This window comes from Pedobacter frigidisoli, assembly GCF_004331675.1.
Taxonomy (GTDB): Bacteria; Bacteroidota; Bacteroidia; order Sphingobacteriales; family Sphingobacteriaceae; genus Pedobacter; species Pedobacter frigidisoli.
On record NZ_SJSN01000002.1, the window covers coordinates 115,344 to 173,014 of the forward strand.

At 39.7% G+C, this 57,671-nt stretch carries 31 protein-coding genes and 3 tRNA genes (1 of these 34 only partly in view); 22 read left to right on the plus strand and 12 right to left on the minus strand.

Annotated features, from left to right (window positions below; all coding sequences use genetic code 11):
• The 7 genes from EZ449_RS03365 to EZ449_RS03395 all read left to right on the plus strand — a co-directional run.
• Positions 1 to 25,883, plus strand: the 3' portion of a protein-coding gene (locus EZ449_RS03365; RefSeq protein ID WP_131556556.1) for a tandem-95 repeat protein. Its footprint begins 11,092 nt before the window's first position; only the last 25,883 of its 36,975 coding nucleotides appear in the window; its start codon lies off the left edge, out of view; its stop codon occupies positions 25,881 to 25,883.
• A 54-nt stretch (positions 25,884 to 25,937) separates the two neighbouring features.
• Positions 25,938 to 26,915 carry a PorP/SprF family type IX secretion system membrane protein gene (locus EZ449_RS03370; protein ID WP_225872215.1) on the plus strand — a complete coding sequence of 326 codons (978 nt, stop codon included), beginning with the start codon at positions 25,938 to 25,940 and terminating at the stop codon, positions 26,913 to 26,915.
• 43 nt (positions 26,916 to 26,958) lie between these two features.
• Positions 26,959 to 28,920, plus strand: coding sequence for an OmpA family protein (locus EZ449_RS03375; protein WP_131556557.1), 1,962 nt, complete (start codon positions 26,959 to 26,961; stop codon positions 28,918 to 28,920).
• A gap of 464 nt (positions 28,921 to 29,384) precedes the next feature.
• Entirely contained in the window at positions 29,385 to 30,701 is a 1,317-nt protein-coding gene (dinB, locus tag EZ449_RS03380) for a DNA polymerase IV (protein WP_317130422.1), read from the plus strand.
• Between the two features lie 392 nt (positions 30,702 to 31,093).
• Entirely contained in the window at positions 31,094 to 34,111 is a 3,018-nt protein-coding gene (gene dnaE, locus EZ449_RS03385; RefSeq protein ID WP_131556558.1) for a DNA polymerase III subunit alpha, read from the plus strand.
• A gap of 76 nt (positions 34,112 to 34,187) precedes the next feature.
• Positions 34,188 to 35,294, plus strand: coding sequence for a Fic family protein (locus EZ449_RS03390; RefSeq protein ID WP_165499684.1), 1,107 nt, complete (start codon positions 34,188 to 34,190; stop codon positions 35,292 to 35,294).
• Positions 35,291 to 35,803 (plus strand): YdeI/OmpD-associated family protein, encoded by a 513-nt coding sequence (locus tag EZ449_RS03395; RefSeq protein ID WP_131556560.1) that lies wholly within the window; start codon positions 35,291 to 35,293, stop codon positions 35,801 to 35,803. The genes EZ449_RS03390 and EZ449_RS03395 overlap by 4 nt, the downstream gene beginning before the upstream one ends.
• Before the next feature lie 91 nt (positions 35,804 to 35,894).
• On the opposite strand, the gene EZ449_RS03400 is transcribed toward EZ449_RS03395, so the two are convergent.
• From EZ449_RS03400 to EZ449_RS03420, 5 genes are all read right to left on the minus strand, one after another.
• The gene (locus tag EZ449_RS03400; protein ID WP_131556561.1) at positions 35,895 to 36,629 is read right to left on the minus strand and encodes a polyprenol monophosphomannose synthase; all 735 of its coding nucleotides are present in this window, start codon (positions 36,627 to 36,629) and stop codon (positions 35,895 to 35,897) included.
• A gap of 136 nt (positions 36,630 to 36,765) precedes the next feature.
• Positions 36,766 to 38,247, minus strand: a complete 1,482-nt coding sequence (locus tag EZ449_RS03405; protein ID WP_131556562.1) for a peptide MFS transporter — start codon at positions 38,245 to 38,247, stop codon at positions 36,766 to 36,768.
• 62 nt (positions 38,248 to 38,309) lie between these two features.
• Complete coding sequence (locus tag EZ449_RS03410) at positions 38,310 to 39,896, minus strand: peptide MFS transporter (protein WP_131556563.1); 1,587 nt, start codon at positions 39,894 to 39,896, stop codon at positions 38,310 to 38,312.
• 144 nt (positions 39,897 to 40,040) lie between these two features.
• Complete coding sequence (locus EZ449_RS03415; protein ID WP_131556564.1) at positions 40,041 to 40,937, minus strand: hypothetical protein; 897 nt, start codon at positions 40,935 to 40,937, stop codon at positions 40,041 to 40,043.
• A 38-nt stretch (positions 40,938 to 40,975) separates the two neighbouring features.
• Positions 40,976 to 42,151 (minus strand): acetyl-CoA C-acyltransferase, encoded by a 1,176-nt coding sequence (locus EZ449_RS03420; RefSeq protein ID WP_131556565.1) that lies wholly within the window; start codon positions 42,149 to 42,151, stop codon positions 40,976 to 40,978.
• A 140-nt stretch (positions 42,152 to 42,291) separates the two neighbouring features.
• Between EZ449_RS03420 and EZ449_RS22565 the strand changes: the two genes are divergently transcribed.
• Positions 42,292 to 42,441, plus strand: a complete 150-nt coding sequence (locus tag EZ449_RS22565; protein WP_165499685.1) for a hypothetical protein — start codon at positions 42,292 to 42,294, stop codon at positions 42,439 to 42,441.
• A gap of 189 nt (positions 42,442 to 42,630) precedes the next feature.
• Here the strand turns inward: EZ449_RS22565 and EZ449_RS03425 are convergent, their stop codons facing one another.
• From EZ449_RS03425 to EZ449_RS03435, 3 genes are read right to left on the minus strand one after another with little or no spacing between them, the layout of a single operon-like run.
• Positions 42,631 to 42,798 carry a ribbon-helix-helix domain-containing protein gene (locus EZ449_RS03425; protein WP_131556566.1) on the minus strand — a complete coding sequence of 56 codons (168 nt, stop codon included), beginning with the start codon at positions 42,796 to 42,798 and terminating at the stop codon, positions 42,631 to 42,633.
• 2 nt (positions 42,799 to 42,800) lie between these two features.
• On the minus strand, positions 42,801 to 43,322 hold the full coding sequence (locus EZ449_RS03430) for a hypothetical protein (protein WP_131556567.1): 522 nt from the start codon (positions 43,320 to 43,322) through the stop codon (positions 42,801 to 42,803).
• Between the two features lie 5 nt (positions 43,323 to 43,327).
• Positions 43,328 to 44,185 (minus strand): SPFH domain-containing protein, encoded by an 858-nt coding sequence (locus tag EZ449_RS03435; RefSeq protein ID WP_131556568.1) that lies wholly within the window; start codon positions 44,183 to 44,185, stop codon positions 43,328 to 43,330.
• Positions 44,186 to 44,303: 118 nt separating this feature from the next.
• Here EZ449_RS03435 and EZ449_RS03440 point away from each other — a divergent pair, with 118 nt between their 5' ends.
• The 11 genes from EZ449_RS03440 (at position 44,304) to EZ449_RS03490 (ending at position 52,025) form a co-directional block, all read left to right on the plus strand.
• The gene (locus tag EZ449_RS03440; RefSeq protein ID WP_394347117.1) at positions 44,304 to 46,382 is read left to right on the plus strand and encodes an HD family phosphohydrolase; all 2,079 of its coding nucleotides are present in this window, start codon (positions 44,304 to 44,306) and stop codon (positions 46,380 to 46,382) included.
• Positions 46,383 to 46,462: 80 nt separating this feature from the next.
• Positions 46,463 to 46,549, plus strand: a tRNA-Ser gene (locus tag EZ449_RS03445).
• 93 nt (positions 46,550 to 46,642) lie between these two features.
• Positions 46,643 to 46,716: transfer RNA gene (locus tag EZ449_RS03450), tRNA-Pro, on the plus strand.
• A 57-nt stretch (positions 46,717 to 46,773) separates the two neighbouring features.
• Positions 46,774 to 46,847, plus strand: a tRNA-Pro gene (locus EZ449_RS03455).
• A gap of 335 nt (positions 46,848 to 47,182) precedes the next feature.
• On the plus strand, positions 47,183 to 47,854 hold the full coding sequence (locus tag EZ449_RS03460) for a hypothetical protein (protein WP_131556569.1): 672 nt from the start codon (positions 47,183 to 47,185) through the stop codon (positions 47,852 to 47,854).
• A gap of 76 nt (positions 47,855 to 47,930) precedes the next feature.
• On the plus strand, positions 47,931 to 48,347 hold the full coding sequence (locus EZ449_RS22785) for a hypothetical protein (RefSeq protein WP_205942934.1): 417 nt from the start codon (positions 47,931 to 47,933) through the stop codon (positions 48,345 to 48,347).
• A 355-nt stretch (positions 48,348 to 48,702) separates the two neighbouring features.
• The gene (locus EZ449_RS03470) at positions 48,703 to 49,299 is read left to right on the plus strand and encodes a hypothetical protein (protein ID WP_131556570.1); all 597 of its coding nucleotides are present in this window, start codon (positions 48,703 to 48,705) and stop codon (positions 49,297 to 49,299) included.
• A 331-nt stretch (positions 49,300 to 49,630) separates the two neighbouring features.
• A complete protein-coding gene (locus tag EZ449_RS03475; protein WP_205942935.1) occupies positions 49,631 to 50,371 on the plus strand; it encodes a PA3715 family protein in 741 nt (246 codons plus the stop codon).
• A gap of 298 nt (positions 50,372 to 50,669) precedes the next feature.
• On the plus strand, positions 50,670 to 50,891 hold the full coding sequence (locus EZ449_RS03480; RefSeq protein WP_131556571.1) for a hypothetical protein: 222 nt from the start codon (positions 50,670 to 50,672) through the stop codon (positions 50,889 to 50,891).
• Positions 50,892 to 50,975: 84 nt separating this feature from the next.
• Positions 50,976 to 51,182, plus strand: a complete 207-nt coding sequence (locus EZ449_RS03485) for a hypothetical protein (protein WP_131556572.1) — start codon at positions 50,976 to 50,978, stop codon at positions 51,180 to 51,182.
• 3 nt (positions 51,183 to 51,185) lie between these two features.
• Entirely contained in the window at positions 51,186 to 52,025 is an 840-nt protein-coding gene (locus tag EZ449_RS03490) for a hypothetical protein (RefSeq protein WP_131556573.1), read from the plus strand.
• Positions 52,026 to 52,087: 62 nt separating this feature from the next.
• Here the strand turns inward: EZ449_RS03490 and mnmE are convergent, their stop codons facing one another.
• Positions 52,088 to 53,446 (minus strand): tRNA uridine-5-carboxymethylaminomethyl(34) synthesis GTPase MnmE, encoded by a 1,359-nt coding sequence (gene mnmE / locus EZ449_RS03495; RefSeq protein WP_131556574.1) that lies wholly within the window; start codon positions 53,444 to 53,446, stop codon positions 52,088 to 52,090.
• Between the two features lie 108 nt (positions 53,447 to 53,554).
• Entirely contained in the window at positions 53,555 to 54,136 is a 582-nt protein-coding gene (locus EZ449_RS03500; protein ID WP_131556575.1) for a DUF4142 domain-containing protein, read from the minus strand.
• 117 nt (positions 54,137 to 54,253) lie between these two features.
• Between EZ449_RS03500 and EZ449_RS03505 the strand changes: the two genes are divergently transcribed.
• Entirely contained in the window at positions 54,254 to 54,532 is a 279-nt protein-coding gene (locus EZ449_RS03505; RefSeq protein ID WP_131556576.1) for a SelT/SelW/SelH family protein, read from the plus strand.
• 8 nt (positions 54,533 to 54,540) lie between these two features.
• Here the strand turns inward: EZ449_RS03505 and EZ449_RS03510 are convergent, their stop codons facing one another.
• Positions 54,541 to 54,759 (minus strand): DUF6965 family protein, encoded by a 219-nt coding sequence (locus EZ449_RS03510; protein ID WP_131556577.1) that lies wholly within the window; start codon positions 54,757 to 54,759, stop codon positions 54,541 to 54,543.
• Between the two features lie 127 nt (positions 54,760 to 54,886).
• On the opposite strand from EZ449_RS03510, the gene EZ449_RS03515 reads away from it, so the two are divergent.
• The gene (locus EZ449_RS03515) at positions 54,887 to 55,279 is read left to right on the plus strand and encodes a DoxX family protein (protein WP_131556578.1); all 393 of its coding nucleotides are present in this window, start codon (positions 54,887 to 54,889) and stop codon (positions 55,277 to 55,279) included.
• Positions 55,280 to 55,359: 80 nt separating this feature from the next.
• Here EZ449_RS03515 and EZ449_RS03520 read toward each other — a convergent pair whose 3' ends face one another.
• Positions 55,360 to 56,442: an NAD(P)-dependent alcohol dehydrogenase gene (locus EZ449_RS03520; RefSeq protein WP_131556579.1), complete on the minus strand. Its 1,083-nt coding sequence runs from the start codon at positions 56,440 to 56,442 to the stop codon at positions 55,360 to 55,362.
• Between the two features lie 212 nt (positions 56,443 to 56,654).
• Between EZ449_RS03520 and EZ449_RS03525 the strand changes: the two genes are divergently transcribed.
• Positions 56,655 to 56,837 (plus strand): hypothetical protein, encoded by a 183-nt coding sequence (locus EZ449_RS03525; RefSeq protein WP_131556580.1) that lies wholly within the window; start codon positions 56,655 to 56,657, stop codon positions 56,835 to 56,837.
• The last annotated feature ends 834 nt before the right edge of the window (positions 56,838 to 57,671 follow it).

Genomic DNA, 57,671 nt, shown 5'->3' on the forward strand with positions numbered 1-57,671 from the left:
TAATTGTTTACACTTTAAGTGATGGCACATTATCGGCTACTGCCACACTTACTTTAAGTATAAATGCAATTAATGATGCACCAGTTGCCACGAATGATGCAGCAACTGTATTGGAAGACGGCACAGTAACTAGAACTGCAACTAATGGTTTATTATCAAATGATACTGATGCAGAAGGTCAAACCTTAACGGTTACTGGTTACATGGTAGCTGGTTTTGTTGGAACACAGCCAGTAGGTACAGCGTTCGAAATTACAAACGTAGGTATCATCAACATTAGTGCAGATGGTAGTTACAATTTTACGCCTGCTCAAAATTACAACGGAACAACACCAACAATCACTTACAACATTAGCGATGGAAATGGGGGTGTGGCTTCGGCAACATTGATATTTACAGTTACGCCAGTCAATGATGCACCAACAGCAACTAATGATGCAGCCAACGTAAACGAAGATGAAACTTTAACAAGAAATGCGGCTAATGGATTGTTGGCAAATGATTTAGATATTGATGGAGACGCGATAAATGTAACTAGCTTTACCATTGCAGGTATGGCTGGCGTTCAAGCTGTTGGCGCAAGCCCTATTACAATTACAGGTCAAGGTGGCGTAACCGTTGGAACAATTAGCATTTTGACAAATGGAAGTTTCACCTTTATACCAGCGGCCAATTACAATGGCAACGTACCATTAATTGCTTATACTGTTAGCGATTCAAATAGTACTACAGCAACCGCAACCTTATCCATCACAATAGTTTCTGTAAATGATGCACCAACGGCATCGGCCATACCTTTATCAATCACAACACCAGAAGATACCCCTCAAAATGGGTTGATTAATGCCAGTGATGCAGATGGTGATCCTTTAACTTTTACGTTATCTACACCTCCAGCGCATGGCACGGTAATCGTTAATTCAAATGGAACATATACTTATGTGCCTGCACCAAATTATAACGGATCGGATGTCTTTACTGTAACCGTAAGTGATGGAAATGGTGGGACAGCTGTTATTACAGTTCCGGTAATAGTTACTCCAGTTAATGATGCGCCTGTTGCAAGTGCTCCCCCCATTACAACTGCAGAAGATACCCCTAAAACAGGTACGGTAACGGCAAGTGATGCAGATGCTGATCCATTAACTTTTAACGTATCAACACTTCCAGCAAATGGGATAGTTGTTATCGATGCAAATGGGAACTACACTTATACTCCAAATGCAAATTACGATGGGTCTGATAGTTTTACAATTACGGTAAGCGATGGCAAAGGTGGTAACACATTGGTAAACATTCCCGTTACAGTTACACCTGTTAATGATATTCCGGTAGCAACATCACCAGCGGTAACCACAACTGAGGATAATCTGGTAAACGGAAAGATTACGGCAACAGATGCTGATGGCGATCCGTTAACTTACACCACTATAACACCTCCCTTAAAAGGAGCAGTTGTTATAAATGCAGATGGAACTTATACCTATACACCAAACTTAAACTATAATGGTACTGATAGTTTTACGGTAACAGTAAGCGACGGGAAAGGTGGAACAACCACAATAACAACCGTAGTTACCATAACTGCTGTAAACGATGTGCCAACGGCAACTTCTCCAGCAATTTCAACGACGGAAGATACTCCTAAAACTGGTTTAATTACCCTTGGCGATGCGGATGGAGATGCATTGACCGTTTCTGTTACTACGCTACCAACTCATGGTACGGTTGTAGTGAATCAGGATGGTACCTATATTTATACACCAGCATTAAATTACAATGGTGCCGATAGTTTTACCGTTACGGTAAGCGATGGCAATGGTGGAACTAAAACATTAACCATTCCAATTACGGTAACGCCAGTAAATGATCCGCCAGTTGCAGCTCCTTTAGCAATTACAACAACAGAAGATTCGCCAAAAGCGGGTGCCATAACCGCAACAGATATCGATGGCGATGTACTGGCATACGTTGTTAGCACAGCTCCAGTACATGGAACGGTTATCATAAACGCAAGCGGAGCCTTTACTTACACACCGACATTAAATTACAACGGAACCGATACGTTTTCGGTTACGGTGAGCGATGGCAACGGCGGAACCACAACGGTTACCATTCCTGTTACGGTAACTCCAGTCAATGATATTCCATCGTTTACGAAAGGAGCCGATCAAATTGTAAATGCAAGCGTTGGCGCTCAAACTTCAACTGGATGGGCAACTGCTATCAGTGCTGGTCCGGCAGATGAGGTGGCTAGCCAAACGCTTACTTTTATTGTAAGTAATAACAATAACACATTATTTACTGTTCAGCCATCAATTGATGCTAACGGTAATTTAACTTATACTCCATCAGGAAACTTCGCAGGTAAGGCTACGGTTACAGTCGCTATCCAAGATAATGGAGGTGTATTAAACAATGGAGCTGATCTAAGTGCAAATCAATTTTTCATAATCTCTATTAAGCCAATTGGAACACCAGACAACATCAATACATTAGTTGGCATTCCAGTAACAACAGATGTTAAAGCCAATGACGGTGCAACTGCCACTACTGCAACCGTAATAGCTAGTAATGGTGCTCATGGAACAACAAGTGTAGATGGAACTGGAAAAGTTACTTACACACCTGCTGCAGGTTATACCGGATCAGATAGTTATACTTATACCCTTACTACAACTGATGGCGTAGTAAGTGATCCAATCACGGTTACGATCAATGTATATCCAACGGTAGTTTTATCAGGCCCTGTAACGGTTAATGAAAATGCTGGTGATGTACTTTATACCGTAACCTTGACAGGAACTCCAGGTACTACATTAGCATCGCCGGTTACCTTTGTAACAGGAATTGCCAATACTGGCACAACTGCTGGCGATTATACATTTAGTTCAACTACGTTTACTTTCCCAGCGGGAGCAGTAGTTGGTCAACCCAGTGGAACAATTACTTTCCCAGTAAAAATTACGGATGATAACATTGATGAAAGTGATGAAAACTATACCGTTAGCATTGGAACGATTAATGGTCCTGCATCTTTAGGGAATTCAGCTATTACTACCACAATTGTTGATAATGATAATTCGAATATTGCCATCGGCGATGTTACCGTTAACGAGTCTGCAGGTACTGCAACATTCGTGGTAACCTTAACAGGAAATGTTCAAAATAGCTTTACGGCTAACTATACAACTTCAGATGGAACTGCTGTACAACCAGGAGACTATACTGCTAAAACCGGTACAGTTACTTTCCCTGCAAATTCAGTTACTGGCGATACTCAAAATATAACCATATCGATTATTGATGATTTGGTTGCTGAAACAAGCGAAGATTTCTCGGTTACCTTGAGCGGAATTACTGGTCCAACTACAATTTCAAAAGCGATAGGCACAGGAACAATTACCGATAACGACCAAGTAACATTAGTGTTGAGCGGTCCGACTTCGATTGTAGAATCTGGAGGTACGGCAACTTATACCGTAATACTAACCGGAGCTGCAGGAACTATTTTAGCAGCACCAGTAACGGTAGCAACTAATGTTACCTCATTATCAGCATCATCGACTACGGATTATACCTTTACATCAGTAACCTTAACATTCCCAATTGGATCGGTAGTAGGAGATAAGCAGACTTTCCAATTAGCAATCATTAACGATGATATTGCTGAGGGAACAGAATCATATACGGCATCAATTAGCAACCCAACTGGCGTAGCAACATTAGGTGCACCATCAGCTTTAAATACCTTAATAACAGACAACGATAACGCTAGCGTTTCGATTGATAATGTTACCGTTAATGAAAATGCTGGAACGGCAACTTTCACGGTAACCTTAACTGGAAAGGCACAAGATGGCTTCTCTGTAAATTATACTACGATTGATGGAACAGCGGTAAGCATAACTAATCCAGATTTTACAGCGAGCACAGGAACAATTACTTTCCCTGCAAATTCGGTGACAGGCGCTAGGCAAACCATCACTATTCCAATCAATGATGATACCATTAATGAAATCACGGAGACATTCCAAGTAAGATTAATTAATAGCGGAGCTACACCAGTAACTATTGGTAACGAGTTTGGAACTGGAACTATCCTTGATAATGATGTAGTAACCGTAGTATTAAGCGGGCTAGCGACTGTAGCTGAAGGAACTGCACAAGCTGCTTACAAAGTAACTTTGGTAAGTACAGGCGTTACTGCTTTAGGTTATCCTATTTCAGTAAATACGTCGGTAATTCCAGGAACGGCAATCTCTGCAGATTATACATTTACACCAGGGACCGTAACTTTTGGGGCAGGTACATTGATTCAAACTTCGCAGGAGGTTGGTGTAGGTATTGTTAATGATCTATTGGTAGAGCCAACTGAAATCTATACCTTAAATATCAGTGGATTAACTGGTCCGGCGGTATTGGGCAATGCAAATGTTGCAACCGACATCACTGATATTACCGACAAGTTAAATTATGTATTAAGTGGTCCGACAACGGTTAACGAAGCTGATGGAACCATAACCTACAGAGTTACCTTAACAAGCGTTCAAAATGCAATCCTTCAGGATGCATCTACAATTGATGTAAGCGTAACTCCGGGTACGGCAAGTTTAACATCAGATTATACAGCATTACCAGCAACCTTAACTTTCCCAGCTGGTGCCAAAAAAGGCGATTACCAAGAGTTTACAGTTAATATTGTTAACGATTTAATTGCTGAACCATCAGAAAATTATACGGTTTCAATCAGTAGTCCTACTGGATTAGTAACTATTGGATCAACTTCATCGGTTACGACAAACATTGTTGATAATGACAATGCACTAGTAAGCATTACGGCGACGCCAACGAGTTACAATGAAAGTGCGGGTACGGCTACATTCACCATTATGTTGAATACTGCTGTCCAAGATCCTTTTACCGTAACTTATACTACTGTTGATGGAACTGCAAAAGCAGGTGTTGATTACACCACAACGGCATCGACCTATACATTCCCTTCAGGATCATTAGCAGGTGCACTTTATACCTTTACGGTTCCAATTCTTAACGATAATGTTGTTGAGCAAACTGAAGCATTTACAGCATCAATAACCAATGTAAGTGGTGGATTAGTAACTGTTGGAACTGGAACAGCAACTGCTACAATTACCGATACCGATGCGGCAACAGTTAAAATAACAGCTGGAACAACCGGCGATGAAAACGGACCAATTAATGGAACATTTACAGTTACGTTAAGTAATCTATCATCAACGCCGACTGTAGTTACCTACTCATTAGCAGGTACTGCAACAGAAAGCGATGATTTTACATCGATTACTACGAAAACAGTAACCATCCCTGCGGGAGAACTTACCGCAACCATTATTATTCCAGTAAAAACTGATCTATTGGTTGAGGGAACTGAAACAGTTATTGCCACATTGGTATCGACAGATAATCCTTTGATCGATGTTACTTCGGTTGTAGCTGATAAATCTGCAACCATCAACATTCTTGATAACAATACGGCAACAGTTAGTATTTCTACCACTCCGGTAATAAATGAAAACGCTGGAACGGCAACTTTCACTGTGACGTTGAATACGGCGGTTCAAAGTTTATTCACTGTTAATTATGCTACAGCAGATGGTACAGCAAATGCAGGATCATTATTGGATTACACTGCAACATCTGGAACATTTACATTTGCTGCTGGATCACCAGCTGGAACAACAAAAACTTTCACTGTGCCTATTAATGATGACAACACGGTTGAAAACGCTGAAAATTTCAGCGCTACATTAAGTGGGGTAACGGGTGGTTTAGTAACTATTGGAACAGGAACTGCAACAGTAAGCATTACGGATAACGACACATCTATCGCAAGCATTAAAGCTGGATTAAACGGTGATGAAACTGGTCCGCAAAACGGAACATTTATCGTAACCTTAAGTAATCCATCATCAACAGATACACAAATTACGTATACAGTTAGTGGAACAGCAACAGAGGGTGATGATTACACCACAATTCCACGAACCATTACAATTTTAGCTGGTGCAACCACAGGAACAATAACAATTCCTGTAAAAACAGATTTGGTTACAGAAAGTAATGAAACTGTTGTAGTAGATCTGATTTCTACCACAAGCACGCTGGTTTCGATTACACCAACTGCTGCTGATAAAACAGCGACGATTAACATCATCGATGAAAACACTTCGAGTGTAAGTATTTCGACAGCACCTACCATAAATGAGACAGATGGAACGGCAACCTTTAGTGTTACGCTAAATAATGCGGCGCAAAATGCATTTAGTGTAAATTATACAACAGCAAATGGAACTGCAATTGCAGGAGCAGATTATACTGCTACTAGCGGAACATTAAACTTCCCTTTAAATTCTCCGGCAGGAACAACCAGAACCTTTACTGTTCCAATTGCCAATGATAACCTTGCCGAGATTTCTGAAACTTTCAGCGCAACGTTAAGTGGCATCACAGGTAATATTGTAACCATCAATAATGCAACTGCAACTACTTCGATTGTAGATAACGATGCTGCAACTGTTAAAATTACAGCAGTAGCTTCTGGAAATGAAAATGGTTCAATACCAGGAACATTTACGGTAACGTTGAGTAATCCATCAGCTACAGATACACAAATTACCTATAGCTTAGGTGGAACTGCAGATGAGGGCGATGATTATAATACCATTACGCCTAAAACAATAACAATACCAGCGGGATCAACTACTGGTACAATTACAATTCCGGTAAAACCTGATGCAATTGTTGAGGGAACCGAAACGGTTATCGCAACGCTACTTTCTACAAATAGTACCTTGGTAACTGTAACACCTGTTAATGCCGATCAAACTGCAAGTATTAATATTTTAGATAATACAACGGCAACGGTTAGTATTTCTGCTGCCACAACTGGTGCAGAACCAACAACACCAGGCTCGTTCACATTTACCTTGAGTAATGTATCTAAAACGGATACACAAATTACTTATTCAGTTGGTGGAACGGCAACCAGCGGATCGGATTACACTTCGATTGGTACCACAGTTACTATACCTGCAGGATCATTAACAAAAACTGTTCAGGTAGCAGTAACAGATGATACTTTTGCCGAGGCAACGGAAACAGTTGTTTTAACTATGGTTGCTACAACCAATAATCCATCGATTACGGCAAGTACGACACCATCTACAATAAATATTACAGATAATGATGCTGCAACAGTAGCCATCAACAATATCTTTGTAGTGGAAAGTGTGGGTAATGCAACTTTCACCGTAACCTTAACTGGAAATGTTCAAGATGCATTTACTGTAAATTATTCTACAGCAAACGGAACAGCATTAGCAGGAACTGATTACACAGCAACAACAGGCTCGGTAACTTTCCCTGCAAATTCGATCAGTGGTGCAACGCAAACCTTCACTGTTCCAATTATTGATGACAACTTAACTGAACTTGCTGAAACCTTTACGGCAACGTTAAATAGTGTTAGCGCAGGTTCGGTAGTTACTATTCCGGCAATTGGCGCAACAGGTACAGCAACCATTACTGATAACGATGCTGCAAGCGTGGCCATTAACAGTGTTTCTGCTTTAGAAAGTGATGGAAATATGGTGTTCACTGTAACCTTAACGGGCAACGTTCAAAATGCGGTTTCTATCAATTATACCACTTCAGATAATACTGCAACAGCAGGAACGGATTACACTGCGAAAACTGGTGTAGTTACTTTCCCTGCGGGATCATTATCTGGAGCAACACAAACGATTACTATTCCAATCACCAATGATAACATTACTGAAAATGCTGAAAGCTTTAAGGTAACCTTAAGTGGTGCAACTTCGCCTGTAACCATTACACAAGCTGAGGGTATTGGAACAATTAACGATAACGACCCTGCAACAGTAAGTATCTCAGCAACACCAACAAGTGTTAATGAGGCTGTTGGAAATGCAACTTTCACGGTAACGTTAAGCAATGCGGTACAAAGCGAATTCAAGGTAGATTACTCAACCTCGAATGGAACTGCAACAGCAGGATCTGATTACACCACCAAGCTCGGTACCTTAACATTCCCAGCAGGATCTATTGCAGGAGCAACCTTAACATTCACTGTTCCAATTACGGATGATAACCTAATTGAGCCAAGCGAAACCTTGCTTGGAATTATTAGTAACGTTACCGGTAATTTGGTAACCATAGCAAATAATACAGCTACGCTATCTGTTACTGATAATGATACTTCAATTGCTACTATTGCACCATCAATTCAAGGAAGTGAAAACGGCCCGATTGCAGGAGCTTACACGGTAACCTTAAGTAATCCATCATCAACTGATACAGAGATTACTTATACTTTAGCTGGAACATCAACTGAGGGAAGTGATTACAGTCCGATTGTAACCAAAACAATTATTATCCCAGCGGGTGATGTGACTGGAACAATTACAATCCCGGTATTAACTGATGCAATTGTTGAGGGAACAGAAACGGTAATTGCAACGTTAACAACAACAAATAATCCAGCAGTAACCGTAAGTAATACACCAGCAAGCATTAATATTGCCGATAATACCACAGCAACAATAACTGTAGCGGCAACTAAGGATGGCGCTGAACCTGCGGTAGCTGGCGAATTCACCTTTACCCTAAGTAATGTATCTACAACTGATACACAAATTACCTATGCAGTAACTGGAACGGCTACAAGCGGAACAGATTACACCTCAATAGGCACAACGGTAACTATACCAGCAGGACAAACAACTGTTAAAGTTGCTGTGCCTGTAAAAGAAGATAGTATTGCAGAAGGAACTGAAACAGCAACCTTAACAATGGTTGCTGTAACAAATAATACTGCCATTACTGCAAGTAAAACCCCTGCAACGGTTAACATCACCGATAATGATACATCGATTGCAACAATTACTGCTGGAACTTCGGGTAATGAAAATGGCCCGATTGATGGAACATTTACGGTAACGTTAAGTAATCCATCATCGCAACCAACAATTATTACTTATACAGTTGGTGGAACGGCAACAGAGGGCGATGACTATGCGGCAATAACTAGAACAATTACCATCCCAGCGAACGCAACTACCGGAACGATTACCATTCCAGTAAAAACTGATGCTATAGTAGAGGGTACTGAAAACGTTATTGTAACCTTGGCTTCATCAAATAATCCTTTGGTAACCATAACAACAACCGCTGCTGATAAAACTGCAACCATCAACATTCTTGATAATAATGCGGCAACAGTTAGTATTGCTGCAACGCCAATAAGCATCAATGAATCGGCAGGTAAAGCAACTTTCACCGTTACTTTAAGCGCAGCAGTTCAAAACGCATTTACGGTTGATTATGCAACAACTAATGGAACCGCTTTAAGTGGATTTGATTATACGGCAACAAACGGAACCTTAACATTCCCTGCCGGATCTGCAGCTGGAACAACCTTAACTTTCGATGTTCCTGTAACGGATGATAATTTGGTTGAACCAAATGAAGCATTTAATGGAACAATTAGTAATGTAACGGGTGGTTTAGTTACCATCGCTACAAATACTGCGGCTGCTACTATTACCGATAACGATACCTCAATTGCAACAATAATTGCTGGCGTTAACGGTAATGAAACTGGTCCGATAAGTGGAACATTCACGGTGACCTTAAGTAATCCATCATCTACAGATACAGAATTTACCTATACTTTAGGTGGAACTGCAACAGAGGGAGGTGATTATACGGCAATTACTACGAAAACGGTTACTGTTCTCGCGGGTCAAACAACGGCAGTAATTACCATTCCAGTTATTGCTGATGCGATTACGGAGAGCATAGAAACGGTGATTGCGACTTTAACAACCACAAATAATCCGAAGGTAACAGTAGGCGCAACACCTGCAAGCATTAACATCCTTGATGCCAATACAGCGAGCGTTAGCATTTCTACAACACCAACAGTTAACGAGGCAGCTGGAGCCGCAACATTTACTGTAACCTTAAATAATGCTGTTCAAAATGCATTCAGTGTAGATTATACATCATCTGACGGAACAGCATTGGCGGGGTTAGATTATACTGCTAAAACAGGCAAGTTAGACTTCCCGGCAAATTCACCTGCTGGAACTCAATTAACTTTCACTGTTGCAATTAATAATGATAATATCGCTGAGGCAGACGAAACTTTCGCTGCAACACTAAGCAATATTACAGGTGGCGTTGTAATCATCAGCAATGCTACGGCAACTGCAACAATTGTTGATAACGATGCGGCGATTGCTACCATTATAATGGGAACTCCAGGTAATGAAAATGGTCCGATTGATGGAACTTTTACCGTTACTTTGAGCAATCCATCATCAACGCCAACAGTTATTACTTACACTTTAGCTGGAACCGCAACAGAGGGCAATGATTATGCAACCATTCCAACACAAACCATCACTATCCCTGCTGGATCATTAACAGGAACGATTACAATTCCTGTACAAACCGATGCAATTGTAGAGGGTAGTGAAACAGTTATTGCAACCTTGGTTTCTGCTAGCGGAACACTGGTAACGATTACGCCATCTGCTGCTGATAAAACAGCAACTATCAATATCCTTGATAATACGCCAGCTACAGTAACAGTTGCTGCAACAACAAACGGAGCTGAACCAACTACACCAGGATTGTTTACTTTCACTTTAAGTAATGTATCAACAACTGATACACAAATTACTTATTCGGTGGGTGGAACAGCAGCTAGTGGATTTGATTATACTTCAATTGGTACAACGGTAACCATCCCGGCAGGATCAACAACTGCAACTGTACAAGTTCCTGTGTTGGAAGATAATATTGCAGAGGGAACGGAAACGGTTATCTTAACTATGTTAGCTGCAACAAATAATACTGCCATTACAGCTAGTACAACTCCAGCCACAGTTAATATTACTGATAACGATACATCATTAGCAACAATTATTGCTGGAACACCGGGTAATGAGAACGGACCAATTAGCGGAACATTTACGGTAACGTTGAGCAATCCATCATCTCAACCAACAGTTATTACTTATACTTTAACTGGTACCGCTACAGAGGGAACCGATTACACTACAATCGTAACCAAAACAATTACTATTCCAGCTGGTCAAACGATTGGTACAATTACAATTCCAGTTCAGTCAGATGCGATTGTAGAGGGAATTGAAACCGTTATTGCTACATTAAATACTTCTGGAAATCCATTGGTAACGATAAGCAATACGCCAGCAACAATTAACATTACGGATAATACAACGGCAACAGTAATGGTAACTGCAACTACAAATGGAGCAGAGCCAACAGTGCCTGGACTGTTTACTTTTACTTTAAGTAATGTATCTACAGCTGATACTCAAATTACTTATACGGTAAATGGAACAGCAACTAGCGGAGCTGATTATACTTCAATTGGATCTACGGTAACTATTCTTGCAGGGCAAACAACCGCAACGGTAACTGTTCCAGTATTGGATGATAACTTAGTTGAAAGTGCTGAAACTGTGGTGTTAACCATGACCGCTGCAACAAGCAACACTGCAATTACTGCTATTACAACACCAGCAACGGTTACGATTACAGATAATGATACAGCGATTGCCACCATTACACCAGTAGTAGCGGGTAATGAAAATGGACCAATTAATGGAACGTTCATAGTTACGCTAAGTAATCCATCAGCTACGCCAACAGTTATTACCTACACTGTTGCTGGAACTGCAACAGAGGGCAGTGATTACACTACGATTGTAAGAACAATCACTATCCCTGCAGGTCAAACCACTGGAACCATAACGATTCCAGTATTAACTGATGCAATTGTTGAAGGAAACGAAGCGGTTGTTGTTACATTAAGCAATACCAATAACCCATTGGTAACAGTGAACACTGCACCTGCAACAATTAATATTGTAGATAATACAGCGGCAACAGTAACGGTATCGGCAACTGCAAATGGCGCTGAACCAGCAACTGCTGGTCAATTTACATTTACGTTAAGTAATGTATCTACTACCAATACCCAAATTACTTATTCAGTAGGTGGAACTGCAATCAGTGGAGCTGATTACACGGCAATTGGTACAACGGTTACCATCCCGGCAGGACAAACAACCGCTACAGTAGCAGTACCTGTGTTAAATGATAATATTGTTGAGCAAACTGAAACTGTTGTTTTAACAATGGCAGCTTCAACCAGCAATGCTTCAATTACTGCCAGTACAACTCCAGAAACTGTAAACATTACCGATAACGATTCTGCAGTTGCAACCATAACACCTGGAATAAATGGTAACGAAAACGGTCCGATAAAAGGAACTTTCACGGTAACGTTGAATAATCCATCATCAACCGATACACAGATTACCTATGCCATTGCTGGAACAGCCTCAGAAGGAACAGATTATAGCCCAATTACTAAGTCTATTATCATCCCAGCCGGACAAACAACTGGAACAATTACAATTCCTGTTTTACAGGATGTAGTGGTTGAGGGAACTGAGACCGTTGTTGTTACCTTAGTTTCATCTAGTAACACGGCGATTATGCCAAGTAGCACTCCTGCATCTATCAATATTTTAGATAACAGTACGGCATCGGTAAGTATTTCGGCTACGCCTACCATTAATGAAAATGCAGGAATGGCAACATTTACCGTAACATTAAATGCTGCTGTGCAAAATCCATTTTCGGTAGATTATGCCACTTCGAATGGAACGGCAACGGATGGTTTAGATTACACGGCAACTACTGGAACGTTGGTATTCCCAGCAAATTCAGCAGCAGGTGCAACCTTAACTTTTACCGTTCCTGTAACCAATGATAACATTGTAGAGGCGGCTGAAACTTTCAATGCAACCTTGAGCAATGTAATTGGTGGATTGGTAACCATTGGAACGCCTACAGCAACAATATCCATTACAGATAATGATACAGCTACAGCGACAATTGCTCCAGGAACAAACGGTAACGAAAGTGGACCTGTTAGTGGCACATTCATTGTAACGTTAAGTAATCCATCATCAACTGATACGCAGATTACTTATACATTAGCAGGAACAGCCGCAGAGGGAAGTGATTATCCAACAATCACCACCAAAACAATAACAATTCCAGCGGGCGAAACCAAAGGAACAATCACAATTCCTGTAATTGTTGATGCTGTTGCAGAAAGTATCGAAACGGTTGTTGCTACTTTGGGTACTTCAAACAATCCGGCAATTACGGCTACAAATACACCTGCGAGTATTAATATTCTTGATGCAAATACCGCTAATGTTAGCATTGCGATTAATGCGGCAAGTGTAAACGAGGCGGTTGGTACGGTTACACTCTCAGTAACCTTAAACATTGCTGTTCAAAATAGCTTCACAGTTGATTATACAACCGCGAATGGAACGGCATTGGCTGGCTTAGATTATACAGCAACCAGCGGAACGTTAACATTCCCTGCAAATTCACCTGCGGGAACTGTATTAAATGTTGTTATCCCAATTATAGATGATAACCTGATTGAAAATTCAGAAGCATTTACAGTTGGATTGAGTAACGTAGTTGGTGCAGATGTTGCAATAGGCGTAAGTCCGGCAACGGTAACCATTGCAGATAATGATACTGCAATAGCAACAATTACAGCAGGTACAAATGGTAACGAAAATGGTTTAGTAAGCGGAGTGTTTAACATCGCTTTAACAAAACCATCAGCAACACCAACAACCTTAACATTTACTTTAGGCGGAATAGCTACTGAAAGTGCTGATTACAGTGCCGTGACTAAAACCATCATCATTCCTGCTGGTCAAACTACTGGAACAATAACAATTCCAGTATTGGAAGATCAATTGGCTGAAGGTATTGAAACGGTGATTGCTACTTTAACGAATTCTAGCAATGCAGCTATTTCGGTAAGCAGTACACCAGCATCAATTAATATTATTGATGAAGATGCTGCGACAGTAAGCATTTCTACTACTCCAGTAATTAATGAAAATGCTGGAAATGCAACCTTTACAGTAACATTAAGTAAGGCGGTACAAAATGCATTTACTGTAGATTATGCAACCGCAGATGGAACAGCAACATCAGGTACTGATTACACTGCAACAACCGGAACACTAACATTCCCTGCCAATTCTCCAGCAGGTACAACGTTAACTTTCACCGTTCCAGTAAATGATGATAACATAGTTGAGCCATCAGAAACATTTAGTGCGGTACTTAACAATGTAACTGGTGGAATTGTAACCACAGGAACAACATCAGTTGGAACATCTATTACTGATAATGATGCATCAGTTGCTACAATTACTGCTGGAACAAATGGTAATGAAAGTGGTCCAGCGAATGGAACTTATACAGTTAGTTTAAGTAATCCATCCTCAACAGATACACAAATTACGTTCACTGTTGGTGGTACGGCAACAGAGGGAAGTGACTATACGGCAATTACGAAAACCATCACTATTCCTGCGGGACAAACCACAAGAACAATTACTATACCAGTAGTTGCCGATGGAATCGTAGAGGGAACTGAAACGGTAATCATAACCTTAACAGGTACCGATAATCCAAAAGTAACGGTAAACAGTACGCCATTAAGCATTAATATTCTTGATAATAACGCTGTAACGGCGAGTGTTTCTGTTATTCAAACCAATGTTGATGAAGCTTCGGGTACTGCAACCTTTACGGTAACGCTAAGTGGTGCAGTTCAAGATGCATTTAGTGTAGATTATAAAACAGCAGATGGAACAGCAACAGCAGGTTTAGATTACACAGCAACTAGCGGAACATTAACTTTCCCTGCTGGCTCTGCAGCTGGATCGAGCTTAACTTTCACAGTTCCTATTATCGATGATAACATTGCAGAGCCAAGCGAAACTTTTGATGGACTGCTAACTAAGGTATCTGGAGGATTAGTAACAATTGCTGACGGATCTGCGACAGTAACCATTACCGATAACGATTCGTCTGTTGCAAGCATTGCTGCTGCAACTCAAGGCAACGAGAACGGGCCGATTAGCGGAACATTTACAGTAACCTTAAGCAACCCATCATCTCTGCCAACAGTTATTACTTATACCTTAACTGGTACAGCAACTGAGGGAGCTGATTACAGCACAATCGTAACCAAAACAATTACGATCCCTGCCGGTCAAGTTACTGGTACGATTACCATTCCTGTATTAACTGATGGAATTATTGAGGGAACTGAAACCGTTATTGCTACCTTAACTTTATCTGGTAATCCACTAGTAACGGTAAGTAATACACCAGCAAGTATTAACATTACCAATAACACAGTTGGAACCGTTACTGTAACTGCATCAGCAGATGGAGCTGAGCCGGCAACAGCGGGTGAGTTCACATTTACTTTAAGTAACATATCAACAACTGATACGCAAATTACTTACGCTGTTAACGGAACGGCAACAAGTGGCGCTGATTATACTTCGATAGGAAATACGGTAACTATCCCGGCAGGCCAAACAACTGTTAAAGTATCAGTTCCAGTATTAACAGATAACATTACAGAGGGAACTGAAACAGTAGTAATAACCCTAAATCCTGTAACAAATAATGCTTCAATTACTGCAAGTGCAGTGCCTGCCACAGTAAATATTACTGATCGAGGATCATCAATTGCGACAATAACCGCAGGAGTAGATGGAGCCGAAACAGGTTTAATTAAGGGAACTTTCACGGTAGCATTAAGTAATCCGTCATCAACACCAACTGTTATTACCTACACTTTAGCAGGAACAGCAGTTGAGGGAAGTGATTATAGCACTATCGTAACCAAAACAATAACCATTCCTGCTGGTCAAACCACAGGAACGATTACCATTCCAGTATTGGCAGATGATCTAGTAGAAGGAAATGAAACGGTTATTGCAACGTTAGTTTCTTCAAGCAATTCATTAATAGGCATAAGCAATGTACCATCAACAATTAACATTGTTGATGGTACAGCAGCAACGGTAACCGTAACGGCTACCGCAGATGGAGCCGAACCAACTACCCCAGGTCAATTTACATTCACCTTAAATAAGGTATCTACAACTGATACACAAATTACTTATGCCGTAACTGGTACTGCAACAGGTGGATTAGATTATACCTCAATTGGTACAACGGTAACTATCCCTGCGGGAAGTACAACACTTACAGTATCAGTTCCTGTATTGGATGATGTACTTAATGAGGGTAACGAAACGGTTATTTTAACCATGACTGCGGCTACAAATAATCCATTGATTACAGCATCTACAGTACCAGCAACTGTAAATATTATAGATAATCGTGCTCCAGTTGCAACTGCACCAGCAATCACAACGACAGAGGATCAATCTGTAAACGGAACGATCACTGCAAGTGATGTAGATGGTGATCCGTTAACATTCACGGTAACTACGCCTCCAACAAATGGAACGGTAACGGTTAACCCAGACGGAACCTACACCTACACACCAGCACCGAACTTCAACGGAACGGATGCATTTACGGTAACGGTAAGCGATGGAAAGGGTGGAACAACCACGGTAACAATCAACGTAATGGTAACCCCGGTTAACGATGTGCCAGTTGCAACTTCACCAGCAATCACAACAACGGAAGATCAACCAGCTACAGGTAAAATCACTGCAAGTGATGTAGATGGCGATCCATTAACGTTCACGGTAACTACGCCACCAACAAACGGAACGGTTGTGGTTAACCCAGACGGAACCTACACCTATACGCCAGCACCGAACTTCAACGGAACGGATGTGTTTACGGTAACAGTTAGCGATGGCAAGGGCGGAACAACCACGGTAACGATCAACGTAACGGTAACACCAGCTAACGATGCACCGGTTGCAAGCGCACCAGCAATCACCACGACTGAGGATGTTCCTGTAACAGGAAAAATAACCGCAAGCGATGTAGATGGCGATCCATTGACTTTCACAACCACTACGCCACCAACAAATGGAACGGTAACAGTTAACCCAGATGGAACCTATACCTACACACCAGCACCGAACTTCAACGGAACGGATGCATTTACGGTAACGGTTACCGATGGCAAGGGCGGAACAACAACGGTAACGATCAACGTAACGATAAGCCCGGTTAACGATGCACCAGTTGCTACTGCACCAGCAGTTACTACGAAAGAGGATGCTCCTGTAATAGGAAAGATCACGGCAAGCGATGTAGATGGCGATCCATTGACGTTCACGGTAACTACGCCACCAACAAACGGAACGGTTGTGGTTAACTCAGACGGAACATACACCTATACACCAGCACCGAACTTCAACGGAACGGATGCATTTACGGTAACGGTAAGCGATGGCAAGGGCGGAACAACAACGGTAACGATCAACGTAACGGTAACCCCGGTTAACGATGCACCAGTGGCAACTGCACCAGCAGTTACAACGACTGAGGATGTTCCAGTAACAGGAAAAATAACCGCAAGCGATGTCGATGGCGATCCATTGACTTTCACTACCACTACGCCACCAACAAGTGGAACGGTTGTGGTTAACCCAGACGGAACCTATACCTACACACCAGCACCGAACTTCAACGGAACAGACAGTTTCGTAGTAACGGTAAGTGATGGTAAGGGCGGAACAACAACGGTAACGATCAACGTAACGGTAACGCCGGTTAACGATATACCAGTTGCAAGCGCACCAGCAGTTATAACAACTGAGGATGTTCCTGTAACAGGAAAAATAACCGCAAGCGATGTAGATGGCGATCCATTAACATTTACGGTAACTACGCCTCCGACAAACGGAACGGTTGTGGTTAACCCTGACGGAACATACACCTACACACCAGCACCGAACTTCAACGGAACGGATGCATTTACGGTAACGGTTAGCGATGGCAAGGGCGGAACAACAACGGTAACGATCAACGTAACGATAACTCCGGTTAACGAAACACCAGTTGCAACTGCACCAGCAATCACAACAACGGAAGATCAACCAGCTACAGGTAAAATCACTGCAAGTGATGTAGATGGCGATCCGTTAACATTCACGGTAACTACGCCTCCAACAAATGGAACGGTTGTGGTTAACCCAGATGGAACATACACCTATACACCAGCACCAAACTTCAACGGAACCGACAGTTTCGTAGTAACGGTAAGCGATGGCAAGGGCGGAACAACAACGGTAACGATCAACGTAACGGTAACCCCGGTTAACGATGCACCAGTGGCAACTGCACCAGCAATCACAACAACTGAGGACAAACCAGTAAGTGGAACAATAACCGCAAGCGATGTAGATGGCGATCCATTGACGTTCACGGTAACTACGCCTCCAACAAACGGAACGGTTGTGGTTAATCCAGACGGAACCTACACCTATACACCGGCACCGAACTTCAACGGAACGGACCGTTTCGTAGTAACGGTTAGCGATGGCAAGGGCGGAACCACAACGGTAACAATCAACGTAACGGTAACTCCGGTTAATGATGCACCGGTTGCGACTGCACCAGCGATCACAACAACTGAGGATGTTCCTGTAACAGGAAAAATAACCGCAAGCGATGTAGATGGCGATCCATTGACGTTCACGGTAACTACGCCTCCAACAAGTGGAACGGTAACGGTTAATCCAGACGGAACCTACACCTATACACCGGCACCGAACTTCAACGGAACGGATGCATTTACGGTAACGGTGAGCGATGGCAAGGGCGGAACAACAACGGTAACGATCAACGTAACGGTAACTGCTGTTAACGATGTACCAGTTGCAACCGCACCAGCAATCACAACAACTGAGGATCAACCAGCTACAGGTAAAATCACTGCAAGTGATGTAGATGGCGATCCATTAACGTTTGTGGTAACTACGCCTCCAACAAGTGGAACGGTTGTGGTTAACCCAGACGGAACCTACACCTATACACCAGCACCGAACTTCAACGGAACGGACAGTTTCGTAGTAACGGTTAGCGATGGCAAGGGCGGAACCACAACGGTAACAATCAACGTAACGGTAACCCCGGTTAACGATATACCAGTTGCAACTGCACCAGCGATCACCACGACTGAGGACAAACCAGTAAGCGGAACGATCACGGCAAGCGATGTAGATGGCGATCCATTAACATTCACGGTAACTACGCCTCCAACAAATGGAACGGTAACAGTTAATCCAGATGGAACATACACTTACACACCAGCACCGAACTTCAACGGAACAGACAGTTTCATAGTAACGGTAAGCGATGGCAAGGGCGGAACCACAACGGTAACAATCAACGTAACGGTAACCCCGGTTAACGATATACCAGTTGCAACTGCACCAGCGATCACCACGACTGAGGACAAACCAGTAAGCGGAACGATCACGGCAAGCGATGTAGATGGCGATCCATTAACATTCACGGTAACTACGCCTCCAACAAATGGAACGGTAACAGTTAATCCAGATGGAACATACACTTACACACCAGCACCGAACTTCAACGGAACAGACAGTTTCATTGTAACGGTAAGCGATGGCAAGGGCGGAACCACCACGGTAACGATCAACGTAACGGTAACTGCTGTTAACGATATACCAGTTGCGACCGCACCAGCAATCACAACGACAGAGGATGCTCCTGTAACAGGAAAAATAACCGCAAGTGATGTAGATGGTGATCCATTAACGTTTGTGGTAACTACGCCTCCAACGAGTGGAACGGTTGTGATTAACCCAGACGGAACCTATACCTACACACCAGTACCGAACTTCAACGGAACGGATGCATTCACGGTAACGGTGAGCGATGGCAAGGGCGGAACAACCACGGTAACGATCAACGTAACGGTAACTCCGGTTAACGATATACCAGTTGCAACTGCACCAGCGATCACCACGACAGAGGACAAACCAGTAAGCGGAACGATCACGGCAAGCGATATCGATGGTGATCCATTAACGTACACAACCACTACGCCTCCAACAAACGGAACGGTAACAGTTAACCCTGATGGAACCTATATCTACACACCAACACCGAACTTCAACGGAACGGACAGTTTCGTAGTAACGGTAAGCGATGGCAAGGGTGGAACAACTACGGTAACGATCAACGTAACGGTAACACCGGTTAACGATGCGCCAGTTGCAACTTCACCAGCGATCACAACCACGGAAGATCAACCAGCTACAGGTAAAATCAATGCAAGTGATGTAGATGGCGATCCATTAACATTCACGGTAACTACGCCTCCGACAAATGGAACGGTAACGGTTAATCCAGACGGAACCTACACCTATACACCGGCACCGAACTTCAACGGAACGGATGCATTTACGGTAACAGTGAGTGATGGAAAGGGTGGAACAACCACGGTAACAATCAACGTAACGGTAACGCCGGTTAACGATGTGCCGGTTGCGACCGCACCAGCAGTTACAACGACGGAGGATGTTCCTGTAACAGGAAAAATCACTGCAAGCGATGTAGATGGAGATCCGTTAACATTCACGGTAACTACGCCTCCGACAAATGGAACGGTAACGGTTAACCCAGACGGAACCTACACYTATACACCGGCACCGAACTTCAACGGAACGGATGCATTTACGGTAACAGTGAGTGATGGAAAGGGTGGAACAACCACGGTAACAATCAACGTAACGGTAACTCCGGTTAATGATGCACCAGTTGCAACTACGCCAGTTAACATCACCACAAATAAAAACACACCAGTTAGCGGTGCAATTACTGCAACTGATGTAGATGGTGATCCATTAACATACACCACTACTACACCACCAGCACATGGTACTGTAGTCGTTAACCCTGATGGAACGTATACTTATACGCCAGCCAACAACTACAGTGGAACGGATAGTTTCGTAATCACTGTAAGCGATGGCAAGGGTGGAACAGTTGCCGTAACCATCAATGTAACGATCAACCCAACCAATGTAGCTCCGGTAGCAACTGCACCAGCAGTTACTACATTAGAGGATACAGCGGTTAACGGAACAATCACGGCTACTGATGCGGATGGCGATCCATTAACATTTACAATGGCTACCCAACCTGCTCATGGTACGGTCGTACTTAATGCAAACGGTACATATATTTACACCCCGGCATTAAACTACAATGGTCCAGATGTGTTTACGGTAACGGTAAGCGATGGCAAGGGCGGAACAACAACGGTAACGATCAACGTAACGGTAACCCCAGTTAACGATGCACCAGTTGCTACTGCACCAGCAGTTACTACGACAGAGGATGCTCCTGTAATAGGAAAGATCACGGCAAGCGATATCGATGGCGATCCATTGACGTTCACGATAACTACGCCACCAACAAACGGAACGGTTGTGGTTAACCCAGACGGAACCTATACCTACACACCAGCACCGAACTTCAACGGAACGGATGCATTTACGGTAACGGTTACCGATGGCAAGGGCGGAACAACAACGGTAACGATCAACGTAACGGTAACCCCAGTTAACGATGCACCGGTGGCAACTGAACCAGCAGTTACAACGACTGAGGATGTTCCAGTAACAGGAAAAATAACCGCAAGCGATGTCGATGGCGATCCATTGACTTTCACTACCACTACGCCACCAACAAGTGGAACGGTTGTGGTTAACCCAGACGGAACCTATACCTACACACCAGCACCGAACTTCAACGGAACGGACAGTTTCGTAGTAACGGTAAGCGATGGCAAGGGCGGAACCACCACGGTAACGATCAACGTAACGGTAACCCCAGTTAACGATGCACCGGTGGCAACTGCACCAGCAGTTACAACGACTGAGGATGTTCCAGTAACAGGAAAAATAACCGCAAGCGATGTCGATGGCGATCCATTGACTTTCACTACCACTACGCCACCAACAAGTGGAACGGTTGTGGTTAACCCAGACGGAACCTACACCTACACACCAGCACCGAACTTCAACGGAACGGATGCATTTACGGTAACGGTAAGCGATGGAAAGGGTGGAACAACCACGGTAACAATCAACGTAATGGTAACCCCGGTTAACGATGTGCCAGTTGCAACTTCACCAGCAATCACAACAACGGAAGATCAACCAGCTACAGGTAAAATCACTGTAAGTGATGTAGATGGCGATCCGTTAACATTCACGGTAACTACGCCTCCAACAAATGGAGCGGTTGTGGTTAACCCAGATGGAACATACACTTACACACCGGCACCGAACTTCAACGGAACGGATGCATTTACGGTAACGGTAAGTGATGGCAAGGGCGGAACAACCACGGTAACGATCAACGTAACGGTAACTGCTGTTAACGATATACCAGCTGCAGCTGCACCAGCGATCACCACGACTGAGGACAAACCAGTAAGCGGAACGATCACGGCAAGCGATGTTGATGGCGATCCATTGACGTACACGGTAACTACGCCTCCAACAAATGGAACGGTTGTGGTTAACCCAGACGGAACATACACTTACACACCGGCACCGAACTTCAACGGAACGGATGCATTTACGGTAACGGTTAGCGATGGCAAGGGCGGAACCACAACGGTAACAATCAACGTAACGGTAACCCCAGTTAACGATGCACCGGTGGCAACTGCACCAGCAGTTACAACGACTGAGGATGTTCCTGTAACAGGAAAGATCACGGCAAGCGATATCGATGGCGATCCATTGACTTTCACTACCACTACGCCACCAACAAGTGGAACAGTTGTGGTTAACCCAGACGGAACCTATACCTACACACCAGCACCGAACTTCAACGGAACGGATGTGTTTACGGTAACGGTTAGCGATGGCAAGGGCGGAACAACAACGGTAACGATCAACGTAACGGTAACTCCGGTTAACGATGCACCAGTTGCAACTACCCCAGTTAACATCACTACAAATAAAAACACACCAGTTAGCGGTGCAATTACTGCAACTGATGTAGATGGTGATCCATTAACATACACCACTACTACACCACCAGCACATGGTACAGTAGTCGTTAACCCTGATGGAACGTATACTTATACGCCAGCCAATAACTACAGTGGAACAGATAGTTTCGTAATCACGGTAAGCGATGGCAAGGGTGGAACAGTTGCCGTAACCATCAATGTAACGATCAACCCAACCAATGTGGCTCCAGTAGCAGCTGCACCAGCAGTTACTACACTAGAGGATACTGCGGTAAACGGAACGATCACTGCGACTGATGCAGATGGCGATCCATTAACATTTACAATGGCTACCCAACCTGCTCATGGTACGGTTGTACTTAATGCAAACGGTACATATACTTACACTCCGGCATTAAACTACAATGGTCCAGATGTGTTTACGGTAACGGTGAGCGATGGCAAGGGCGGAACAACCACGGTAACGATCAACGTAACGGTAACCCCGGTTAACGATGCACCAGTTGCAACTACGCCAGTTAACATCACTACAAATAAAAACACACCAGTTAGCGGTGCAATTACTGCAACTGATTCAGATGGTGATCCATTGACATACACGACAACTACACCACCAGCACATGGTACGGTAGTGGTTAATCCTGATGGAACGTATACTTATACTCCGGCCAATAACTACAGTGGAACGGATAGTTTCGTAATCACGGTAAGCGATGGCAAGGGTGGAACAGTTGCCGTAACCATCAATGTAACGATCAACCCAACCAATGTGGCTCCAGTAGCAGCTGCACCAGCAGTTACTACACTAGAGGATACTGCGGTTAACGGAACGATCACGGCTACTGATGCAGATGGCGATCCATTAACATTTACAATGGCTACCCAACCTGCTCATGGTACGGTCGTACTTAATGCAAACGGTACATATATTTACACCCCGGCATTAAACTACAATGGTCCAGATGTGTTTACGGTAACGGTAAGCGATGGCAAGGGCGGAACAACCACGCTAACGATCAACGTAACGGTAACTCCGGTTAACGATGCACCGGTTACGACTGCTCCAGCAATCTCTACCCTACAGGATACGCCGGTAAATGGAAAAATAACGGTAACCGATGTTGACGGTGATACACCAATATTCACGGTAACAACTCAACCAGCACACGGAACTGTTGTGGTAAATGCAGATGGAACTTACACCTATATGCCGACTCTAGGTTATTCTGGTACAGACGTATTTACGGTAACGGTGAGCGATGGCAAGGGTGGAACAACAACGGTAACAATCCCTGTAACCATTACCTTAGTTGCAGCACCTCGAATGAGTTTGACCAAAGTGGCAACAAATACGGTGAGTAAGGCTGGCGATGTAATCAATTACAACATCGTGGTAACCAATACAGGTAATGTCGTTTTAACAAATGTTACAGTATCCGATGCTGGAGCAGATGCAGGATCAATTACTCCAGCAAGTATTGCAACATTGGCACCAGGTACGAGCGTAACCGTAACAGCTAAACACACCATCACATTAACAGAAGTAAATGCAGGTTCATTCAGCAATCAGGCAAGCGCAATAGCGACCACTCCAGGCGGAAGTACATTAAGCAAGCCTAAGTCTGATAACCCTGCAACGCCAGCAGTCGATGATGCAACTGTAACGGCAATTGCTCCAGCTTCGACAATTACCTTGGTTAAAACAGGAACATTAAGTGCCGATGGAAATAGCATTATGTACAACTTCAGTGTTAAAAATACTGGAAATGTAACCTTGCATATTATCACTTTGGTTGATACCAAGCTTGGATTAAATAGAGTGATTCCAGGAACGCTCGCTCCAGGTGCAACGGTAACCGATAGTTATGTTTATCAATTAACACAAGCAGATAAAGATGCGGGTAGCGTTACCAATACGGCAACAATTACAGGTAGAACGCCTAATAATGTAGCAATCGTCGATATCTCTGGAACAGCAGAAAATAATGATACACCGACCGTAACGTTATTCAATGCTAATCCATCGATAACCTTGGTTAAAACTGCAACATTTAGTGGTAACAAAGTAACCTATACTTTCACCATTAAAAATACTGGTCCGGTTACGTTGAATACAATTACATTAACCGATGCAAAATTAGGCTTAACCAACAAAGTAATAACAATTGCAGGCGGTTTAATTCCTGGCGCAACAGTTACCAATGTTGAAGTTTACACCTTAACGCAAGCTGATAAGGATTTAGGAACGGTTACCAACACAGCAACAGTAAATGCCAAAACGGTTGGCGGTACTAATGTGAGTGATGTTTCTGGAACGGCTGATAACAACAATACGCCAACAGTGATCACGTTCCCTAAATCGCCAATTGCTTACGATGATAAGGCGCAAACAAATGCGAATGCTCCTGTTATAATCAAGGTGTTGGATAACGATGATCCTGGAAATTCAACTTTAGATAAGTTGACAGTTGAAATCGTTACGCAACCTAAACATGGTAAAGTTGTGGTAAATGCAGATGGTACAGTAACCTACACTCCAGATCCTGGTTATACAGGCGAGGATTCATTTACTTATCGTGTGAAAGATGCTTACGGTTATTACACCAATGTTGCAACAGCAGTTCTTTCTGCTAACTTCTTAAACATTACGGTTCCAAACTTATTTACACCAAATGGTGATGGAATTAACGATGTTTTCGAAATCCGCGGATTGAACCAATACCAAGCAAACGAGTTGCAGATTATTAACCGTTGGGGTAATGAAGTATTCCACGCAAAAGGTTACCAAAATAACTGGACAGGCGAGGGATTAAATGAAGGTACTTACTACTATTTATTACGTGTTAAAAAGGCAGGTAGTGATGAGTTCGAAGTACTGAAAGGTTACATTACTTTAATCAGGGCATTTAAAAATTAAGATAAGAGGCTTAGGGAAATCGAGATTAAAAAATCGGTTTCCCTTTAAGATATTATGATGATGAAGAAATTAATATTATTAATAGCGGGTTCGTTTTTACTGATGGTTAGGCCGGCATCTGCACAGCAGGATGCCCAATACAGCCAGTACATGTTCAATGGAATCTACATTAACCCGGCCTATGCAGGTTATAAGGAGGTGCTCAATGTGCACAGCTTTTACCGTAGCCAGTGGACGGGGATTACGGGAGCGCCAAAAAGCATGTCGCTTGCGGTAGATGCGATTGCGAACAGTGGAAACGTGGGGCTTGCACTTCAGGTGGCCAGCGATAAACTTGGCGCACAGACCAACCTAAGCATTTATGGTAACTATTCCTATCGGATTAGGATGAACGATGATGGCAGCTCGAGGTTGGCATTGGGTCTTGGCGTGGGCATGGTTCAGCTGGGAATCGATGGTTCGATGTTAAATCCAAACGATCCAGAGCCGAACCAGCCGGTTGGCGTACAAAGTACAATCGTACCCGATGCAAGGGCAGGGGTTTACTTTGCGAATGATAGGTTTTATGCTGGTTTCTCTGCCGATAACTTAATTGCTACTTACATCAATATCGATAAATATGCCTTTATTCCACAGCCAAAGCCACATTATTACCTTACCGCAGGGGCATTAATCCCAATCAATGAGAATTTTCAGGTTAAGCCCTCATTCCTAATTAAGGATGATCGTGGCGGACCAACCAGTTTGGACCTGAACGCATTTTTGATGATCAAGGAATTTTTATGGGTTGGTGGATCTTACAGAACAGGGGTGAAATTGTATGATAAGAGCTATCTGCAGAAAGACCTTACGCCACGCAACTCGGCGGTTGCGGCGATCCAGATCTTTCCATCAGAGAAGTTGCGGATTGGCTACGGTTACGATTTCTCGATAGGCCCATTACAGGGCTACAGCGGTGGAACACATGAGATCTCGATTGCCTATTCGTTTATCAGACCAAATATTAGAATGGCCACACCTCGGGTTTTTTAAATCAATAATTTCTGTACTTTAGATACAATTATCCAAACAAATAATGAAGAAAGTTTTAATAGGTGCCTGCTTTTTAGCATACTGCTTATTTGCATTAAGTTTCTCTGCAAATGCACAATATGTTATAAAAGATGCTGATAAACAATACGAATTGTTTAATTACAGTAAGGCTATAGATTTATATGAGCAAGCCTATAAAAAGAAAGAAAGCTTACATGCTGCAGAGCGCTTAGCTAATGCTTATGCATATACCAATAATTACAAACAAGCAGAAAGCTGGTTTGCCATCGCTTCAAAAATGCCCGAAAGTAAACCAGAAAATATCTTAGGTTATGCTAAAGCATTACAGAACAATTCAAAATACAGTGAGGCAAAAGTGCAGTACCTCAATTATATCGATAAAAAGAAAGATGTTTCTGAAAATCAACAGGCCGTATGGATTGCCTCTTGCGATTCTGCCTTGAAGTGGATGAAATATCCTAAAAAAGTCGAGTTGATTAACCAAAAAGCACTAAATAGTCCACAATCTGATTGGGGCGCCGTTAATTATTTAGGTGGGATAGTTTTTACATCCGATAGGGCAAACTCAGGATTAGAATCAAAAGAAAGTACGCCTTTCCTGAAATTCGATGGTGCAAAAATACCCGATAAAAAAGTTTACGGTTGGACAGGTAACGGTTATTTGAAACTCTATTTCAAGGCATCTCCAGCAGATAGCGTTTTACTTTTTCCCATTAAAGCAGGCACAAAATATCATGTGGGTTCGGCCAGCTTTACTGCAGATGGCAATACCCTGTACTTCACACTAACCCGCATTGCTGATGAGTTGGAACGTTTAAAAAAGCAACCTACAACTGTTAATGTAGAAATTTTTAGCAGTAAAAAAGCTGCCGATGGCACTTGGAGCGAACCGGTTTCATTTGCCTATAACGATGTAAATAAATACTCAGTTGGCGATCCTTTTATTTCTACTGATGGCCAGAGCTTGTATTTTTCTTCTAACATGCCTGGTGGAAAGGGCGGTACCGATATTTACGTTTCTGAAAAAACGAATGCAGGAGAATGGGGCAAACCAGTTAATCTCGAAGAAGCAAATACCCAGGGCAACGAACGTAGTCCTGTTTTCGATGGAAAAAATAACTTCTATTTTTCTAGTGATGGCAGAGTTGGGATGGGTGGATTAGATGTTTTCGAGGCTTTGAGAACGGGTGCTGGGATCGGTCAGATCGAAAATATGGGTTATCCTTTTAACTCTCCTCAAGATGATTTTGGATTTAGCTTGAATGAAAAAGGTGGTATTGTTTACCTTTCCTCCAACCGCGATGGTGGATTAGGAAGCGACGATATTTATTCACTAGATGAGAAAATGATCTTAGCTTTCAAACTCGAAGGTCAGGTATTTAATAAGGCAACCAACCAACCAATTGCGGGCGCTTTAGTAACCTTGGCAAAAGTAAATGGAAGCAGTATAAAAGCAGAAACTGATGATAACGGAAGTTATAAATTTGATTTAGCTAAGGAATCTGAATACAATGTATCAGCAGAGAAAACAAACTATCGCTCTGATGTAGAAAACCTAGCTACTATCGGTTTAACCACATCAGAATTATTAAAGCAAAATCTGTTTTTAGAAACCATTGTACTTAACAAAGCCATCAAGTTAGAAAACATTTATTACGATTTTGACAAATCCAACATCAGACCAGATGCGGCTGTGGAGTTGGATAAATTGGTTAAGATTATGAAAGATAATCCAACCATTTGGATCGAGTTAGGCTCACATACCGATAGTCGTGGTAACGATCAATATAACCAATGGTTATCTCAAAGTAGAGCGAATTCGGCAGTGCAATATATCATCGATCGTGGCATAGAAAAAAATCGCATCTCTGCTAAAGGATATGGAGAAAGTCAGCTTTTAAATAAATGTACTAATGGCGTTAAATGTACAGATGCAGCGCACCAATTAAATAGAAGAACTGAGTTTAAGATTGTGAAACAATAACTTAGACTTAAATGATTAATATAGCCTGAGCAGAAATGTTCGGGCTTTTTTTATGCTGTATATTTCAAAATAAATACAATAGGCTAACCTTTTTTGAAAAGCAAGGTTCTGCACTTCGTCGGTTTCAGCAGTCCCGCCATTCGCTTTACTTCGTTGTTAACCGCAAGGGTTAACACTACGTGCTCGCTGCTGTCAGGTTTAAATAACTTCTTTCATTTAGCTATCTGCGGCAATCATCAAAATCTGCGGGAGAATTCTTCTGCTAACTTTTTTGTTGTAATCATAATTTCTTATTCCTTTTATTAAAATTTTGAATTAGGTTTTAATAATCCAAAAACATATTCTTAAAAACTAAAAATGTTAGTATATTGTTAATAAGTCTAAGGGCTTATTGCTTAATAAAACTAAATATATTAGTAAATTTGTTTTAAGAATCGCTTGTTGGATTAATAATTGAAAAAAGGATGGTGGACAAAGAAAGGCAGATTATTCACATGGACCAAGACGCATTTTTTGTTTCTGTGGAGTTAAGAAAGAATCCTGATTTAATTGGTAAACCAGTTATTGTTGGCGGGAGTTCAGATCGTGGCGTAGTAACTTCCTGTAGTTATGAAGCCAGGAAATTTGGCGTTCATGCGGCCATGCCCGGAAGAATGGCAAAACAACTTTGTCCGCAGGCAATTTTTGTAAGAGGCAATATGGACGATTATTCCAAAGCCTCACACGAAATTACCGAGATTATTGCTGGGCGTGTTCCCTTGTTTGAAAAGGCAAGTATCGATGAGCATTTTATCGATATGACGGGCATGGACCGATTTTTTGGTTGCATGAAATTCGCATCTGAGTTGCGACAAACAATTTTAAAGGAAATGGGATTGCCTATTTCATTTGGCTTATCTGTAAACAAAACGGTTTCTAAAATTGTAACCAATGAATGCAAGCCAAATGGGGAAAGAGAAATTCCTTTTCCCGAGGTTCGCCCATTTTTAAACCCCTTAGCTGTTCATAAAATCCCAGGCATTGGCGATGCCACCTATAAAAAACTGAGTGAAATGGGCGTTCGAAAAATCCAAACACTTGCCGAAATCCCTCAAGATTTAATGTTCAAAATTTTAGGGCAACATGGCTTAGGACTTTCGCTAAAAGCTAACGGTATCGATTTGTCACCTGTGGTTCCTTACCGCGAAAGGAAATCAATTGGTACACAAACCACTTTCGAAAGCGATAGCATGGATATATCAAAAATGAAAGCAATTCTAACAGGGATGGTTACTAATCTAACTTTCGATTTGCGGAGTCAGCAGAAGTTAACGTCCTGCATTACCGTTACTATTCGTTATTCAAATTTCGAAACGGTTACCCAACAAGCCCGAATTCCATATACTGCGCTAGATTCTTTTTTAATTGATAAGGCGCATGATCTTTTTAAAAAACTCTACACAAAGCGGATGCTGCTGAGGTTAATTGGCGTTAAACTTTCACATCTCGTAAGTGGCTTTGAACAAATAGGCCTATATCATACTTCAGAAGAAGAATACGATTTGTACCAGGCGATGGATAAAGTTCGTAATCATTATGGTGTAGAATCTGTAGTGAAAGCTTGCATAGTAAAACCTCCGCAAAAAGACGAAAATGATAAAGTAATCAAATACAATCCACGGAAGAAAAAGGGAAAAATAAAAATCGAAGAAGAAAATGAAGAAGACAAAACACGAAAAAAATCCAGAATTAGAACTTTTATCAATTCTGATTTGGGAACGGCAACGAAACTGGATGGATAGTTTTTTGGGTTAATTGTTGAGATGTTTAGATCGTTTAAATTGAGCAACTGTTTAAATTGGTTAATTGTTTGTCAACAAATCGGCCCAGGTGGTGGCCCACCGACTATATAAATGAATTCTTGAAGCTGTTTGGCGAGCCACCAAACAGGGGGTAGGGCGATCGTCATGCTGAACTTGATTCAGCATCTTAATAACCTGTTTTGATTAATAAATTGATCATTTAGCGTCATTGAGAAGCTTCTTTAGCCCCAGCAATCTGCTTGTGGGGTGGACTCATTGGAAATACCAACCCCATCCCGTGGCCCACCGACCATATGAATTTTTGAAGCTATTTGGTGAGCCAACAAACACGGGATAGAGATAATTTAAGGACTGTTAATTGAAAATTTAAAATGTTTCTGAATGTACATTCTTCATACAGCTTAAAATACGGAACGATTGATATTAAGGGAATCGTTAGGCAAGCCCGTGCCTTAGGTATTCATCAAATGGTTTTAACAGACATTAATAATTCTACCGGAGCAATTGAGTTTATTCGCGAATGCTATCAACAAGGAATTGCCAAAGAACCCGATGAAGTGCAAAAAGGTAACATTCCATATCTCATCAAGCCAATTGCAGGTATAGAGTTTAGGAAAGATAAAGAGCTAATATATGTTGGCATTGCAAAAAATAAGGAAGGGATGCGGGAGCTTAATGAATTTTTGAGCCATCATAACATTCACGATATTCCTTTACCTAATGATGCACCTGCTCTTGAAAATGCTTTTTTTATTTATCCCTTTGCAAAAACTTTCAGCCGAGATTTAAATAAAAATGAGTTTGTTGGTATTAAAAGCGCCCAATTAAACCATCTCTATAAACATCCATTACTGCAACAAACAGAAAAATTGGTGATTTTGCATCCTGTTACAGTGAGCGATAGAATCGAACATCGTTTGCACGAATATTTGAGGGCAATTGAGTTGAATACACTTTTAACTATGGTACCAGATGATGCGAAATGCGCTAAAGACGAATACTTGATTTCTGAGGAGGAGTTAAAAACCAAATTTGATCGGTTCCCTTTCATGGTGGAAAATACGCAGAAATTGATGGATGCTTGTGATTTGAGTATTTATTTTGAGCCCAGCTCGCAGCCAACATCGAAAAATAGATTTGCTTATTGCAAAGAGGGTGAAGCATTAGATAAAGTGCTCCTCAGGAGAATTGCATTTAAAGGTTTAGAATACCGTTATGGAAAAAACAATTCGGTGGCAATCGAGCGATTGGAAAAAGAGTTACGCATTATCGAATTCAAAAAATATTGTGGTTACTTTTTAATCACTTTCGATATTGTTCGCTATGCGATGGGTAAATGCAAGTTTTACCACGTTGGCAGAGGCTCCGGTGCGAACAGCATTGTAGCTTATTGTTTGCGGATAACCGATGTAGATCCAATCGATCTTGATTTATATTTCGAACGGTTTCTGCATGAGAAACGAACAAGTCCTCCAGATTTTGATATCGATTTTGCTTGGGATGAACGGGAAACTATCCAAAAATACATATTTAAAAAATACCCTACATGGCATGTTGCGTTTTTAGGTACAATGAGCACGTTTAAAGATCGGGCAATTATTCGCGAAATTGGTAAAGTGCTAGGATTGCCAAAAGGTGAGATCGATAGTTTTACTGATCCAACAAAAGAACAGGAAAATAAAAAAAATGCTACTTATCGAAAATTGGTGGCGGTTCATCAACACATGAAAAGTATGCCAAACCAACGTTCAATTCATGCCGGCGGAATTCTGATTTCTGAAGAACCGATCACTTATTATACCGCTTTAGATCTACCTCCAAAAGGATTTGTAACGGTACAATGGGATATGTACGAGGCGGAAGCAATTGGCTACGAAAAATTCGATATCTTAAGTCAGCGGGGTATTGGACATATCCGGGAAGCAGTTCAACTTATAAAAAAAAATCGTGGTAGAGATATTGATATCCATGATTTTAAGACTTTTAAAACTGATCCAAAACTTAATGGTATACTAAAAGAGGGAGAGCCAATTGGATGCTTTTATATTGAATCTCCCGCCATGAGGCAATTGTTAAAAAAGCTAAAGTGTGAGGATTATTTGACATTAGTTGCCGCCAGTTCAATTATTCGACCAGGTGTAGCCAGCTCCGGAATGATGAAATCTTACATCGAACGCTATCATGCACCAGATAAGGTGGTTTACCTCTGTAAAGAAATGGAAGAGCGACTGAAAGATACCTATGGTGTTATGGTTTATCAGGAAGACGTAATTAAGGTTTGTCACTATTTTGCAGGCTTGGATTTAGCAGATGCAGATGTATTGCGTAAGGCAATGAGTGGCAAATATCGATCTAAACTAGCTTTTGAAGAATTGGTCAGTAAATTTTTTATATCTGCTCGAAAACAAGGACATTCAGAAGAATTAATTACAGAAGTGTGGCGACAGATTTCTTCTTTCGCCGGCTATAGTTTTTCGAAAGCACATTCCGCATCTTTTGCCGTAGAAAGTTATCAAAGCCTCTACCTCAAAACCTATTACCCAAAAGAATTTATGGTGGCTGTGCTAAATAATTACGGTGGGTTTTACACCCGTTGGGTTTACGTTCATGAGTTGCAGAAAACGGGAGCGAAAGTGCATTTACCTTGTGTAAACCATAGCGATGATGTGGTTAATATTAAAGGAAATGACGCCTACTTAGGTTTTGTAGGTGTACAGGGATTGGAAAATAAGTTTATTCAGGGCATTCCAAATGAGCGTAATTTAAATGGGCCATTCAAGGATTTGGAGCAGTTTGTGAAGAGAACGCAAATTACGTTGGAGCAAGCAATTTTATTAATCAGATTGGGGGCTTTGCGATTTACAGGAAAGGACAAGAAAACTTTGTTATGGGATATTTATACTTATTTGGGACATAATCAGAAGCGTGTAAATTCAGCTGAGTTATTCAATATCGATCATAAAGAATACAAGCTGCCAGATTTGGAAAATTCGGCAATTGAAGATGCTTATACAGAACTCGAGTTACTTGATTTTCCCTTAAACTTTAATATGTTCGATTTTTTAAAAACAGGCTATCGTGGAGACGTAATGGCCGCAGAATTGAACAACCATGTTGGGAAAACCGTAAAAATGGTCGGGAATTACGTTTGCGAAAAAACGGTACACACCATTAAGAATACAAAGATGTGGTTTGGTACTTTTTTAGATGCTAAAGGTGATTTCTTCGATACTACACATTTTCCAAATACAACACCAATGTATCCTTTTAAAGGAAAAGGTTGCTACTTAATTTTAGGTAAGGTAGTAGAGGATTTTGGCTTCCCAAGTATCGAGGTTCTAAAGTTTGCAAAATTGGATATACAGATGAATCCAGTAGCGATTGATTAATCATGAGCCGAATATGATTGCTAATCGGCTCATAATTTGGCTATTTTTTGAGCCGAATAAATCGTATATTCGGCTCATGAAATACAATTGGGAGCTGTCAGACTGGCCTAATTTTACTTTTTCGTTAACGAATATCGAGCGAAAGCTATACGATTTTGCACAGGAAACGGGTGAAGTTAATGCCCTATTAAAGTCTTTGCCTAATGATGTTAGACAAGAGACCATACTCGAAATGATATTAGCCGAAGCCATAAAGACATCGGCGATTGAAAGCGAATTTCTTAGTAGGGAAGATGTAATGTCATCGATTAAGAATAATCTTGGGATAAACAAAACGCCAGAAATTGTTAAGGATAAAAGGGCTTCGGGAATTGCTGATTTAATGATTGATGTTAGAAACAAGTTTGCTGAAGATCTAAGTGAGCAAGTTTTATTCAATTGGCATAAGCTCTTATTCGCAAATAATAAAACTATAAATGTAGGGAGCTGGAGAACAGGCGATGAAAAAATGCAAGTGGTTTCTGGGCGCTTGGGGAATGAGCAAGTACATTTCGAAGCTCCGCCATCTTCTAGTGTATCAAAAGAGATGAATCGTTTTTTCGAATGGTTCAATCGGACATCACCAAACAAAGAGACCGAGATTAAAGATCCGATCATAAGAGCGGCGATTGCGCATCTTTATTTTGAATCCATTCATCCTTACGAAGACGGTAATGGCCGAATTGGAAGAGCTATTGCAGAAAAAGCAATTTCACAAACACTGGGCAGGCCTGTTTCGCTTAGTTTATCTAAGACTATTGAAAGTGATAAAGCTAAATATTACCAGGCCTTAAAAAATGCTCAAAAAAGTAATGAGATAACTGATTGGTTAATTTATTTTGTAGATGTAGTCTTAAATGCCCAGATTGAAGCCAAAAAGATGATTGATTTTACATTGAATAAAATAAAAGTATTTGATTTTTTTAAAGAGACATTAAATGAAAGACAGCAGAAAGTATTACAAAAAATGTACAGTTTTGGTTTGGATGGTTTCATAGGCGGAATGAGCACTAAAAAGTATATCTCAATAACTGGCACCTCGAAAGCAACTGCTACTCGTGATCTTCAAGCACTAGAAAACTTAGGTGTTTTAGTTGCTTCTGGTGGTGGAAGAAGCATTCACTATAATTTAAATTATACATGATCCACTTCAAGGCAGAAATAGAGCGTTTCGAACAAATGGGCGAAAAAACGGGTTGGAGCTACGTTTTTATTCCAGCAGCTCTGGCAAGCGAGATAAAGCCAGATTGTAAAAAAAGCTTTAGGGTAAAAGGTAAAATCGATCACATTGAAGTAGAGGGAATGGCAACCATGCCAATGGGAGAGGGCGATTTTATTTTAGCCTTGAAGACTGAAGTCCGTAAAAGGCTTAAAAAAGAAGCAGGTGCTAGTCTCGAACTTTTTCTGGAAGAAGATAAAGACTTTAAGGTAGAAATGCCTGAAGATTTGGAAATTTGCCTATCAGAAGAAGAACATTTGATGCGCAATTTTTTAGAACAAGCTAAATCACATCAGAATTATTATATCAATTGGATTAATCAAGCCAAAACCGAAACTACTCGTACTAAACGTATTGTGATGACGATTACCGCTATGGATAAAAAACAAGATTTTGGAGCAATGATTAGGGAAAGCCAGGGGAAGAAGTTGTGAGTTTTGAGTTCGGTGTTTTGAGTTTCATTGCAAAAATGAAAATAGGTCCGGAGTATTAAGTGCAAATAGAAAATACCTATTGACTATAGACTTAAGACTTCCGACTATATTCCCTAAACCAACTATTCACTTTCATTTGGATAACCCCTAAAAAGGCCTCTCTGAAAATACGTGTACTCATTTTAGAAGTTCCCTCAGTTCTATCGGTAAAAATAATTGGAACCTCAACCACGTTAAATCCGAATTTAATGGCTGTAAATTTCATTTCAATTTGAAAGGCATAACCAACAAATCTAATTTTATCCAAAGGGATAGTTTCCAGCACAATTCTACGATAACATTTAAAACCTGCCGTAGCATCCTGAATGGTAATTCGAGTAATAAAGCGAACATACATCGAGGCAAAATACGACATTAAAACCCTGCCCATTGGCCAGTTTACAACATTAACACCTTTAACATATCTCGATCCGATGGAAACATCTGCGCCATTAACACAGGCATCGCGTAAACGAGCCAAATCATCTGGGTTGTGAGAAAAATCAGCATCCATTTCGAAAATGTAAGCATAATCTTTTTGTAAGGCCCAGTTAAAACCGTAAATGTAAGCAGTTCCTAAACCTTGTTTTCCTGAACGTTCCTCGATAAATAAATGCCCTTCGTATTCTTGTTGTAGTGACTTAACAATTTCGCCAGTGCCATCTGGAGATCCGTCATCAACAATTAGAACATGAAAAGGCTGAGTTAAAGAAAATACCTTACGGATAATCTTTTCAATATTTTCCTTTTCATTGTAGGTAGGTATGATAACTAAACTATCTGACACGGTATTATAAATTTAAATTCACTTATGCTTGATGCTTTGGTCTTTTAGCTTTCAGCTTCTCGGGGGCGAAAGTAAATATTAAAAACGAAATAAACTGTATCTAGCGCATCAATACCAATTAATAATGGTTAAATAGTTATCTAACTTCTCCCATTAGTTTTTTAACCAATTGTGAAAAGATGATTAAAGCCACTCCTGCAATTAAGGAATATAAGGCTAAAGATTTATAACCTTCAGTATAAGCCATCAATTTGGTCATTAAAGAAGCATTTTCAATACTCGACATTTCTGCCCCCAATTTCCCAGCAGCCAATTGCCCAAAGGCACTAGAGAGGAACCAAAGTCCCATCATCATTCCAAACATTTTCTTTGGCGATAATTTAGTGATGATGGACATTCCGATTGGCCCTAAACATAGTTCGCCAAGCGTTAGTAGCAAATAAGCCAAGGTGAAAACATTTAATGAGCTTATGCCATCTGCTGTTGCAAAAAACCTAGTGGCGTAAAAAACATAGAAACTAAGCGCCAATAAAAGAAAACCAATTCCAAATTTAACGACCGTATTCGGCTCAATTTTACGTTTGTACAACCCAAGCCACAATATGCCAACAATCGGACTAAAAACGATCACGAAAAATGAGTTTACACTATTGTTAACCACGTTTGGATCAATATTAAAGAAGAGCAAACTATGGTCTAAATTATCTTTCGCAAATAAAGATAAGGAGCCTCCACTTTGTTCGGATATCGCCATAAAAATGAAATAGCAAAAAATAAAAACGAAAGCAGCCATCAACTTATATTGAGCTTTGCTATCCTTTAACATAGCTGTTTCGTATATGAAATAAATCATCGCCACAATGCCAATAGTGTACATAAAATAGTCGGTAAATGCAGTATTCTTTACCATGATAAATATGAAAGGAATGCAGATTAACGACCCAATGTAGGTTGCTATTTCGTATGTAGTTCTTTTTGTTTTTTCCAAATGCAGCAGAGGAGAATTACCAATAGGACCAAGGTGCTTTTTGGTGAAAATGAAAGTTCCTAATCCAAATGCCATAACCAAAGCCGCAGATAAAAAGCATAAATGCCAAGAAACATACTTACCTAAATAAATGCACATCGCTCCGCCTAATAAGCCGCCGATATTAATTCCTGCATAGAAAAGTCCGTAGCCAGCATCTCTTCGATTATCCTTTTCATGATACAATTCTCCAACCATTGATGAAATGTTTGGTTTGAAGAAACCTGTTCCAATAATGGAAAGCGTTATGCCGATATAAAATAAATCTTTTGGCGAAAAGGCTAAAATTAGGTTTCCAATAATCATTAAGGCACCTCCCCAAAAAAGGGATTTTTTAAACCCTAAAATTTTATCGGCAAATATTCCACCAATAAAAGTGAATGCATACACAAAAGCTTGGATGGCACCATACTGCAAATTCGATTTCTGATCGTTTAAGCCCAGTTGCTCTACCATAAAGAAAGCCAAAACACCCCGCATTCCGTAAAAACAGAAACGTTCCCACATCTCAACCAACGATAAATACCATAACTGTTTTGGATATTTACCTTCGAAATTTTGAATCTCTGCTATTGTAAGTTCTTTCTCCATCGATTAATTTAAAAGAAAAACCCACCATAGCGGTGGGTTTCAGTATTGAAAAAATAAATTTATTAGTGAACGCCGTGCATCCATTTGCGTAGCAACGGACTTAATGCAAACATGATTAAACCCGCTACAACGGGGATAATTGTAAATATTAAAAAGAATGTTGAAATAGAATATGTCGAGCTAATTTTATCAATCAAACCTCCAGTTGCACCCGCAAGGTAATTTCCAATTGCAGTACAGGTAAACCAAACACCAAACATTAAGCCTACATATTTTACTGGCGATAATTGACTCACATAAGATAGGCCAACTGGGGAAACACAAAGTTCGCCCACGGTGTGGAAGAAATAAGCGAAAACCAACCAAAACATGCTTACCTGTGCTACCGTTGCGCCTCGCGGAATATCAGATCCGCCGTAGGCTAAACCTGCAAAACCTAAGCCAACAAAGATTAACCCTAAACCGAACTTAACAGGGCCACTTGGGTTAAATTTAGTTTCCCATAATTTAGAGAAAAATGGTGCTAATGAAACAATAAAAAATGAATTTAAAATACCAAACCAAGATGCTGGTACTTCTGTATTAACTGAATTAAATTCTTTTTGAACTTTCCATATTGCCAAGCCCCATATAATAACGAAACTTATTGCAGTGAAAATAACAGTAGCAGGATATTTTGCGAATATTTTTTTAGCCAATCCGAATAAAACAATCGACACGGCTAACAGTGGGAATATGGTTAAAGCAGCATCAGCCCATTTAAAGATCGAGCTTGCATTTCCATCAAGATTTCTTAATGTATAATCCTTAGCAAAGATTGTCATAGATCCACCTGCTTGCTCAAATACCATCCAGAAGAATACCGTAAAGATTGAAAGAATAAAAATAACCAATAAACGCTGATTGGCTACCTTTTTAGGGATCTCATCTACAACTTCTACTTTTTTATTTGTGTTGTCAATTTTTGCACCTATTGTTCCAAATATTTTTTGTCCGAAATAGAATTGTAGCATACCGAAGAACATGAAGATACCTGCAAGGCCAAATCCCCAATGCCAGCCAACCTTTTCGCCTACATAGCCACACATTAATATGCCTAAAAATGCGCCAGAGTTAATACCCATGTAAAAAATGGTGTATGCAGCATGTTTTTTGTCACTGGTAAGTGGGTATAATTTACCAACCATCGATGAGATATTTGGTTTAAATAATCCATTTCCAACCATCATTAAAATAAGGCCTAAATAGAAAAAATTTGCACTGAAACCCTCCATAGCCATTGATGCATGACCAAGCGTCATAATTAACGCTCCTAAAATAATTGCCTTGCGATAACCGGTTAACTTATCTGCAATTAAACCACCAACAATAGGAGTAAGGTAAACTAATCCAGTGTACCAACCATATAAGCTCAACGCCTCAGGTCTAGTCCAATGCCAGCCACCTTTACTTATTTCGCTTACGAGAAAAAGTACCAATAACGCCCTCATTCCATAGTAACTAAACCTTTCCCACATTTCTGTGAAGAATAGTAAAAATAATCCTACAGGGTGATTGATTAACTTTTCATCTGATACGCCTTGCCTCTCTAAATGGAGATCAAGTTCCTTATCATGATCGATACTAATTGTTTCATTAGTTGCTTGCATAAAACTTTGGTTGGTTTTAGTTTATGAATTCAGAATTTGTGTGTTGTTTAAGCTAGTTTGCAGGGCGCAATATAGTGAGCGAATGGCAAACTCACAAATTTTTAGCTGTAACGAAAGGTAATGATGTTGTTATTTTGGTAAATACTAAAACTTCCTAATCGGTTTTAAATTCTTCTTCGGATCGGCGTATAATTCATCCATGGCGTTTGGATCATTGTTAAGTTCCAAGCCCTCTTGAAATTTTAATCGCCCACCAATAATTTTAAACCCATCAAAAGTTCCATCCGATCCGTAAAACTCAGGTCTTCCAACCATTTCAGGGTCGAAAGGGCCAATATGATCGAATACAATTAATCCAGCTTTTTGATCTGTTTTTAACAACATTGCATTTGATTTCACGTATTCGAAAATGATTCGATTTTTACCTTTAAGTTCTTTTCCATCAAAAACGGGAGCGCCAAAAGTCAATTTATCCTGATCGAAAGCAAATGGTTCAATCACTTTTTTGGTGGTAATTTGTGTATTACCTTTCCAGCCCAGCAACACATAATAGGGTAGGCGATTACCACTTTTTACAGGAATAATTTCATAATAACGAGTGCCATACCAATTCTGGTTATCAGTGATGATGTTCGCATCGGCAATATTTTCAGTTTGATCTATTAGTGGATATAGCTTTAAAGGACCATTATTAGTGTTCATTTGGACAGCACCAAAATAACGATAGGTACCATTTGCCAACGGCACATACCAACTTAAAATTCTAAAAACCTGATCTGGTGACTTAACAACAGAAACATTTTTAAGCGAATCGAAAGGGTAAGCAAAAGAGTTGGGCGTTTTCAAGGCTTCAACCAATTCTTTTACAAACCGACCATTTAAACTCATCTTTAGCTCATCGCTTTCTGCGGCATGAGTTGCTTTTGAAATCTTAATTAGCGAATCCTGAAAAACATTGAGTTTTGTTGATGCCTGCTGAGCTTTCACTGAAAAACCATAGAAAATAATAAAGAAAAAAATATAGAATTTGCTGCCTTTCATAATCAATAGGTAACGCTTTAATTAATCGGAAAATTTAATTATAATTTTTCTATAACCAACGCACTTGCACCACCACCGCCGTTACAGATACCCGCAACACCGATTTTGCCATCATTCTGTGCTAAAACCGAAAGTAATGTAACCACAATACGAGCACCAGATGCACCAAGTGGGTGACCTAAAGATACAGCGCCACCATTAACGTTAACTTGTTCTTCGTTTAGCCCAAGCAATTGGTTGTTGGCAATCGAAACTACCGAAAATGCCTCGTTGATTTCGAAATAATCAACATCCTTAATATCGATATTTGCTTTGTGTAATGCTAACGGAATAGCTTTGGATGGAGCAGTTGTAAACCATTCTGGAGCTTGTTGAGCGTCGGCAAAGCCAAGAATTTTCGCTAACGGCTTTATTCCCAATTCTTTTGCCTTATCTGCACTCATTAACACCAATGCCGCTGCACCATCATTTAGAGTAGAGGCATTTGCTGCCGTTACCGTTCCATCTTTCTTGAAAACAGGTTTTAAGCCAGGAATTTTTTCAAACTTAACTGCCGTTGGTTCATCATCTGTGTCAACTAAGGTAATTTCCCCCTTTCTATCCTTAACCTCAACAGCAACAATCTCTCCTGCAAATTTTCCTGTTACCTGTGCGTTTTGTGCTCTTTTGTACGATGTTATTGCAAAGTTATCTTGTTCCTCACGACTAATATTGCATTCCGAAGCACACAATTCAGCCGCCGATCCCATGTGGTAGTCATTGTAAACATCCCAAAGCCCGTCTTTTACCAATCCATCGGTAATTTGCCCGTGGCCTAAGCGATAGCCATTTCGTGCTTTATCTAAATAATATGGCACATTGCTCATGCTCTCCATTCCGCCAGCAACAATAATTTCATTATCGCCATTGGCAATACTTTGGGCCGCTAACATAATCGCCTTTGTGCCCGATGCGCATACTTTATTAATGGTTGTGGCTGGTAAATCTGGCAAGCCCGCAAATTTTGCAGCTTGTGTTGCAGGTGCTTGTCCTAAGTTTGCAGAAAGCACATTTCCCATGTAAACCTCTTGAATTTGTTCTGGGCTCAATCCCGCCTTTTCTATGGCCGCCTTAATGGCAAAACCGCCCAGCTGAGTAGCAGAAAACTGCGCTAATGAGCCTCCAAAGCTCCCGATAGGTGTTCTTACTGCCGATACAATTACAACGTCTTTCATGAATAAAAATTTTTATGATTTTTTGGTTAGGCCGCTAAGTTATGATTTTTTAATACTGCAATAACGAACAAAAGCCCAATTTAATGTGAGTTTAAGTTCACTTATACAGAATGAATGCGTTTATGACGTGAGATTAGGAAATGAACATGATTATAACATCGCTTTCTGCAGCCCCGCCGTACGCTGTATCTTTTGGCGGTGCCAATGCTATCATCAAAATGGCTGCCAAAAGTATGCCGCTGCCGTCGGGTTTAGTTATTGGAGTAGGCAATTCTTTTGATGGGTTATAGATCGCAAATAATGAGCTGACAAGCAAATAAAAGTAATCGCTTTTTAAGATTTGCTAGCGTAAATGATGGAAGCGGCATTTTTTTTGGCTTTTTCTGCCAAAAAGATACAGCGTACAGCGTGTTAAGACGCCCAAATGATTAATGAATATAAGTTTATTCGACGCCTTATGTTATCAATAAAATGAATAGCTATTCCTCCTTTGATTTAACTTTCTTTCGAGATTTAACCGCTTGATTAAGCAGAAACTCAATTTGTCCATTTGTGCTTCTAAACTCATCAGCAGCCCAAATCTCCACTTCCTTTAATAAAGCAGGACTAATTCTTAATACAAAAGCTTTTTTATCTTTCTCAGCCATCCTTAACCTATTGCTTGAATATTATGTCTTGTTTTTAAATTGATGAGGAACAATTCCATTTCTTCAATCTTATTCGAGGTAAATAAAAGTTTTTTACCATCCTTAAATTCAATTTGCAGGCCTTTATTTTTATCATTTAAAATATAGGCTTTATCCTTAAATTTAAACCAAAGTCTGTTTTTAACACCATAACCACCGAAATCTCCAAAAGCATCAAACTTGGTAATGTAAACGGTTTGGATGGAGCTCCACGCCAATAAATTTAATTTAGACTTAAATGGGAAATACTTGTATAAAATTCCCTGTTCATTAATTCTCAATGTCAAGGTATTTTTCTGGATCACAAACACGATGATAAAAGGGAGTAAAACTGCCAAAAGAGGAGCGAAGTAAACGTCTTTTAAATCTTGTGTGCTCATTCCGCCTTTATCAAAAAGCACAATGCTACCTACCATAATTGCATCAACAGCAACTAAAATATAAAGCCACCACAGGTTCAAATTTTGTTTTTCTTCAAACTCCATTGTACCTAATTGTATAATGTTCCAGTATTTACAATAGGTTGAACATGTCTATCTCCGCAAAGCACAACCAATAAATTACTTACCATTGCAGCCTTGCGCTCTTCGTCTAGTTCAACAATTCCTTTCTCAGAAAGCTTCGCTAGTGCCATTTCTACCATTCCAACAGCACCCTCAACAATTAATTTACGTGCGGCAATTACTGCTGTAGCTTGTTGGCGTTGTAACATAGCACTCGCAATTTCTGGTGCATAAGCCAAATGAGAAATCCTAGCCTCCAAAACTTCGATTCCTGCCCGAGATAAACGCTCGTTAAGTTCTGTTTCCAAAATCTCGCTCACTTTTTCTGCTCCATCTTTTAATGTAATGGTAGTTTCTTCCCCTTCAGCATGGTCGTAAGGGAAAATATTCGCCAAATGCCTTACAGCAGCCTCACTTTGAATATTAACATACTGCATGTAGTTTTCTACTGAGAAAACAGCCTTGGCAGTTTCCTTAACTTTCCAAACCACAACGGCAGCAATCTCAATTGGGTTTCCTAATTTATCGTTAACCTTTAATTGTTGCCCGTTAAGGTTGTTTGCCTTAAGCGATAATCTTCTTTTTGTGGTAAGTGGGTTCACCCAGAAAAAACCATCGGCCTTAACTGTTCCGGTGTATTTTCCAAATAAGGTTAAAACCATCGATTGGTTTGGGTTAATGATCAAAAATCCTGGAAATATTAAGAACACATCTATCGCAAGAAGTGCTCCGCCTAAAATAAAGTGCTCCGTAATGAAACAGAAGACTGCAGCACCCAAAAGTGCTATAGATAATGCAAATGTTAAATAGCCAGATGGCGGGCTAATGATTTTTTCTTGATACATAATTGATATTAATTTGATATCATAAAGTAAATTATAAATATTGGTAATTGCAAACAAAATCAGTAAAATGTATATTAGATAAAAATGTTAATTTTGAACGCACAATAATTCCATCGTTTTGGCTAAAATCAAGAGAAATTCACACAAAATCCTTTACCGCAAGTATTCATCAAACCTGAAATATGTAATGATGATTTTTACGGTTTTCATTATTACGCTTTTTCTTCCAAAACAGCCGAGGTTTAGGTATGAGTTTGAGAAAAATGCTGTATGGAAAAATAAAGATCTCATCTCTCCATTTAGCTTTGCAATTTTAAAAACGAATCCGCAGGTTAGTAACGATAAAAAAAATGCATTAAGAGATATTCTTCCTGTTTACCAATTTGATAAGGAGATTATGGGTAATTCCTTAGAGGAGTTTTCTAATGAGTTTGATATAAAGTGGAAGTCGACCCTGCTTACTGAGAAAGATAAAATAACCTATAAATCTGAGGCATATAAAATTCTACAAGCCATTTATTTAAAAGGGATTATTGGCTTAAACGTTAAGCACTTGGGTGGGGCTAAACATTACGATTTTTCTTTGATGCAAAATAACATCGCTAAAGAAGCAAACACCCAAGATGTTTTTACCGCAGAAACCGCATTAAATCATTTTAAGGAAGTTTTTAAAGCGCCTAATCAAGTGATGGCAGATTTAATCACCAATTTAGCTTTAGATCACATTACACCGAACATAGTTTTTGATGAACGGTTAACACAAACCATTCAGGAAAATACGGTAAACAATATCTCCACTACAAAGGGGATGGTTCAAAAAGGCGAACTTATCGTTTCAAAAAACGATGTTATCGACGAGGAAATCTATCAAAAGCTAGAATCTTATAAAGCTACTTACGATGCTCAAACCAAAACAATAGGCAGTCAGGCTCTAGTTTATCTTGGTCAGGTAATATTGGTAGGTTTTATCGTAGCTATTTTAATGTCGTTCCTTTTTCTATTCCGGAAAGATATTTTTGTAGATAATCGCCAGCTTTCTTTAATCTTAATTGTAACCACTGGCATGTTGTTGGCGCTTACTTGGGCTATAAAAATGGAAATACCAAGTTTGTATTACATCCCCTTCTGTGTCGTCCCAATTATTATTCGGATTTTATTTGACACACGTTTGGCGCTGTATTTACACATGCTTGTGATATTAATTGCTGGTTTCTTTGTCGCTAATAGTTTTGAGTTTGTGTTTTATCAGGTTACAGCAGGGATGGTAGCCATATTTAGCATCAAGAACTTTGTAAAACGAGAAAGATTTCTAGTTTCTGCGCTATTTATTTTAGTAGCTTACTTCGTATCTTTTGTCGGTATAGCACTTTTAAGAGAGGGATCATTTCGCGAAATTGAATGGATTAATTTCGTGCCATTCATCTTTAGCGTATTACTTTCTCTTTTAGCTTATCCATTAATATACTTATTCGAACGTATTTTCGGAATTACTTCTGATGTTGCTTTAATTGAGTTGACCAATACCAATAATAAACTCTTGCGTGAGCTCGCTTTTAAAGCACCAGGTACCTTTCAGCATTCATTACAGGTTGCAAACCTTGCGGAGGCTGCTATATTCAAAATTGGGGGCAATTCCGTGCTCGTTAGGGCTGGAGCTTTATACCACGATATAGGTAAGGTTGATAATCCCCAATATTTTATCGAGAATCAAAATACGGCTGTTAGTCCGCATGATAAATTACCTTACGAACAAAGTGCTCAAATTATTATTCAACATGTGCATAAGGGAATCGAGATTTTAAGAAAGAATCAAATACCAGAAGCCATTATTGATTTTATTAGAACACACCATGGAAATACGCGGGTTGATTATTTTTATCAGTCATTCCTAAAAAATACACCTGAGAAATTTGTCGATGAAAATATTTTTCGGTACCCAGGGCCAATACCTTTTAGTAAGGAACAAGGTGTTTTAATGTTAGCAGATTCCGTCGAAGCCGCGTCAAGAAGTCTGAAAAATCCCGATGCTCAGAACATAAACGACATAGTCGAGCGCATCATTAACTACAAATTGGAGCAAAATCAGCTAGATGATTGCGATTTAACATTAAAAGATATTGAAACTATCAAATTGATATTCAAGACGATGCTGATGAGTATCTACCATGTTCGAATAGATTATCAACAAGTTTTGTAATTTTTTTTTGTAGAATAGGTTGTTTTACTATATTTGCAGACCTCAAAACAAGGTCGGTAGGACAAAAAATTGAGGAAAATGGAGAGGTGCCTGAGTGGCCGAAAGGAACAGTTTGCTAAACTGTCGTACTGGTAACGGTACCGCGGGTTCGAATCCCGCCCTCTCCGCACAAAATTAAATTGGCAAAATAAATGGAATTATCATTTTAAAACCGTTACTTTGCCAACCCTTGGAAACAGGGATAAAGAAGATACCAAGTTCGGGATGTAGCGTAGCCCGGTATCGCGCCTGCTTTGGGAGCAGGAGGTCGTAGGTTCGAATCCTGCCATCCCGACAAAAAGTTCAAATCCACTTTTAAAAAAGGGTTTAAAAAAAGGTGATACCTAAAGTTCGGGATGTAGCGTAGCCCGGTATCGCGCCTGCTTTGGGAGCAGGAGGTCGTAGGTTCGAATCCTGCCATCCCGACACAAAAATGGATGAAAATCCAAGTTTAAAACCTCTAAATCTAGTATTTAGAGGTTTTTTATTTCTACTAGTTTTAAGCATTCCTGCTTTAACTAATGCCAAACAATAACAAATTTCCAGCTTCCATATTTCAATAACTCTTATTCACCAAGAAATATTTTTTTATCTCCTACGGGGCTTAGAACAGTTAAAATTCATTGACTAGAAAAAACAATTCTAGCGTGTTTTCTATGCGAATTGTAATTCAATGCCCGCGAATTGTAAATGGATTTGGTTGAATTTGATTGCAACATGTATTTTTATTGAAATCATGAATTATTCAAATTCGTAAAACCATGGATCAAAAACAATATGCAACACATTTGGCATCTCTGGTAGAGGGCATTGATGTTGATTTAGAAAATGATAACCTATCTGATGAGTTTTTCGCCTATTTTCAGTGTTTTATGCCTAATGGCGCAAATGCAGAAAAAATTTTCGAGCCCTTAAAAAATGGACAAGATTTATTTGCCAGAATTTTACCTATCTATCAGGCAACGAATGAAAAAACAATGCAACAATATAGTGAGGGCGTTTCACCAGGCTATTTTTGCCCAAATCCATCAGCTGATAATGCTGAACTGGAGAATTTAGGTAAACAACATATCCAAAATCTTTTGTTTTTTGCGAAATTTATGGAGGATGATGAGCTGCAAGAAATGTTGAACAAAGTTAATGAGGTAGTTATTTTGGCTGCCGAAGAAGCATTGGAAGATGATTATTTAAATGCGTATTTGTATGATGCAGTATCAGATTGGGGATTGGAAAATGAGGCTGAGAATGGATTTATTAGTATATTAAGTGAAGCATATTATTCAATCAATAGCGATTATTATTTATCATATTACCTGCAATATCCAGCTTTTAAAAATAAGCCAAAACAAGATTTTTTGAAGCCTTATTTTGAGATATGGAAAGCTGGTTATTATTGCAAATTAGATAAAACCAAACTATTAATCTACAAATGATCATCAAATTATTGTTTAGTAGGTTAGCGTACAATAAGTTTTCAAATCATCATCAATATTTTTTTAAGGAAAAATTATGACATTTTACGAAAGATATATTAACGGAAACACAGAAGAGGTTTATCAAGAGATTTATGCCTTGAAGCAAGATGCCTTTTTGCCAGAAAATTTACCTGAAATTGAAAAAGTGCTGACAGAAACGTTCAAAAGAGTTGCTTACAACCTTGATATCATCTACAAGGAACTTAAAGTATTTGGCTATCTATTTAAACCAGAACCAATATATAATTTCGATAAACCGTTACATAAACCACTTCCTGATACAGCTATTTTACTGGAGAAACTTGATCATGCAGTAAAACCATTTGGCTACGTACCACTGTCGATGAAATTTTTTTACAGAATTGTAGGTGGTGTAAATTTTGTTTGGGATTACGAAACAAATGAAGATTTTATGTGGGATATGGCCGACCCTATACAAGTTGCTAGTTAAGATAATGTTGTTGAAATAGTTACAGAAGAATGGTGGCCAGAAGACATTCAGCAATATGTTGATGATGAAAATTTTGGAGAAGCATTTTTAGATTTAGCTGCGGATGATTTACATAAGGACAATACCAGTGGTGGGCAAGCTTATGCCATACAAATTACTAAAGAACCAAGTATTGATGGTAATTTCATGAATGAACGGAATAATACAACCTTTATAAACTATTTAAGGATATGTTTTGAGTATTGCGGTTTCCCAAGCATAACCAGACCAGAAATGAAAAATGATTACGAAGCGTTTTTCGCCAAAGTGAAACCACAACTCAAACCAATATAATAGCAACGGCAAGAATGTATTAATGGAATATTTCATAAAGAAAGAAATAGCAAAGCTGCAAAAATTGAGGATAATGAATGTTATTTTCCTTTTAACTGTAAATTTTTCAATCGTTGGTCTATTTATCTATTTTTTTAATGAAGTTTATCGGCAAAGAAATTTAAAAGAAAACTTTATTTCGTATATTTTGCCTACGATAAGCTACATTCAGCTTATTTTATCATTGGTCATTTTGCCACTTTTTTTAATAGTTTACAAAAGATTTGGTGTTTTAGGCGAATTAAAAGTTTTAAATAAAGACTTTAGTTTATTATATGAGGATTATACAAATTCTGTTGATAGACTTTTTACAACACTTCCCCAATATCTAATTTCACAAAAAGGGCTATTTGTCTTTAAGAATTTTAGAAAGGTTTTTTTTCCTCTCCAATCTATTAGCAAAATAATTATCAAAAACGTAAACTTAGGCAGATTTGGGCGCAAATGTCACATCAGGTTTTATGAGAATGATGTCTACAAAACACAAACAACATATTCTTCCATATATCCGCAAGAAGCAGATTTTTTAAAAAAGAAAATAAAAATCATAAACCCAAGTGTAATTTTCGAAGAAATTTAATGTATAGCATTTTCAAATTTTCTGATATTTTTAACGAATTGTAATTCATTGCCAACGAATTGTAATTGCTTAATTAAAACAAGCCACCAAAAATTAATTTTAAACCATTAGGGTTTTGCGCATTGCTATTTACGGTGGGTTGGCGTGAGGGATAGGCAGGGCGGCGAGGAACGAGCTGGTACCCAATCCTGCAAGGTTGGGTACGGAAGCGAAGCGTACCCCAAAATAGCCCGACCCGCTTGGATTTTAGCCGAGGTTTGTGTTGATGGAGAAAAATACAAAGGGGCACGCCCAAATAAATATACATGCAATATAAATTGAAACTCCTTTTATGAATAAACTAATTCTAGCACTTTCATTCCTGTTTATCTGCGGAGCCGCATCATCGCAAGAAGCAGAAACGCAAAACGATTTTCTGTTAGCGAAAGTATTGGCACAATTGAAGTTAAAAAAAACCGACATTAGCCAAGACTTGTACGTAGAAAAGGTTTTGCCAAATGCGAAAACCAATTCGGTGATGGTGATTCCGAAATACAGAAAAAACGAAACAGACCAGTACGGGGGAGTGTACCTCGAATTAGATGCCTTTGTTGTTATTGCTAATAATATTACAGGCAAAATACTACACAAATATCATGAAACAAACGCTTGGACATCAGACGCAATAGCGATACTTGGCATTATTATCGATACAGGGATTTATACCCTAAACAGCGAAACCCGTGCTTTTGGCATCAGGGTCAGCTATGCAAACGGTAGTCAACCAAATCCTTACCGGCGAACCGATTTGTCGCTGTTTATTCGCAAAGATAAATCGCTTAAAAAGGTTCTGAAAGAATATCCAATGGCTACATCTGGAGGAGAATGGGATACCAAATGTGCTGGCGAATTTGAGGAAACAAATGCGGTTATCGATATCGATGGCACTAAAACCAATGGCTTAAATAATTTAATCTTTAAAGAAACAATAGTTACCACAAAAAGGGTTGCTAAAGATGATGATTGCATTGAAAAGAAGACTACAAAATACCGCTCTATAAAGCTAAAATATAATGGGGTTGAATATAAATAGGTTGACTAGAAAATGATATTATGGGATTGTGGTGCAAATTAGAATGGGATCTTGCAATACAAGATCCCTTTATTTTTAATAAGAGCATTTGTCTAGTTTACTTAGAGAGCTGACAGCCTAAAGTTGAAACAATTAAGGACTTGTGCCAACACACTCAAAATGATTGATAGTCGCTTGATCGATCCATTACATGATTAAATGATTTTCTGCATTTCTTTTTTCAAGTATTTATTTTAAATTGTGATGCTGAAAATCCAAAAATACTGTCATCGGGATTTCAGTATTAATCATCCCAACAATGAAAAAAATAACCCTCATTACGGCGATTGCCTGCGCAACCCTTGCAGGTGATGCAACTGCGCAAACTGTAACGCCTCAACAAGAGAACAAGACAGCTACTGCCGCCAAAAAGACTACTGTTGTTAAAAAGAAAGTTGCTGCTAAAAAAAGTACCCCTAAAAAACCTGTTAAAAAGAAGATTTCTAGAATGGTTGGCAGAACGGGCAGAGCGTCTGGGTAATACTTGTGCTCATCAAAATTTAACTTTCTATTGGTATTAGCATTTATTTGCCAAAATTACCGTGAAACATCACTGCAAATCCCTATGAAAAAAATAGCCATTATTACGGCAATAGCTTGCGTTAGCTTAACTACTGAGATCAACGCACAAACTGTAACACCACAAAAAGAGAAAAAGACTACTACTGCCACCAAAAATACTACCGTTGTTAAAAAGAAAGTTGCTGCCGAAAAGCCGGTTGCAAAAAAGGTATATAAAAACGTTGGAAGAACTGGTAGAGGTGGAGGTTAATTCATGTCATTATTCGAAGAAACAAAAATTCCGGCCATTCACCAGAATGATCCAAAGGTAAACCAAGCTACCTGGCTAACATGGAGCAAAGAATTTTTGAGTCTAAACAAGGCTTTACGGCAACAGCAACTAATCAACGGCAAAGTTACTTCTGTAAAAATCAGGGCCTATAAAGCGGGCAATTATTCGGTAAACCTCAAAAATTTCGATAAGGATTTGCTAAATCAATTGAAGCTTTATGCAGCAGAACTCTGTAGGTTCAATCCCAATCAAGAACTCATTTTTTTTACTGGATTAATCAACAGAAAAATTAGTGGAAATCTATTGCAATTTATTTTTGCCACGCTGAAGGAAATTATTGTAGCCAAGCATAAAGACAAATTTGCAGCACTTTACATTCCCCTCGTTTCGGGTAAGAAAATAAGTGAATTGCCCTTGCACAGCGATCTTTTTGTAACCGACATCTTGCTTAATATTTTTGAAAAAGTTAAAATAGATGGTTCTGGTCACTCTACTTTTTTGCCCCTAAACTTTTTCCTAGTGCAAATACTTCCTCAATTGGAAAGTATGCCCCTTAGCATTAGCGAAAAGATAACAGAAATATTAACCGTAGTAACCAAAAAAGATCGATATGATGAATTGGTTAACCTATTATATAATGAAAAGCATCCCTGGAATGAGGAACTTTTAACACTGATGGAAACTCACCAGCAGCGCATCCTTTTTACAAAGGGCGAAGGTTACCTGATCAATGATCGTAATTGGTTGCATGGTAGGGCAGCCACCAATGGTGGTATATTAAAAAAGAGATTGCACCGTTTGGCCTATTGTAGTAGGGATTGAGTTATAATACAAGTAATCTCTGGTTTGAAAAGTTTAACTAACGTATTGTGAAACCTATTTAACTATTTTCCGATACAAAACTTCGTAAAAATATTTTCTAACAGATCATCAGTAGTAACCGTACCCGTAATCTCACCAAGATAATGTAGTGCCTGCTTAATATCCATTGCTAAAAAATCAGAAGTAACTGGATTATCAGCATTATCCAATACCCTTTGTAACGCATTCTCGGTCTGTTTCAAGGCCTCAACATGGCGAATATTGGTGACTAAAGTTTCACTCGTATTGATATGATGCAGGTTAACCTGTTCAAGAAGTGTTGTTTTCAATACATCGATCCCCAATTTGTCTTTAGCAGAAATATAAACTACATCTATACTTTCTAAAGCCTTGCGTTGTTCGGCAAAAACCAGATCCGCTTTATTTATCAAAATTAAATAAGGAATTTCAAGTTGTTTTAAGCCCCTAATCTGTTCCTCAATTTCAGCTAAACTTTGCGAAGTATCGGCCATATAGATAATCAGTTTAGCTTGCTTCATTTTCTCAAGGGTACGTTCTACACCCAAAGCTTCGATAATGTCGGCAGTATCGCGAATACCAGCTGTATCAATGAAGCGGAAAACAATGCCGCCGATGGTCAATTCATCTTCAATAGTGTCGCGTGTAGTGCCGGCAATATCAGAAACGATGGCTCGTTCCTCATTTAATAGAGCATTAAGTAAAGTCGATTTTCCAACGTTAGGTTTACCTGCTATTACCACCGGAACACCATTTTTAATCACATTTCCCATCTCAAAAGAGGAAATTAATCGACGTAGAACATGATTAATCTTATTAACCAAATTTTTCAATTGATCGCGATTGGCAAATTCTACATCCTCCTCTGCAAAATCGAGTTCGAGCTCAATCATCGATGCAAAATGAATCAATTGTTCACGCAAACCTTTTAATTCTGTCGCAAAGCCACCACGCATTTGCTGCATGGCTACATCATGCGAAGCTTTAGAGTTAGAGGCAATTAAATCGGCCACGGCTTCGGCCTGACTTAAATCGAAAGCGCCATTTAAAAAAGCACGTAAAGTGAATTCGCCCGGTTTGGCCGCTCGAGCACCTTTACTAATTAATAAGTTTATAATTTGTTGGATGATATAGTTAGAACCATGACATGAAATCTCTACAACGTTCTCTTTGGTGTAAGATTTTGGGGCAACAAATAAACCAGCTACCACTTCATCAACTATGTTTTCTCCATCTTTTAGCAAACCAAAATGCAGCGTATGCGAATCCTGTTCTTCTAAATTCTTTCCCGAAAAAACCGAGTTGGCTAGAGAAATAGCCTCAGGTCCTGATAAACGTATAACGCCTATTGCACCAGATCCTGATGGGGTAGATAAAGCGATAATGGTATCTTGATTGTACATGTTAGTGCTGAAAACTTCAAAATTAAACCTTATTCGTGGATTAATCGTGTTCAGCAAGTAATTTTTTAATTCTTAATACAGCTCAAGATACCATTTATCGTTTTTTGTTTATTTATAGCTTTTTTTAACCGCTTGAATTGCAGCGAGCAGTTCCTTAATTTTAGGCAAGCCTTTTTCACCGGCCACTTTCAAATCTGGATCTGTAGGCTTAGCACCTTCTAATTTACCAATGTTGGTTTTGTGTCTGTCTTCCAGTGCGCTTAACCAAGCTTTATCGTAATCAGAACCTGTTTTTTCTGCCAATTTCATTCTTTTCTCTTTATCATCCACAGATTCTCCAATGGGAAGTTTCCAACCTTTTTTAGTCGCTAGGGCCTGCAATTCTTCTGTTAGCTTGGTATGTTCTGCCGTTAATTTATTCGCTAATGCCTTAATTTCTGCCGTGGTTCCTTTTTCGCTCCCTTGTTTCATTACCGCAATGCCACTATACATACTTTCTACCAAATCGTAAACCAATTGTGGATCGTCGCCTTGTTTATCCACGGTATCCTCTACTTTATCTTGAATTACCTCTAGCGAACTATCTTGCGAAATACTATCTTTTTGTTCTGCAGTTTTGCTAGAATTAGTACAATAGCTAAGGCTGCATATTGCAAGAATTGCAAATCCTAAATTTTTAATTGCTTTCATAATGATGGTTTTAATTTCCTTTGTTTGTAAACAATTGGGGTTTTAACATTGTTTTTGCTTAAAACCTGCAGGGTTAAGGATTTAAAATATTTTAGCTGAAATTTGATTACCACACACATGAAACCAACCATCACCATAGAATATTGCCCGAAATGCGGCTGGATGTTACGATCTACTTACATGGCACAAGAACTGCTTACTACATTTACCGATGAAATAAGGGGCGTGACCTTAATACCTAGTGAAATAGGTGGCTCATTTCTAATTTCGGTTGATGATACTTTGGTTTTTGATAGAAAGGACGAAAAACGTTTCCCTGAGATTAAGGAACTTAAACAATTAATACGCGATCATGTAAGTCCAGATAAAGACCTCGGCCACAGCGATCGCAAGTAATCATTAGTTTAAGCGTTGGCTTCAACAATAAGCTTAAGCGCTTTAAGTCTGTAAAGAAGTGGTTGGTTAACCTTTGAATTTGGATTTGCCTTTAAGGGTTGAAAATGACTCTGAAGAAAAACATCGTAGTCTGTTATTTCCGTCGCTTGATTAAGGTAAATTGGTACTGGCTGTTTTCCAGCCTTGGTAAAAAAATCTTCCAACTGTTGTATCTCTTCTAGGGTCATCAGGCAAAGATAGGTTATTACATCACTTTCGTGAACAATACTGCAATGCTATTGTTATTTAATTGTTATTCAACGAAAAAGATTATAAACAGTTTATGCTCTTTTAATCGTTTGTAAAGTCCCTAATATGAAAGATGAACAAGTTAAAGATATTGCGAAGATACTTCTGGGAGCTGGATTGATATTTGCAGGAATTGGTCACCTCACTTTTGCGAGAAAACCATTTCAGGCTCAAGTTCCAGATTGGGTTCCCCTAAAGAAAGATGATACTGTAGTTTCATCGGGCTTTGTAGAAATTGCAATGGGCACGAGTTTGATTCTTGCGCCAAAAAAATATAAAAAAGAAGTAGGCCAATTGGCTGCGGCTTTATTCGTGTGTGTATTTCCAGGTAATATTTCGCAGTTTGTAAATAAAAGAAGTGCATTCGGCTTAAATACCGATAATAGGCGATTTTTAAGATTGTTCTTTCAGCCTGTATTGATTTATTGGGCACTAAAAAGCACTGGTAATAAGTTATAAATAGGGTAAACCTATTTTGAGATTTCAGTTTTGTTAATCAGCAACGCCCTTACATAAAAGCATTGCTGATTTAATCATTACTATTGTTTTGCTTTTAATGAAGCCATGTCGATTACATAACGAAACCTTACTTCTTCATCTTTAATTTTATCAAAAGCAGTGTTAATTTCATCAATGTTAATGAATTGCACCTCTGGTAAAATCTGATGTTCTGCACAAAAATCCAAAACTTCTTGCGTTTCTGCCGTTCCACCTATTAATGAACCACCAATGGTTGAGGAGAATTTGGCTACTTCCATGTTGTTAGTAGGTGCTTTATATGGCCCCAATAATCCAACGGTAACCAATGCACCTCTTCTGCGAATCAATGGTATATAGTCGTTTACATCAAAAGCATAAGGGATGGTACAAAGTAGAAAATCAAATTTGGCTGCATTTGCTTCCATCGCTTCTTTATCTTCAGAAATTAATACTTCATCTGCACCAATTTCTAATGCTGCTGCTCTTTTTTCTTCCTTAGACGTGATAGCGGTAACACTGGCGCCCATGGCTTTAGCGATTTTCACAGCGATATGGCCTAAACCACCTATACCAATAATGCCAACTTTATGCCCAGCTTTCACGCCAAAATGTTTTAGCGGAGAGTAGGTTGTAACTCCGGCACAAAGAATTGGCGCTACTGCAGAAATTTCTAAATTTTGGGGAATACGCATCACGAATTTTTCTTGCGCAACTATGTTTGTTGCATAACCACCAAATGTATTAAAATCAGGTTCTGGTTTCCAATAGCCATTGTAAGTCATGGTTTGTCCATGCGGTCCCTCACAAAATTGTTCTTCACCATCGCTACATGCCGAACAGGTTTTGCAAGAATCGATCATACAACCAACACCAACAACATCCCCTGCCTTAAATTTGGTCACAGCAGATCCGGTGCTAATTACCTTTCCAATAATTTCGTGACCTGGAACACAAGGGTAAATTGTATTTTTCCAATCGTTATTTACCTGGTGTAAATCAGAGTGGCAAACACCGCAATATAGTACGTCGATTAAAATTTCGTCGGGTTTAGGTTCGTTGCGTTCAAATTCCATTAATTCTAACGTTTTTCCGCCAATAAGGCTACCACTTGCACCAAATCCTAAGGTTTTTATTTTTTCCATGTTTTTATTTTGATAGGTATTATTGAATACTACAAAAGTTTTTGGGCTTTGTTTTCGAATCAATTTTCTAAATCAAACCAAATTGGAGTAAGCCAACTAAAACTATTATTTGGAATTTAATTGTGTAAAATAGCTGTTAGATAATCCGCCTAACTCAGGTTTTCAAAAACATTTTATAGTCTTCTGCGTTAAAATTGTATAAAACGATAAATATGGAAATGCATTCGCCAACACACGACCTATCTTTCGCAACAGCTGAAGCTAATAATTCGAATACTACAAAAAACGAACAACATATCGCATCAGAGGGAATAGAGCGTATCTCTCAAGCACTTTGGAAAGCTATAAACAATGCTGATGAAGATGATGCCAGCCTGTGGAAAATGTGGCGTTAATAGGATTACAGGTTAAAGATAATTAGCAAATTAGATTACTAACTATCAAGGTGAGATTTGTTAGTTCTCATCATAAAAAAGCATAATCAATTCCCAGTACGATTATCAAAATTAAGAGCCCGCCAAATTCTCGAGTTTCCTCTATCCATAGTTATTTGCCTTCATACTCATGGCAATATTTTCTGCCTGATGATCAGTGTACCAATTGATAACGTCAGATTTGTCAAAAAACAAATAAGCCGCGTAAACTGCATAGGCAAATATTCCAATTAGGTAAGCTTTCGGGTAGAATCTGCTTTTATAATACATCCAGCATAACCAAGCACCATAAATGTATATCAGTACCTATACGTAAGGATCGGGATCATTATATTGCAAGCCTGCCGAAATGATGAATAATATACAGAAAAGGATGTTAAAAATTTTCAATTTGTAAAAGCAATTCCCCGCTTGGCAGACTGCCACTGTTGCCAGGTTTATTAAATCCCAGTAAAGCAAGGTTCTGCATTTCATCGGTTGCGAAAGTCATGCTATTCGTTCCAATTTTTTTGTTTGCGGTAACTGAAATTCGAACAAACCGATGCAACAAAAAAGATTTCCACTGCTATCAGGTTTATTTAAAAAGAGGCATTTCGCTACGAATTGTAAACGAAGTCCGGCGAATTGTAAATGAACTTGGCAAATTCCCTAATAATGGGTTTATTTGTATGCTAAATTGAACGAGGTTTTAAGGTAGAAGAATAGGCTACTGGGTTTTGATGTTGCAAAAAGCACCAAACCCATGGTTTATAAACCTGACAGGAGCGAGCACGTAGTGTTAACCCTTACGGTTAA

Coding starts and splice junctions, on each gene's coding strand:
- EZ449_RS03370 (WP_225872215.1), top strand. CDS start 25,938: ATGATGATGAAGAAATTAATATTATTAATAGCGGGTTCGTTTTTACTG.
- EZ449_RS03375 (WP_131556557.1), top strand. CDS start 26,959: ATGAAGAAAGTTTTAATAGGTGCCTGCTTTTTAGCATACTGCTTATTT.
- dinB (WP_317130422.1), top strand. CDS start 29,385: ATGGTGGACAAAGAAAGGCAGATTATTCACATGGACCAAGACGCATTT.
- dnaE (WP_131556558.1), top strand. CDS start 31,094: ATGTTTCTGAATGTACATTCTTCATACAGCTTAAAATACGGAACGATT.
- EZ449_RS03390 (WP_165499684.1), top strand. CDS start 34,188: ATGAAATACAATTGGGAGCTGTCAGACTGGCCTAATTTTACTTTTTCG.
- EZ449_RS03395 (WP_131556560.1), top strand. CDS start 35,291: ATGATCCACTTCAAGGCAGAAATAGAGCGTTTCGAACAAATGGGCGAA.
- EZ449_RS03405 (WP_131556562.1), bottom strand. CDS start 38,247: ATGGAGAAAGAACTTACAATAGCAGAGATTCAAAATTTCGAAGGTAAA.
- EZ449_RS03410 (WP_131556563.1), bottom strand. CDS start 39,896: ATGCAAGCAACTAATGAAACAATTAGTATCGATCATGATAAGGAACTT.
- EZ449_RS03415 (WP_131556564.1), bottom strand. CDS start 40,937: ATGAAAGGCAGCAAATTCTATATTTTTTTCTTTATTATTTTCTATGGT.
- EZ449_RS03420 (WP_131556565.1), bottom strand. CDS start 42,151: ATGAAAGACGTTGTAATTGTATCGGCAGTAAGAACACCTATCGGGAGC.
- EZ449_RS22565 (WP_165499685.1), top strand. CDS start 42,292: ATGAACATGATTATAACATCGCTTTCTGCAGCCCCGCCGTACGCTGTA.
- EZ449_RS03425 (WP_131556566.1), bottom strand. CDS start 42,798: ATGGCTGAGAAAGATAAAAAAGCTTTTGTATTAAGAATTAGTCCTGCT.
- EZ449_RS03430 (WP_131556567.1), bottom strand. CDS start 43,322: ATGGAGTTTGAAGAAAAACAAAATTTGAACCTGTGGTGGCTTTATATT.
- EZ449_RS03435 (WP_131556568.1), bottom strand. CDS start 44,185: ATGTATCAAGAAAAAATCATTAGCCCGCCATCTGGCTATTTAACATTT.
- EZ449_RS03460 (WP_131556569.1), top strand. CDS start 47,183: ATGGATCAAAAACAATATGCAACACATTTGGCATCTCTGGTAGAGGGC.
- EZ449_RS22785 (WP_205942934.1), top strand. CDS start 47,931: ATGACATTTTACGAAAGATATATTAACGGAAACACAGAAGAGGTTTAT.
- EZ449_RS03470 (WP_131556570.1), top strand. CDS start 48,703: ATGGAATATTTCATAAAGAAAGAAATAGCAAAGCTGCAAAAATTGAGG.
- EZ449_RS03475 (WP_205942935.1), top strand. CDS start 49,631: ATGAATAAACTAATTCTAGCACTTTCATTCCTGTTTATCTGCGGAGCC.
- EZ449_RS03480 (WP_131556571.1), top strand. CDS start 50,670: ATGAAAAAAATAACCCTCATTACGGCGATTGCCTGCGCAACCCTTGCA.
- EZ449_RS03485 (WP_131556572.1), top strand. CDS start 50,976: ATGAAAAAAATAGCCATTATTACGGCAATAGCTTGCGTTAGCTTAACT.
- EZ449_RS03490 (WP_131556573.1), top strand. CDS start 51,186: ATGTCATTATTCGAAGAAACAAAAATTCCGGCCATTCACCAGAATGAT.
- mnmE (WP_131556574.1), bottom strand. CDS start 53,446: ATGTACAATCAAGATACCATTATCGCTTTATCTACCCCATCAGGATCT.
- EZ449_RS03500 (WP_131556575.1), bottom strand. CDS start 54,136: ATGAAAGCAATTAAAAATTTAGGATTTGCAATTCTTGCAATATGCAGC.
- EZ449_RS03505 (WP_131556576.1), top strand. CDS start 54,254: ATGAAACCAACCATCACCATAGAATATTGCCCGAAATGCGGCTGGATG.
- EZ449_RS03510 (WP_131556577.1), bottom strand. CDS start 54,759: ATGACCCTAGAAGAGATACAACAGTTGGAAGATTTTTTTACCAAGGCT.
- EZ449_RS03515 (WP_131556578.1), top strand. CDS start 54,887: ATGAAAGATGAACAAGTTAAAGATATTGCGAAGATACTTCTGGGAGCT.
- EZ449_RS03520 (WP_131556579.1), bottom strand. CDS start 56,442: ATGGAAAAAATAAAAACCTTAGGATTTGGTGCAAGTGGTAGCCTTATT.
- EZ449_RS03525 (WP_131556580.1), top strand. CDS start 56,655: ATGGAAATGCATTCGCCAACACACGACCTATCTTTCGCAACAGCTGAA.